Here is a 44,998-nt window from a genome sequence, read left to right as displayed (position 1 = left end):
AGCGGGTGTTCATCTTGTGCGGCATCGCCGAACTGCCGACCTGCCCGGGCTGGAAACCCTCGGTGACCAGTTCGTGCCCGGCCATCAGGCGCACGGTGTGCGCGAACGACGAAGGGCCCGCGCCCAAGTGGATCAGCGCGGAGATCACGTCGTGGTCCAGTGAGCGGGGATAGACCTGGCCGACGCTGGTCAGCACGGTCGCGAAGCCCAGATGCCGGGCGACCTTCTGCTCCAGCTCGGCGAGTTTGGCAGCGTCGCCGTCGAACAGATCGAGCATGTCCTGGGCGGTCCCCATCGGCCCCTTGATCCCGCGCAGCGGATACCGGTCGATCAGCTCGCGCACCCGGCGCAGGGCGATCAGCACCTCGTCGGCTGCACTCGCGAACCGCTTGCCCAGGGTGGTGGCCTGCGCCGCCACGTTGTGCGAGCGTCCGGCCATCACCAGCGCCTGATATTCGGCGGCCCGCTCGGCCAGCCGGGCAGCGACCGCCACACCGTGTTCGTAGACATGTTCCAGCGAGAGCCGGATCTGCAACTGCTCCACGTTCTCGGTCAGATCCCGGCTGGTCATGCCCTTGTGGATCTGCTCATGACCGGCGAGGGCGTTGAACTCCTCGATGCGCGCCTTCACATCGTGGCGGGTGATCCGCTCGCGTTCGGCGATCGAGGCCAGATCGACCTCCCCCAGCACCCGCTCGTAATCCTCGAGGACGTCGGTGGTGACCGCCTCGGTCCCGGCGGCGCCGAGTTCGGTCTGGGCCCGTAGCACCTCGAGCCACAGCCGGCGCTCCAGCACGATCTTGTTCTCGGGCGACCACAACTGCACCAGCTGCGGACTCGCGTACCGGGTGGCGAGGACGTTCGGGACCAGACTCACGAACAGTCAGTCTAGTGTTCGATGCCTGCTCGGTTGCTGGGGCATGGCCGCGGGCAGATGTTGCGCCGCGGCCGACGGCACGGTCTGCGGCGCCATCAGCGGTTGCGGCACCGGCGGCGCGATCACATCGATCAGTTCCAGCAGCGCGCCGCGGGCGGTGCGGCGCGGTTGCGGATCGGATTCGGCCAGCGCGGCGACCACCGCACCGTCGACCACCGCCACCAGCCGGCGCAACTGATCGGTGCGCACCATGCGGTCGGATCGGCGCAGCACATCGGCCAGCAGGTCCTCGAGCTGGGCGCGTAACCGCAGCTGCACCTCGCGCAGTTCCGGATGCCGGGCCGAGGCCACCGAGCGCTCGTACCGGGCGATCAGCCGCCCGCGCGCGAATTCGTCGGGTCCGTCGGTGCCGACCATCAGATCCACGACCAGATCGACCGTCGCCTCGGCTCCGCGTTTGCGGTGGGTGACCTCGCCGATCCGGCGGCGCATCGACTCCAGTTCGGCATTGCCGCTGAATTCGACCGCGCGCGCGATCAGATCTTCGAGCGATTCGAAATAGTAGGTCGTGGATGCCAGGGGCAGATCCGCGCGCGTCGCCACCGAACGGTGGCGCACGGCATCGAAGCCGCCTTCGAGTAGCAACTCCGCGGCAGCCGCAACCAACGCTTGGCGACGCCTTTCGCCTTTCGGGGTCGTCGCGGTGATCACCGTGTCATCGTGCCAGTCATCATCGGTTCATCCGTGCCAAATCGGTGCGATCTGTGCAAATCTGTGCGTCTGTGCAATCCCGGCCGAATCGTTGCTGTGCAATCGACCATGGGACCGCGCAAATTTCCGGGATCCGGTCCGAGCGGACAGCCGGGACCGGTTCGAAATAGCAAGGGTTGAAATCACAACCCGAATCATTTGTACCGCATCCACGCGCTCCGGTGGGCCGGTACGGAAAGTCTGTGCGTCAGCTCAGATATCGGCCGAGTCGCACGAGTGCCTCCTCGATATCCGCGGTGGCGCCGGCGAAGGAGAAGCGGACCGTACGGTGTCCGTTACGGGTGTCGAAATCGATTCCGGGCGCGAGGGCGACACCGGTGTGCGCCAACAGATCCGCGCACCAGCGCGTCGAATCCTGGCTCAGATGACCGATATCGGCGTAGGCGTAGAAGGCGCCGTCGGCGGGTGCCAGTTCGGTGATGCCGAGGGCGGGCAGCCCCTCGAGCAGTAACGACCGGTTGCGGGCATAGCGGCGGACGTGTCCGTCGAGTTCGGATCTCGCCTCCGGGCCGAACGCGTGCGCCGCCGCGAATTGCGAGATCGCCGGCGGGCAGACGGTCATATTGGACGCCAGCCGCTGCAGCGCCGGACGCAGCCGCGCGGGCGCCAGCATCCAGCCCAGCCGCCAGCCGGTCATCGAGAAATACTTCGACACCGAGCCGATCACCACCGATTCGCGCGAGGTCTCCCAGGACGAACTCACCGGTTCGGTATCACCGTCGTCTCCCGAATAGGCGATGCCGTGATAGATCTCGTCGGAGATCAGCAGCGTGCTGTGGTCGTCGCACCAGCGGGCCAGGGCCGCCAGCTCGTCCGGGGCGATCATGGTGCCGGTCGGGTTCGCCGGGCTGGCCACGATCAAGCCGGCGGGCGGTTCGGGCAACTCCTCCAGCATCGCCACCGTCGGCTGGAACCGGGTCTGGGGGCCGCAGTCGAGTTCGATCACCCGGCAGCCCAGTGCGGTGAGGGTGTTGCGGTAGGCCGGGTAACCCGGGCGAGCGACCACGACGGTGTCGCCGATATCGAATGCGGCCAGGAAGATCAGCGTGAACGCCCCCGAGGAACCGGTCGTGATCACCACGTCGTCGGCCTCGACCTCGACGCCGTAGGTCTCGCGGTGATGGGCCGCGATGGCGGAGCGCAATTCGGGGATGCCGAAAGTCTCGGTGTAGCCGAGTAATTCGGCGTCGAGGGCGACCTGAGTGGCGCGGCGCACCGGCACCGGGGCAGGCGTGGAGGGCTGGCCCGCCGCCAGGACCAGCACGTCGCCGTGGGTGCGGGCGCGTTCGGCCGCGGCCTTCCAGACATCCATGACGTAGAAGGTCGCAACGGTGGACCGCCGGGATTCACTGCGCACCAGACGACGGTAGAACACCGCCTCGGCAGGCCGGCGTGCAGTCCGTCGCCGGGTATCGGCCGCCTGAGACGTTGCTGTGCGCCGCCGCGCCTGCCTGCGGGTCCGGGCGGGCCCCTGTTATCGTCGGCAGAATGCCTGACCAGGCACGCCGCGCGAAGTCGTACCAGGGGGGCTGGACCGTGATCCGCCCCGACTGGCGAACGACGCTGCGCCGCGACCGCCCCTCGATCGCGCATCGCCTCCGTTCCTCGGGCCGCCGATCGCGCGAATTCGGGCAGGTCGCCGCGGTCGAATGGCGCGCGCGGGCAGGGCGCTGGTGGCAGCTGATGCGGAATCGGGACTGGCGCGAGGAATTCGAGACCCTGTGGCCCCGGCTGCGCGGCTGGGTCGGCGAGCATCGGGTGCTGGTGATCGGCATGGTCGTGGTCGGACTGTTCGCCGCCGCCGACACCGTGGCGCCGCAGCCGATCGATTCGACGCCGAAACCCGGCGCGGCACAACGGATCGCGGTCGCCTACCCGTTACAGGTGCAGGCCGAACCCGAAACCAGCAAGCGCTATCTGGCCGCCATCGACAACGGGGAGCGCATGCGCGAGGCGCAGGTGGTGGCCGCGGCCTCACGAGCCACCCTCGACCGCGCGAAGGCCGAAGCCGCCGCCGCGGTCGCCGGGACGCCGCAACCGTGGCTGTCCGGACCGGCCACCACGATTCCGGGTGGCATCGCTCCGGGCGGAATCGCCCCGGGCATCGGCGGTTTCGCGCTACCCGCGCGCGGGGTGTTCACCTCCGGGTACGGCGGCCGGTGGGGCACCTTCCACTACGGGATCGATATCGCCGCGCCCATCGGCTCACCGATCTACGCCGTCGCCGACGGCACCGTCATCGACGCCGGGCCGGCGCAGGGCTTCGGACTGTGGGTACGCATCCGCCACGACGACGGCACCATCTCGGTGTACGGCCACATGTACGACTTCTCGGTGTCGGTCGGCGAGCGGGTGCGCGCCGGCCAGCAGATCGCCCGGATCGGCAACCGCGGCGATTCCACCGGCCCGCATCTGCACTTCGAAATCCTCATCGGCGGACAGCACGTGGATCCGCAGCCGTGGCTGGCGATGCACGGTATCCAGGTCGGCTGACCCGGCCCGCTGTTTCGGCTACACCCGCGTGGGAAGCGAGATCCGGTCCTCCACGGCGGCGAGGCCGATATCGGTCCGGAAGTGGCTACCGGGCAGCTTGATTCCCGCGATGCGCTCGTAGGCGTTCGCCCGGGCCTCGGTCAGATCACCGCCCGTCGCGACGACATTCAGCACGCGACCGCCGGCCGACAGCAGCGCACCGTCCGCGCGCAACGACGTACCGGCATGCAGCACTTCGGCATTCGCGCCCGAGACGGCCGGCGCGCTCTCGGTGCCGGAGATGACGTCGCCGGTGCGGGGGCGGCCCGGGTAGTTCTCCGCGGCCAGCACCACCGTGATCGCCGCGCCGTCCTTCCAGACCGGCGGTTGGGCCTGCGCCAGGGTTCCGGTCGCGGTGGCGTGCAGCAGCGCGCCCAGCGGACTGTCGAGCAGGGCGAGCACGGCCTGCGTCTCCGGATCGCCGAAGCGGCAGTTGAATTCGACGACGGCGGGACCGGCCTGGCCGATCGCGAGACCCGCGTACAGCAGTCCCGAGAACGGGACGCCGCGCCGAACCATTTCGGCGGCAACGGGTTTCACCACGTCCTCAACGATTTCGGTGACGGTCTCCGGCGGCAGCCACGGCAGCGGGGTGTAGGCGCCCATGCCGCCGGTGTTGGGACCGGTGTCGCCGTCACCCACGCGCTTGTGGTCCTGCGCGGGCAGCAGCGGCACCACGGTCTCGCCGTCGACCAGGCAGAACAGGGAGACCTCGGGGCCGTCGAGGAACGATTCCAACAGCACCGGATGGCCCTGTTCGAGCAGTTCGGCACCGTGGTCGCGGGCCGCGGACCGATCGGTGGTCACCACCACGCCCTTCCCCGCGGCCAGCCCGTCGTCCTTGACGACCCAGGTCGGCCCGAAACGATCCAGCGCGGCGTCGAGTTCGCCCGGATGATCGACGACCTCGCTGTGCGCGGTGCGCACCCCGGCCGCGGCCATCACGTCCTTGGCGAAGGCCTTAGATCCCTCGATCCGCGCGGCGGCGGCCGACGGGCCGAAGCAGGCGATGCCCGCCGCCCGGACCGCGTCGGCGATACCGAGCACCAGCGGCACCTCGGGACCGATCACCACCAGGTCGGCGGCGAAATCGCGGGCCAAGCCCACGACGGCCTCCGCGCCGGCCGGATCGACCGCCCGCACCTCGGCGACCTGGCCGATCCCCGGATTTCCGGGCGCGGCCGCGATCGCGGTGACCCCGGGATCCCGACGCAGGGCTTCCACCAGGGCGTGTTCACGGGCTCCGGATCCGATGACGAGTACGCGCACGCGTGACAGCTTAGGGGACGCAGGTGAACGGCAGATGCGGGTACCGGGAGGACGGCCGGCCGCCCTCGTCGGCGGCACCGCCGACCTGTGGACCCGGCCACCGCCGACGGCCCGGGCGGGGCAATATGAAACCCATGCCATCTGTATTCAGCGCGATCATTGCCGGACAGCTGCCGGGGCGGTTCGTGTGGGAGGACGAGGAATTCGTCGCCTTCCTGACCATCGCCCCGGTCACCCAGGGTCATACGCTCGTGGTTCCTCGCAAGGAGATCGACCAGTGGCAGGACCTGGATCCCGCCACGTTCGCGCGGATCAACGAGGTCGCCCAGAAGATCGGCCAGGCGGTGCGCAAGGCGTGGGACGCGCCGCGGGCGGGCCTGCTGATCGCCGGGCTGGAGGTGCCGCATCTGCACGTGCACGTCTTCCCGGCGTTCGAACTGGGCGATTTCAACATCTCCGGCGCAGACACCGATCCGAGCCCGGAGTCGCTGGACGAAGCGCAGAACAAGATCAAGCAGGCGCTGCGCGATCTCGGTTACGGCGCCAACGTCCCTTCCTGACCCACCGAGCCTGAATCACTCCTGCGAACGGGGCAGGCGCACCGCGAACGTGGTGCCCTGTCCCACCGCGCTGCGCACCGAGACCGCGCCGCCGTGCGCGGCGACCAGCGCCTGCACGATCGACAGGCCCAGTCCGGTGCCACCGCTGTCGCGGCTGCGTGAGGTGTCGGTGCGGTAGAAGCGTTCGAAGATGCGCTCGGCGTCCTCGGTGGGCAGACCCGGTCCGGTATCGCTGACCTCGATGACGACCTCGTCCGGCGCGGGTGTCAGCGCGACGGTGACCGCCGCCTCCGGCGGGGTGTGGATCAGCGCGTTGTTGACCAGATTGCCCAGCACCTGACGCAACCGCGCTTCGTCACCGCGCACCTCCAAAGTGCCCGTCCCCGGGCGTATTTCGAGGTCGATGGGCCGGCGTGGCTCCTCGGGTCGCTGCGCCGCGTCGACGGCCCGGGCGTTGTGCACCGCATCGCTGGCCAGTGCCAGCAGATCCACCGGCCGGCGTTCCACCGGGCGCTGCGCGTCGAGGCGAGCCAGCATCAGCAGGTCCTCGACCAGCAGGCTCATCCGGTTGGATTCGCGTTCGATCCGATCCATGAACAGGTCCGGATCCGCCAGCGCCCCTTGCCGATACAACTCCGCGAATCCCTTGATCGTGGTCAGCGGGGTACGCAGTTCGTGGCTGGCATCGGCGACGAATCGCCGCATCCGGGCCTCCGAACGCCGCGCGGATTCCTCGGATGCCTCGGTGGCGGCGAAGGCGCTCTGAATCTGGGACAGCATGCCGTTGAGCGATTGCGAGAGCCGATCGACCTCGGTGTTGGTGCCCTGCACCGGAACTCGGCGATGCAGATCGCCGCTCGCGATGGCGGCGGCGGTCTTCTCCACCTCACCGAGCGGGCGCAGGCTCCGGCGAATCACGAACTGCGCCACCACCGCGAGTACGGCGAGCACGATGAGGCCCACCGCGACCTGCAACCCGATCAGGCGGTCGATGATGTTCTCGGTTTCGGTGAGGCGCAGCGCGACCACACTGGATCCCTGCGGAGTCACCACCTTGATCGCGCGCCAGTGTTCGTCGGGATCACCGACCGATCCCACGGTCTCGGGATGTTTCGACAGATCCGGCGGAGTGTCCGGAACGGTGGGTCCGGAACTCAGCAGCAGACGCTGATTTCCGGTGGGTCCGGTCACCTGCACATAGAACAGCGCGGGCGGGCGTTCCCGCCCCGGAGGTTGCGGAAGGTGCTGGGGCGGTGGCGCATCGGGGCTGGCCCAGCTGTGGGCGGCATCGAACAGTTGGCGATCGACCTTGTCGATCAAGACATTCCGCATCGCGGAGGTCACCGCGACACCGGATACCAGCAGTCCGAGGCCCGCCAGGCACACCAGCGCGAGCACCAGGGTGACCCGCAGCGGCACCGCGGCCAGGCGTCGCGAGATCCGGCGCCGAATCCCGCGCCGAGGCGGTGCGGCGCCCTCGGCACCCGCGCCGGGCTCGGCGATGCCGCCGGATCCGGAATCGGTTCCCGGCTCGGATTCACCGGCGGGACGCACCGGTTCGATGTCGCCCGCGTCGTGGTCGGCACGTTCCCGCACCGAGCGCGGATCGCTCATTTCGCCGACGACCGGCTGCGGCTGGGCGCGCGCATCACATAGCCGACACCGCGCAGGGTGTGAATCAACCGATCGGGGCCGGTGTCGACCTTCTTGCGCAGGTAGGAGACATAGGTCTCCACCACGCCCACCTCGCCGCCGAAGTCGTAGCGCCAGACGTGGTCGAGGATGCGCGGCTTGCTCAGGACGGTTCCGGCATTGACCATGAAGTACCGGAGCAGCGTGAATTCCGTCGGCGACAGCGCGACCGGTTCCCCGGCCTTCCACACCTCGTGGGTGTCGTCGTCCAGTTCGATGTCCTCGAAGCGGATCCGTGAGGACTTCGTCTCCTCCACCACGTGACCGGAGCGGCGCAGAATCACCCGCAGCCGCGCCACCACCTCCTCGAGGGAGAAGGGTTTGGTGACGTAGTCGTCGGCGCCGAGGGTGAGGCCGGTGATCTTGTCCTCGACCTCGTCACGCGCGGTGAGGAACAGGACCGGAGCGTCGATGCCGTCGGCGCGCAGCCGGCGCAGCAGGCCGAAGCCGTCCATACCGGGCATCATGACGTCGATGATGAGGGCGTCGGGCCGGAACTGCTTCGCCCGGTCCAGCCCTTCGGCGCCGTTGGCGGCCGTGGCCACCTCGAAACCCTGATAGCGCAGACTCACCGACAGCAGTTCGACGATCATCGGCTCGTCGTCGACCACCAGCACCCGAGCCTCCGGGGTTCGATCGCCAGCCACTCCACTCATGCTGGATATCGTCTCTCCCGCACCCCGGAATGCGCTGAACGTTGTCTGGGAGTTTCCTGCGAGCCGCCTGCGCGACAGGTTCGGAGACCGAAGCACGCCGCGCGGAAAAAGAGCAGAATGGACATCGGAGAGGTCGTCATGGGAGCGATACGGGGTCTGCTCGACGTGGTGTTGGGCATCCTGACGGCCGTGCTGGGCACGGTGGTCGGACTGCTCGCGGTCGTGGTGTGGATCCTCGGCGCGGTGTTGTGCGTGACGATCTTGTTGATCCCGCTGGGAATCCCGGTCTTCAAGCTCGGCAGCCGCCTGTTCGGCCTGGCCCGCCAGCTTATGCATCTTCCCTGACCACCGGAAAGGCCGACAGAAAGGCTCCGGCCTGCTGTCGCAAGCCGGAGCCGAGAGAGCCCCCTGTCAGGATTGAACTGACGACCTTCGCTTTACAAGAGCGGTGCTCTACCACTGAGCTAAGGAGGCGGGTGAAGCGGTGCCATCATAACCGGGGCGCGGGCCGACCGGAAAAATCGTTCACCACCGCAGGAGGAAACGACGCGACCGCGGCGGCTGCGTGTGCCCGCTCAGGGCATCACACAGCCGCCGATCACCGTCGCGCCGCGCCGTGCGTTCCGGCGCGGAATCAGGACTGAGCGCCCTGGCGAGCCGCGTCGTCGGCGGCCATCGCGTCACGCAGGCTCTTGGGCCGCATATCCGTCCAGTTCTTCTCCACGTATTCGACGCAGGCAGCCCGGCTGTCTTCGCCGAACACCACTCGCCACCCGGCCGGGACCTCGGCGAAAGCAGGCCACAGGGAATGCTGCTCCTCGTCGTTGACCAGAACGAAGAAGCGGCCGTCCTCGTCGTCGAAGGGGTTGGTGCTCATTTCACCTCACTGGATGCTGGCGCTGATTACGGGAACGCGCTGTGTACGGAAACTCGCGGGGCGCGGGCACGAGCCGAAACCGACCGACCAGAGCCGTAGCCCCCGAGCGATGTGTCGACACTAGCAAGACCGACGTTACGCGTTGGTGGTTACCTCGAGCCCGCGAAGAAATCGAGCAGGATCTTATTGACCGCCTCCGGGCGTTCCAAATACCCGTAATGACCGGCGTCGGGGATCTCCTGGTAGCGGGCGTCGGGAATGACTTCGGCCAGCTCACGGGTCAGATATGCGGGGATCATCCGATCGTCGGCGAATCCGATGGACAGGCACGGGACCTTGATCGCCCGATAGGCCTGCAATCGATCGAAATCGTGATCCATCCGGCGCTGGGCCCGGATTCCCGGCGATGCCGGTCCGCCGGTGAATTCGAACAGATCCAGCCAATCGCGCGCAGAATTCGGATCGGCCATCGTGGCGGGCGAAAGATTCATCACCGCGGTGACGGCGGCGTCGTATTTGGCGGGCAGCCGCACCCCGGAGGCGTCGAGTTCGTGCTCGCCCAGCGAGAGAGTCTTCTGAAATTGGTCGAGCCGCGCGTGTCCGGCCATGAAAACGGCTTTACGCACGAGGTCGGGACGCGCCAGGGCCAATTCCTGGGCCACCCGCGCTCCCATCGAGGTGCCGGCGACCAGGGCCGGGCCCTCGTCGAGGTATTCGATCAGCGCCGCGGTGTCGGCGGCCAATTCGTCGATGGTCATCCCGTCGGGCGCCTCATACGACGGAGCGATGCCGCGATTGTCGAACGTGCACACCCGGTAACCGGCCGCCACCAGCGCCGGAACCTGGTGCAGCTCCCACACCCGGCCGGGACTCCCGGTGCCCATGATCAGCACGACCAGCGGGGCGGCCCCCTTGGTGTCGGTGCCTTTGGCCTTGTCTCCCTTCACCTGGTAGTTCAGCGAGATTCCATTCACCGTGGCCAACGGCATGTGTTGCGACCCTTTCCACTCGGTTGGTGCGGTGCTCGGTACCGGAGGCGCGCGAAATTCGCCTCCCTACCAACGTTATAGGTTCGCGGGGCTCCGGCGTTTCGCCGGTGTGACGGGTCTCGCCCACCGTCGTTGCGGTTCGGCAGCGGTCGGCACCAAGCCGACGGGCCCCTGTGCGGCGACCGATACCATTGACACCGCACGGCGCCGACACCACGACGGTCGAACCCCACCGCCGTGCCACGACCCCGAGCCGAGAGGACACGATGATGGCCGCGAAGAGCGCCAACGACATCGCGGACGACGACCTGGAACCGCTCGCCGACGAGACCGCACGGCAGGCACAGCGCGTCGTGGCCGCCTACGCCACCGATGCCGACGAATGCCGGATGCTGCTGTCGATGCTCGGAATCGGTCCCAGCGCGCGCAGCGAATAGAACGAGCGCGCCGCAGCGCTCATGACAACTAAAACCCACGCCTAGCTCCGCCATTTCGGCGACCGGAGGATCCAGCAGTGGACCAGATGCGCGACATACGCAGCGATCGATCTCGAGACGCTTCGCCGGAAACCGAATCCGCACCAGCGGACCGTCCCGGGGGCGCCGGCTCCGGTTTCGTCGTGGTCGCCAACCGGCTCCCGGTGGACCTGGAACGTCTCCCCGACGGGACCAAGCGGTGGAAGCGCAGTCCGGGCGGCCTCGTCACGGCCCTCGAGCCGGTGCTGCGCAACAACAACGGCGCCTGGGTGGGCTGGGCCGGCGTCCCGGACGTGGATGTCGACCCGATCATCGAGGACGGCCTGGAGTTGTATCCGGTGCCGCTCACCGCCGAGGAGGTCGCCGCCTACTACGAGGGGTTCTCCAACGGCACGCTGTGGCCGCTCTATCACGACGTGATCGTGCGGCCGGAGTACCACCGTGACTGGTGGACGGCCTATGTGGACGTGAATCGGCGCTTCGCCGAATACACCGCGAAGGTCGCCGCCGAGGGCGCGACGGTGTGGGTGCAGGACTACCAGCTGCAACTGGTGCCGAAGATGCTGCGCATGCTGCGGCCCGATCTGACCATCGGATTCTTCCTGCACATCCCCTTCCCGCCGGTGGAGCTGTTCATGCAGCTGCCCTGGCGTACCGAGATCGTGGAGGGTCTGCTCGGCGCCGACCTGATCGGCTTCCACCTGCCCGGCGGCGCGCAGAACTTCCTGTATCTGGCGAGAAGGCTTGCCGGGCAACCCACCTCTCGCGGCACGGTCGGCGTGCGGTCGAAACTCGGTGTGGTGCAGGTCGGTTTCCGCACCGTGCGGGTCGGCGCCTTCCCCATCTCGATCGCCTCCGCCGAACTCGACGAGCTGTCGCGAAGACGTTCGGTGCGCGAGCGCGCCGCCCAGATCCGCAGAGAACTCGGTAATCCCAAGCACATCCTGCTCGGTGTGGACCGCCTGGACTACACGAAGGGCATCGATATCCGTCTGGCGGCGCTGCAGGAACTCCTGCACGAGGGCCGGCTCGACCCGGCCGAGACGGTGATGGTGCAGTTGGCCACACCGAGTCGCGAACGCGTCGAGAGCTACATCCAGATGCGCGGCGACATCGAACGTCAGGTCGGCCGGATCAACGGCGAATTCTCCCGCGTCGGTTACCCTTTCGTGCACTATCTGCACCGTCCGATCCCCCGCGACGAGCTGGTCGCCTTCTTCGTCGCCGCCGACGTGATGCTGGTGACCCCGCTGCGCGACGGCATGAACCTGGTCGCCAAGGAGTACGTGGCCTCGCACAGCGGCCTCAACGGCGCCCTCGTACTCAGCGAATTCACCGGCGCCGCAGCCGAATTGCGGCAGGCCTATCTGTGCAACCCGCACGATCTGGACAGCGTCGAGAATGCGATCATGTCCGCGATCGAGGACGATCCGGAGACCAAGCGCCGCCGGATGCGTTCGCTGCGCCGCCAGGTGCTCGCCCACGACGTGGACCGCTGGGCCCGCTCCTTCCTCGACGCGCTGGCCCAGGATCGGGTGGCGGGCAGTGCTCTGCTCACCGATGCGGATGTGGATCCCGGAGGCGCGGAGCGCTAGACAGCGATCCGAGGCGGGTTACACCCTTCGAACCGACCGTCCGGCAGCCGGAGAGCGCCGCCCACACCGAATCTCGGTCCTGGCCTCCGCCGGAGCCGGCGGTCGCCGCACACCGCCACCCCGGATTCCGCCGCACCCGCCGGATCGCCACACGGCCGTGAGCGTGTGGCACAGGCGCGCTTCACCGGCGGGAGATCTGCGCCGCGACCGGAGCCGGTATCGACCACCGATCCCGCCTCGGAATCGCTGTGCCGTCGACGGTAGGGACGAACCCTTAACGGAGATAACGGGATTCGCTTAACGCGGGATCAGATCGGGGTGATGGCGTCGACCAGCCAGTGGCCGCCGTCCTTGTCCAGCGCGACGCGGATCCGGCTCGGTGTCACCGTCCCCTGCGGGGAATCCTTACTGGTGGTCACCTGATTCAGATACAGCAGCACGACCGCGTGCGAGCGCTCCGCCGACACCACGCCGGCCGCCGTGGCGGTCGCCTGCACGGTGAGCTGCTTCTCCTTGGCGCCGGGCGCGATCGCCTGCTGAATCAGCTTCAGATAGTCCTTGCGGAACGAGGGGGTGAGGTTGTCCGCCGATTTCGGCAGTTCGGCGTCGACGGTCTTGAAGTCGTAGGTGAACACCGACTCCACCGCATGCCGGGCCGCGGGGACGGAGTCGGTGCGGGCCTGCTCGATCTGCTTGTCGGACCAGTACTTGTAGCCGGTGATCGAGCCCATCGCGACCGCGGCCACGAACAGCACCGCCGCGCTGATGAACAGAATGGGGCGTAGCTTGCCGGATCCTTGTGTACTCACGCCACGTTCACTCATGCCACGAACTCCACTTGCGAGGCGGTGGTACCACCGTTGTCGTCGCGGTCGACCGTGACCCGGAAGCGGTAGTAGCGCTCCTGCGGATCCTTGGCGCCGGCGTTGGTCAGGGTCTGCTTGGCCGCGACCAGCACCTTCGCGGTGTGGTCGTCCTGGCTCTCGACGGCGGTCTCGATGATCTCGCCGCTGGCCTTCACCTTGGCCTGCTGCACGACCTGCGCGTAGGCGTCCTTGCGCTCGGAGTACTCCTGTTTGAGCTGCCCCGAGGCGACCGAGAGCACCCGGTCGATGTCCTGCTTCGCGGTGTCGTCCTTGATATTGGTCAGATTGAGGATGGCCTGCTTGGCGGTCTGGATATATTCCGTGCGCTGGTCGGCCTGGGTGCTGACCTGATGCTGGTGGTAGGCGAAGAAGCCGCCCGAGCCGACCAGCAGGAGCAACGACAGCACGGCCACGACCGCGGCGGCCCAGCCCAGCGGGCCGAGGGAGCGCTTCGCCGGCTCGGAGGTTTCGGCCGGTGCGTCGGCGGCCGCCGTCTCCTCCGGGGGGCCGGTGAGCCGCACGGTCTTGTCGTCATCGGCTGCCGTCGAGAGTCCGACGGTGGGGTCGGACACCGCCGCGGGCGACTTCGCGCCGCTCGCCGGCGAGGCGGTCGACAGTTTCACCGTCGCGTCGGCGGCGCCCGACTTCACCGTCGAATCGGCGGCCGGCGCGCTCTCGGTCCGCTCGACCGCGACCGCATCGGTCGGCGCCCCTGCCTGCCTGCTGGCGCGCCGCCGGACGCGACCGGTGGGTGTGGAATTCGATTCGCTCATTTCTGTTGCTCCTCGAGCATCGCCTGCCAACTGGACGGTACCGTGCCCGATCCGTCGGGGCCCACATCCCCCTGTCGGTAGCTCCGGCCGTCGGGTCCGGTGAAGGTGTGGTTCTTCAGGTCGTAGGTGCGCAATGCCGCCGCCGGTTGGGTCTGCGCGGCGGGAGCGTCGCCCGGGTTGGCCGTCGGCTCACCGGACGGGGTGACCGGATGCGGATCGCCGAACGGCGGGTTGTCGCCTTCGGGCACATAGCCCTGCGGGTCGTGGCAGAGTTCCGGGCTCGGGGCCCGCTTACCCGGCACATCCGCGCATGGCGTGTTGCGGATACCGCGGACCGCTTCCTTCGCGTTCTGTGCCACCTTGCAGTAGAGGTTCGGCGGCGTGTCCGGAGTGTCCTTCAGTGCCGGTGAGCGGCGCTGATCCTGCGGCAGGAAGCCGGTGGTGCAGCCGGGCGGGTCATTGATCGGGAGCATGAAGTCGACCATGGCGCCGTATTGAGTGGGTCCGCGGACCGCCGTCAGCAGCGCCGCCACCAGCTGCGGGTAGATCACCAGGATCTGTTCGACACCGGCGTGATAGGTCACGCCGACCTGACCGACGCTGGTCAGGTTCGACAGCAGCAGCGGCAGCGTCGGTTGCAGGTCCTGGAAGGTCTGCGACACCTTCTGCGCGGCCGCGGGCGTGCGGTCGAGCAACTGCCCCAGCGAGGGGTCGTGCTGCCGCAACTGATCGGTGACGGTCGCCAGATCCTTCGTCCACGAGCGGATCGCGGCGTCGGACTGGTTCTGGGTGTCGAGCAGCGGACCGATCTTGTCGAGCAGGTCCTTCGTCTCGTTCGTATTCTTCTTCGCCTCCTGCACCAGCAGCGAGGCGGAGTCGATGAACTTCTGCAGATCCGGGCCGGCGCCGTTGAACGCGGTGAAGGCATCGTCGATGACCTGGCGCAGTTTGGTGTCGGCGACACTGCTGAGCAGCCGGTCGGCCTGGTCGAGCATATCGCCGACGTCCTGCGGAAGTCTGGTGCGCTGCACCGGGATCACCGAACCGTCGTGCAGATTTCCGCCGTGCGGATTCTCGGCTGGAACCAGATCCACGTACTGTTCGCCGATCGCCGACACGCTCTTGACGTAGGCATCGACATCGCTCGGAATCTTGAAGTCGCTGCTGATCGACAGTGTGGCGTCGACCCCGTCCGGGGTGAGCTTCACATCCTCGACCTTGCCGACGTTGGTGCCGCGATAGGCGACGTTCGCGGTCGGGTACAGCCCGCCGGTGGCCTCGAGCTTCACGGTCACGCCGTAGCGGCCGATGCCGAACATGGCCGGCAGGTGGACGTAGACGCCCGCCATCACGACCAGGCCGACCACGGTCAGGATCGAGAAGATCACCAGCTGGGTCCGGACGAATTTGCTGAGTTTCATCGACCCGCACCCCCTTGTTGCGGCGCGGGCACCGTCAGCCCGGGTATGGCGGGCAGATTCGGAATCGGCGGCAGGCCGGGAATGCTCGGCGTCGGCGCGGCCGTGCCCGGCGCGGGCGGTGGCGGCGGCTGCATCGGCCCGGTGACCGGGTCACCCTTACCCATCGCGGTATCGGGTGCGATCGTGCCGAGCGCGCCCTCGACCCCGCCGAAACGTCCGCCCAGCGGCGTACCGGTGAGGAAGTTCGAATCCAGTCGCGCGCCGGTGAGGTCGACGGTCATCAGCAGGTTGAGGTAGTCACCCTTGAGCGCCTTGTTCAGGTTGCGCATGGGGAACGGGAAGGTGAGCAGAATCTGCAGGGCGTCGGCCAGATGCGTTCCGGTGTTGGCCAGCGATTCCAGGGCCGGTTTCAGATTGGCCAGATCCGCCTTCAGGTTGTCACCGCTCTCGGCGATCACCCGGCTCACCACATCACTCAGATCACCCAGTGCGGTAATGGTTTTGGTGATGGTCTCGCGGCGGTCTGCCAGGACGGTCAGGGCCGGATGCAGCTGCGTGACGGCCCGGGTCACCTGCTCCTTCTGGTTGTTCAGCTGCCCGGCGAAGCGGTCCAGCCCACCCATCGCGTCGATGATGTCCTTGGTCTGGCCGTCCAGGGTGCTGGTCAGCTGTGCCAGCTGCGGCAGCAGGTCGTGGATGGCGTCGGACCGTCCGGAGAAGGTCTTGTTCAGCTCGTGGGTGATGGTCTCGAGCTGGGAGATACCGCCACCGTTGAGCACCACCGACAACGACGACAACGTCTGCTCGGTGGTGGGATAGACACTCGCGCGCGACAGCGGAATCACATCGCCCGGCTTCAATTGGCCTTCCGGCGCGACATCTTTCGGCGCCGACAGGGCGACGTGGTTACTGCCGAGCAGGCTGGTCTGCCCGATCGCGGCCACGGTGTTGGCCGGCAGGCGCACACCCTTCTCGAGGCTCACCGTGACCAGTGCGTGCCAATCCTCGACCTGGATGTTCTTCACCGTGCCGACCGTGACGTCGTCCACCTGCACCGGCGAATTGCGGGTCAGGGTGGTGACATTCGGCATCTGGATCTTGATCTGCCAGGCGCCCTCCCCCGTTCCGGCCGCGCCGGGCATCGGCAGGGTGTTCAGGCCGTCCCACTCGCATCCGGTGGCGCCCAACAGAATGACCAGACCGACGGCGGCGCCGGCGAGTCGCAGTCGTCCGCGTCGCATCATCGTCCTCCTCCCGGAATCGCCAGGCCGGCCAGACCGCTGGGCACCTCGGCCGGAGCCTCGCCGGGCGCCGGATATTCGACGCGGTCGGCCAGACTCGGGGGCGAGAAGGTCAGCTGGCTCGGGAAGGCCTGCTGCCCGGACGCCGGATTCACCAGCAGCGGTGGGTAATTCATCATCAGCGAGCTGATCACCGGTGCCACCTGTTGCCTGCACAGGTCCGCGGTCCGCTGTGAACCGTTGTCCTCGAGCGCCTCGACGGCGCCACACAGGAACGCGAACGGATTGCGGAAGTTCGGCAGCGCCACGGCGCCGGTGAGCGTGCCCTGCGCGGGCTTGTAGATCTGATAGAAGTTCGACAGCGCGACCGGGCCCGAATGCAGGACCTGTTCGAGCTGCGGACGCTTGTCGGCGAGGATCTGGGTCACCTGCGCCAGATTCTGCACACTCTCGGTGAGCTGGCCGCCGCGTTCGTCCAGGAAACGCTTGACGTCGGCCACCGCCGAATCGAGATTGTCCAGGCCGGCGCCGAGGTCGTCGGAGACGCCCGACAGCACCGAGGACACCGAGGCCAGCCGACCACCGAACTGCACGATCTGATCGTTGCTCTTGGACAGCACATCGACGAACTGCTGCAGGTTGCGAACCGTGCCGAACAGGTCGGTGCGACCGTCGGACAACGTGTTCAGCGTGCTCGACAACTCGTGGAGCGTGTCGCGCAGCGCCTGGGCGTTGCCGCCCGCGAGGTTGTCCGATGCGGTGTTGACGAACCGTCCGAACGAGCCTTGCTGATCCTCACCGATCGGGCCCAGGGCCTTGGACAGTTTGGTCAGCTCGGCCTTGATGTCGTCCCATTCCACCGGCACCGCGGTGTGCTCGATCGGAATCACGCCGTCGTCGTGCATCTTCGGGCCACCGGTGTACACCGGTGCCAATTGCACGAAGCGAGCCGAGACCAGATTCGGCGAGACCGTGACGGCCTTGGCATCGGCCGGGATGTCGACGCCGCGGTCGACCGTCATCGTCACCTTGGTCTTGTCCCGGCCCGGCTCGATCGCGTCGATCCGGCCGACCTTGACGCCCAGCACGCGCACGTCGTCACCGGCGTACAGCCCGGTGGTGGATGGGAAGTAGGCGGTGATGTGGGTCTTGCCGATATTGGTCACCGCGCCGTAGACGATCCAGCCCGCCAGCGCCACCACCAGGGCGGCGGCCACGACGCGGACCCATTTCGGCACCTTCGTGATCGTGCGAATCGCGTTCATCGCGGCGGCTCCTGGATCGCGGGCCCGATCGAGGGCGGCGGGGTGGTCAGGTACTTCCAGAACGATTCGGGCACATGCTGCGGCCAGACCAGCGCGTCCACCAGCGGCTGCAACGTCATACTCGTGGCGTTGGAGACGTAGGCCTGGAAGTACGGGCCGCTGCCGACCTGTTCACCGAGGGCCGCCTCGAACGGTCCGAGCGCGTCCAAGGCCGCGTTCAGGTTGTTCTTGTTCCGCTCGAGCAGTTGCAGCACCGAATTCAGCTTGTCCAGTGTGGGTTTCAGGCTCTGCTCGTTGTCGTTGACGAAACCGGTCAGCTGCTGTGCCAGCCCGTTGACGTAGACGATCAGCTGACTCAGCGCGGTGCGCCGGGCATCCAGCTCACCGAGCAGGTTGTTGCCGTCCAGCAGCAGGGCGTTGATCTGGTTCGACCGATCCGAGAGCACCTTGGTGACGTTCTGCGCGTGCGAGAGCAGTTCGGTCAGGGCCTTGTCCCGCGTGTTCAGGCTGCGCGAAAGTTGTGTGATGCCGTCCAGTGCCGAGCGCAGCGGCGCGGGCGTGTCGGCGAAGGCGTCGGACAGGGCGTCGAGAGTCTTGTTGACCTGGTCGGTGTCCAGCCCCTTCACGGTATTGCTCAGATCGCCCAGGGCGTCGTTGAGCGAATACGGAGAAGTGGTGCGGTCCAGCGGAATCGGCTGATCGCTGCGCAGCACACCGGACCCCTGCGGATCGACCTCGAGGGATTTGCGCCCGAGCACGGTGTTGGTCTTGATCGCGGCGGTCGTCTTCTTCCCCAGGACGATGGATTCGTCGAGGCTGAACCGGACCTTCACCTTGGGACCGTCGAGGCTGACGTCCTCGACCTGCCCGGACCGGACACCGGCGACCTGCACCTGGTCACCGGTCACCAGACCGCCGGCATCGGCGAAATACGCGGTGAATTCGGCGCCGCTGCGGATGAACGGAAGCCGGTCGAACTGCAAGGCGGACAACGCGATCGCGACCGCCAGCACGACGCCGACGACGCCGTGTTTGATGAGCGGGGAGGTCTGGTTCACTTCGTCGAACACCTTCCGGTCGTCTGCAGACCGGGCAGATTCACATGCATCGGCTTACCGTCCGGGCCGTCCACGAGGAAATTCGTCCCGCACACGTACATGTTCAGGAACGAGCCGTACGCACCGAGGCGCACCAGCTCCTTGTAGGTCGAGGGCAGGTTCTGTAGGACCCACTCGACATCGTCGGACTTCTGGTCGAGACTGTCCGAGACCCGGCCCAGCTGATCGAAGGTCCCCTTGAGGTCCGGGCGGGCCTGCTTCAGCAGATCGGTGAGATCGCCGGTGGCGCCGGCCAGTCGCGGCAGCGCCGCACCGATCGGGTCCCGGTCCGCGGCCAGGCCGCTCACCAGACGCTGCAATTCGGTCAGCGTGGTGTCGAAATCCTTGTTGTGATCGTCGATCGTGGCCAGCACTGTCTTCAGGTTCTCGATCACGCTGCCGATGAGGGCATCGCGGTCGGCCAGGGTTTTGGCGAACGAGCCGGAACTGTTCAGCAGTGCGACCAGGGTGCCGCCCTGACCCTGGAAGACCTGCAGCAACGCCTCGGTCAGGGAGTTGACCTGCTGCGGGTCCAGCCCGCGCAGCAGCGGTTTGAAACCACCCAGCAGCATGTCCAGATCCAGCGCCGGCTTGGTCTTGTCCAGGCCGATGGTGCCGCCGGAGTGCAGCACCTGCGCGGTGCCCGGGGCGTCCATCAGCTCCAGATACCGGTCACCCACCAGATTCTCGTAGCGCACGGCGGCTTGGGTGCTCACATAGAGCTTGTACTGCCGGTCGACGTCGAAATCGACGTGAGCCAGATGATCCTTGCCGACCTCGACGCTCTTCACCGAGCCGACCGGCACACCCGCGATGCGCACCTTGGACCCGGGCAGCATGCCCGAGGAACTGGTGAACACCGCGTGGTAGCCGTTCTCCCGGGCGAAGCGCATCTGCGAGAAGATGACGACCAGCAGGGCCAGGACCAGCACCATCACGAGCGTGAAGATCCCGAGTTTGACGCTGGTGGCATGTGGTTTGAGCCTCACGGATTACCCACCCCCGGCAGGCCCGCGAACAGCAACTGGAAGACCCGGGGCCCGTTCAGATGGGTGGACAGTTCCGGTGTGTACACCCGTCCCTCACTGGTGTCGGTGACCAGGTAGTTCGAGTGGCTACCGGGTTTGCGGTCGAGAATGCCCTCGCAGTGCGGGCCACCGGTCGCATTCACCTTCGGCAGATCCTTCGGATAGGAATAGGGCGTGCCGCCCGGCATGAAGCTGGCGTTCAACGTCACCCACGGTCCGGTTCCGCCGAAGATCTCGTTGGCTCGCGGGATAGCACCCGCGACACCTTCGACCAGGCAGAACAGTGCCGGGTTGTATTCGTTGAGCAGTTCGGCCGTCGGCCGCAGCAGATCCAGTGCCGTCGACAGGCCGTTCTCGTTCTCCTTCAGCACCGCGCCCGTGGTGTCGGCCAGGCCGATCAGATTCACCAGCACCGCGTCGAGGCTGTCCTTGTGGCCGACGAGGGTCTTACTCGTCACGGCCGCGTTGTCGGTCGTGCGCAACAGGTTCGGCGCGGTGTCGGCGTACAGGTTGGTGACTCCCACCGACGTCTGCAGATCACGTTGCAGATCCGGCAGGCTCGGATTGATATCGCGCAGATATTCGTCACTGTCGACCAGCAGTTGGCCGAGTTCGTCGCCGCGGCCCTGCAATGCGGTGCCGAGCGCGGTCAGCGTCGCGTTCAGTTTCTCCGGCGCGATCTTGCCGAGTACCTCGGTCAAATGCTGGAACAGCGTGTTGAATTCGACGGTCACCGACTGCGCGGTCAACGTGGCGCCGGCCTGCAGATGCTGCGCGGAGGGAACCTCCGGATCGACGAAGTTCACGTATTTGGCACCGAAGACCGTGGTCGATCGGATGTCGACGGTCGAGTTCGCCGGCACCATCTTCAGTTGGTCGGGGTCCATCGCCAGGGTCAGCCGAGCGTGGTCGCCGGTGTAGGCGATATCGGAGACGTGGCCGATCTGCACACCGCGGATCTTGACCTTCGCGTCCTTGTCCATCACCAGACCCGCGCGCGGGGCGTCGAGGTAGACCGGTTTCGAGGTGGTGAATCCGCCCACGAACATCGTCAGAGCGACGGCGACGATCGCGGCCAGAAACAGAATCAGCGCCACCCCCGAAAGCTTGACACCCCATCCGGCGCCGAAAAACTTGCCGGCGCCTTCCTTTTCGACGAGTTTATTTGCCGCCATACCGCCTACCCGGAGAGATGGAAGTTGCCGGAGGTGCCGTAGATCGCCAGCGACATCAGCAGGGTCACCGACACCACTGCCACCAGCGAGGCGCGCACCGCGTTACCGACCGCGATTCCGACACCGACCGGTCCACCGGTCGCGTTGTAGCCGTAGTAGGTGTGGATCATCATGACCGCCAAGGCCATGAGGATCGCCTGCACGAACGACCACAGGATGTCACTGGGAATCAGGAATGTGGAGAAGTAATGGTCGTACACACCGGCCGACTGGCCGTAGATGACGACCGTGGCGAAGCGGCTCGCGACGAACGACGCGATGACCGCCAGCGCGTACAGCGGAACGATCGCGATCATGCCCGCCAGCACGCGGGTGCCGACCAGGAAGGGCATCGGCCGGATCGCCATGGATTCCAGGGCGTCGATCTCCTCGGCCACCCGCATGGCGCCCAGCTGGGCCGTCGCGCCGGCGCCGATGGTCGCCGCCAACCCGATGCCCGAGATCACCGGTGCCGCGATCCGCACATTGAGGAATGCGGCGAAGAATCCGGTCAGCGCCTCGACACCGATATTGCCCAGCGAGCTGTAGCCCTGCACCGCGATGGTGCCGCCGGTGAACAGGGTGAGGAAGCCGACGATCACCACCGTGCCGCCGATCACAGCCAAAGCGCCTGTGCCCATGCTGATTTCGGCGATCAGGCGAATGGTTTCGGTGCGGTAGTGCGAGAACGCCTTCGGCACCGAGGCCAGCGACTTCGCGTAGAACTGGGCGTGATGCCCGATTCCGTCCATCGAACTCGACACCCGCCGCACACGGCGAACAGTACGGGGGAAGCGGGACTGGATTACGAACGCCATCGGATCACCGCACCGTGAACTTGATGCCGACGGCGGTAACCACGACGTTCACCACGAACAGAGCCATGAAGGAGAAAACCACCGTCTGGTTGACCGCGTCACCCACACTCTTGGGACCGCCCTTGACGTTGAGACCGAGATAGCAGGCCATGAGTCCGGCGATCAGACCGAACAGCGCGGCCTTGACCTCGGAGATCACCAGCTCCGGCGTATGGGTGAGCAGGGTGAGCCCGTTGACGAAGGCGCCGGGGTTGACGCCCTGCAGGAGCACCGAGAACAGGAAGCCGCCGGCGATGCCGATCGTCGAGACCAGGCCGTTGAGCAGCGCCGCGACGAACATCGAGGCGAGTACGCGAGGCACCACCAGGCGATGGATCGGGTCGATGCCGAGCACCTTCATGGCGTCGATTTCTTCCCGGATCGTGCGCGCACCCAGGTCCGCGCAGATCGCGGTGGCGCCGGCGCCGGCGACGATCAGCACCGTCACGATCGGACCGACCTGGGTGACCGTTCCGAATGCGGCGCCCGCGCCGGAGAGATCGGCCGCGCCGATTTCGCGCAACAGAATATTGAGAGTGAAGCTCACCAGAACTGTGAACGGGATCGCGACCAGGATGGTCGGGATGATCGACACCCGTGCGACGAACCACGACTGGTCGACGAATTCCCGTCGCTGAAATGGCGGACGTATCAAGGCCCGCGCCACAGCGGCCACGAGTTCGAAGAACCCGCCGACCGCACGCAACGGCACGGCAAGAACCTCGTTCATTCCGCGATTCCTCCTTGCCGACCCGTACGCGCAACGCTGCGCCAGCGAGCCTCCACACCTCTTCCGCTCCGAAGATTAGAACACGTTCACATCGAATCGGAAGAGAATTTGACATTTTTGACCTGCTCTTTTCATCCGAGCTTCAGCTCCGAAGCTAGAACAGGTTCATACGCTGTACAGAACGCCTTTGTGAGGCACCCCACAACCATCGACCCCCATGTCTACCAAGTGCGAGACCGCCGATCAACCGGAGTTGGTCGGACGACCTGCGCCTGATAATCAGCCGAGATCGTGCAGCGAACTCGCAGAAAACGTACGCCCGGCGGGGCGCTCGGCGAAGTAGGTGCCGAGTGTGTCGGCCAGCGCGTCGGCACTCCATTCCGCGCCGGCGGCGTCGAAGCGAGCCTCGACTTCGGGTGCGGCCATCAGCGCGACCATCGGGCCGTACACGACGAACACCTGACCGTTGATCGCCTCGGCGCCCGGGGAGGCCAGGTAGGCGACGAGCCGGGCGACATGTTCCGGCGCCAGCGGGTCCACATCCCCTTCGGGAGCGGCGGAGAAGACCGATTCCGTCATGGCGGTCCGGGCCCGCGGGCAGATGGCGTTGGCGCGCACGCCGTATCGCGACAATCCGCGCGAGGCGGACAGCGTCAGCGCGGTGATTCCGGCTTTCGCGGCCGCGTAATTCGGCTGCCCTTCCGGACCCAGCAAACCGGCTTCCGATGATGTGTTGATCAGGCGCCCGTAAATTGGAGCACCGGATTCCTTCGATTTACCGCGCCAGTAGGCGGCGGCATTACGCGACAACAGGAAATGGCCGCGCAGATGGACCGCGAGGACCGCGTCCCAGTCCTCGTCGGACAGATTGAAAAGCATGCGGTCGCGGACGATTCCCGCATTGTTGACGACGATGTCCACACCGCCGAAGGTCTCGTCCGCCGTACGAATCAGGGCGTCGGCGGTGGCGCGCTCGGCCACACTGCCACCCACGAATTCCGCTTTCGCGCCCAGCGCGCGAATATCGGCGAGGGTGGCGGCCACCGCCTCGCTTTCGGCCAGGTCGTTGACCACCACCGAGGCGCCGGCCCCGGCCAGCGCCAGCGCTTCGGCCCGTCCGAGGCCCGCGCCGGCTCCGGTCACGATCGCTACCTTGCCGGACAGATCCGTCCCCGACTGATTCGACGATTCACTCACGCCGTGACTCTAGAACGTGTTCCAGTTATCGGCAAGCATCCATTTCACTGCAACCGCAGGGCAGCCTTCGGGCATTGCGCGACGGCGGTCTCGACATCGGAGAGCCGGTCCTCAGGCACGTCGGCGGTGAGGATGTGCAGCTGGTCCTCATCGTCGAGTTCGAAGACGTCGGGGGCGATTCCGACGCAAATACCGTTGGCCTCGCACTGGTCGAAATCCACACTGACCTTCATTGATAACTCCTTCACCACCAGGTAGTGCCGAGCCTACAAGCCCGGCCGGGCCGCTGCGGCCGAAGCGGCCGGATTCGGTTTCCATACTGGAACATGTTTCAGTAGATATGCAATGATCGACGTCAGGGCAGATCGGCCCGGCGCGGACCGCCGCCGGGCCGACCGTCACAGGGGCGATGTCGTCACATCCGCCATCACATCACCGAGTACGAGGTAACCGCCATGCGGATTGCTTATACCGAGCAACAGGAGCAGCTGCGCGCCGAGCTCCGCGAATATTTCGCCAAGCTGATCACGCCGGAGCGCCGCGAGGCCTTGTCGTCGCAGACCGGTGAGTACGGGCACGGCAACGTCTACCGCGAGGTCGTGCAGCAGATGGGCCACGACGGCTGGCTCACCCTCGGCTGGCCCAAGGAGTACGGCGGTCAGGATCGCTCGACGATGGATCAGCTGATCTTCACCGACGAGGCGGCCGTCGCGGGTGCGCCGGTGCCCTTCCTGACCATCAACTCGGTGGCGCCGACGATCATGCACTACGGCACCGAGGAACAGAAGAAGTTCTTCCTGCCCAAGATCTCGGCGGGCGAATTGCACTTCTCCATCGGTTATTCCGAGCCCGGCGCGGGCACCGACCTGGCGTCGCTGCGCACCACCGCGGTCCGCGACGGTGACGACTGGGTGATCAACGGCCAGAAGATGTGGACCAGCCTCATCCAGTACGCCGACTACATCTGGCTGGCCGCCCGCACCGACCCGACCGCCAAGAAGCACAAGGGCATCAGCATGTTCATCGTGCCGACCTCGGCCGAGGGCTTCTCCTGGACGCCCGTGCACACGATGGCCGGGCCCGACACCAGCGCCACCTACTACCAGGACGTGCGAGTGCCACACTCCGCGATGGTCGGCCCCGAGAACGGCGGGTGGGCGCTGGTCACCAATCAGCTCAACCACGAGCGGGTGGCGCTGACCTCGGCGGCGCCGCTGGCGCTGGCGGTCGCGCAGACCACCGAATGGGCGCGCGACACCAAGGACTCCAGCGGCGCGCGCGTGATCGACAGCGAGTGGGTGCGGCTGAATCTGGCACGGGTCCACGCCCAGGTGGAGTTCCTCAAACTGCTGAACTGGGAGATCGCCTCGGGCGCCGATGCGGGCGGTGACGCCGCGCCCCGGCCGTGGGATGCCTCCACCTGCAAGGTGCTCGGCACCGAATTGGCCACCGAGGCCTACCGACTGCTGATGGAGGTCCTCGGACCACAGGCGTATCTGCGGCAGGACTCCCCCGGCGCGCAGCTGCGCGGACGGCTCGAGCGGATGCATCGCGCCTGCTTGATCCTGACCTTCGGCGGCGGCACCAACGAGGTGCAGCGCGACATCATCGCGATGACCGCCCTCAAACAGCCCGCTGCCGCCCGCTGAGCCGGTCGGAAACGTCGAAAACTAGGAACAACAATGGATTTCACACTTACCGAGGGCCAGCAGGATCTCGCGCGGCTGACCGGCGAGGTCTGCGCCAAACTCGTCACCGCCGACCGGCTGCGGGAACTGGACAAGGCCGAGGTCCGCTTCGACGACCAACTCTGGCGGTCGCTGGCCGAGACCGGCGTGCTCGCGGCCGCGCTGCCGGAATCGGTGGGCGGCAGCGGACTCGGCGCGCTGGAACAGACCGCGATTCTGCGGGAGATCGGCAAATCCGCCGCCCCCGTGCCCTATCTGTGGTCGGTCGTCCTCGGCGCCGGCGCGCTGGCCCGCTGGGGTGACGAGGCGCAGCGCGAGCTGGCGGCGAAAGCCGGTGCGGGCGAGACGATTCTGACCGCGGCACTGTCGGAGGAACGCAACTGGGAGCCGGCGAAGCCGACCACGACCGCGACCGAGGACGGCGGCTGGAAGCTGGTCGGCGCCAAGACGGTCGTCCCCTTCGCGGCGCAGGCGGCGCGCATCCTGGTGCCCGCCACGGTGTCCGGCAAGGCCGCGGTATTCCTGGTCGATCCGGCGGACGCGCGCGTCACGCCGCAGCAGGTGGTCGACCGCAGCCCGCAGGCCGAGGTCGAATTCGATTCCACCCCCGCCGAATTGGTCGGCACCGTCGACGACGGCGCCGAAATTCTCGCGTGGCTGCTGAACCACGGCTGGCTCGGCCTGGCCGCACAGCAACTCGGGACCCTGGAGCGCGCGGTCGAACTCGTCGCCGAATACGGCCGCGAGCGTGAGCAGTTCAATCGCAAGATCGGCAGCTTCCAGGCGGTCGCGCAGCGGCTGGCCGACGGCTACATCGACCTGCAGGGGCTGCGGCTGGCGGTCACCCAGGCCGCGTGGCGGGTCGACGAGGCGCTGGCGGCGGAGGCGGAGATCCACACCGCCAAATTCTGGGCCGCCGAGGCCGGTCACCGCATCGCCCACACCGCCGTGCACGTGCACGGCGGCGTAGGCATCGACCGCGACCACATCGTCCAGTGCTACTTCACCGCCGCCAAACACAACGAGTTCGCGCTCGGCGGCGCCACCGATCACCTGCGCGCTCTGGGCACCCTCCTGGCCGAGGCCCACTGACGCAGGCGCTCGCCCGGGCCGGACCGCCGCTCCACCGGTTCGGCCCGGGCGAGTATTTCTTTCGTACGAAACACAAGCACTGACGTACGATTTAGGGCATGACTGCCGCACCGACGCCTGAGAGCTGGGAATTACCCGTCAGCGAAGCAAGAGACCGACTGGCTGAGGTTATCGCCGCGGCCGAAGGCGGCACAGTTGTTCATCTGACGCGCCACGGCCGCCGGGTGGCAGCGGTCGTGCCGGAGCAGATGGCAGAGACCGCCGACGACGAGGTCCGGGCCCTGTCGAAGCGCTTCGCCGACAAGCACCGGAAGCTGCTGGATCGGCTCGCGGAATGACCGAGCCGTCGATCTACTACTTGACGATGGCGGACCTTCGAGCAATCGGCGGCGATGCGGTGGGACCCTTCTCGCTGCGCGATCCCGGTCTGCTCGCTTCGGCGATCGCCCGACCACAAGCGACCATTTTCGGCGCCGATGCATACCCCACCATCTGGGAGAAAGCCTCAGCCCTTCTGCATTCGATTGCCGGCAATCACCCGTTGATCGACGGTAACAAGCGCCTCGCGGTCTCAGCGGCCGTCGTCTTCCTGGCCCGCAATGGTATCGACGTCGACCGTCTGGACGAGGATCATACGTACGACCTCATGATCGAGGTGGCAAAAGGTCAGCTCGTCGAAATCGCGGACATCGCAGCTCGACTCGTCGCTGCGCTCGGTCATACCCGCTGACGACAGCGGCCGAATCACAACCTCTCGATGAGTTTCGATCCGTCACGGCGTCGGTATTGGTGACAGCGGACGTACGCAGGTGAGAGGACCCCCATGCCCAGCAAGATGATCTTCATCAATCTCCCCGTCGAGAATCTGGAGCGGTCCACATCGTTCTACGAGGCGCTGGGCTGGAAGGTGAATCCGGACTTCACCGACGAGAACGCCGCCTGCGTGGTGGTCGACGACAACATCTGCCTGATGCTGCTGGTCCGGCAGTACTTCGACACCTTCACCAACCGCCCGATCGCCGACACTCGGGCGGCCACCGGTTCGATCTACGCGCTGTCACTGGGCAGCAGGGCGGAGGTCGAGTCGCTGCTCGCCGCCGCGGTGGACGCGGGCGCCACGGAGGAGATCAGCGAGGACAAACGCGCCCAGGAGGAGGCGGTGGGCATGTTCAGCCGCGCCTTCGTCGATCCCGACGGTCACCACTGGGAGGCCTTCTGGATGGACTATCCCGGCACCAACTGACCCGCGCCGGGTGTTCATGCCGTCTGCGCGTCCAGGAAGCTGATGATCTTGGCGTGGAAACCGGCCGGATCCTCGCCCGGAGCCCCGTGGCCGGCATCGATCTCGGCATAGCGGGCGTCGGGTATCGCGGCGAGCAGGTGCTGTTGCTGCGCCGCCGGAACGACCCGGTCGTGCGCACTGGCGAGGATCAGCGTCGGCGCGGCGATGCTGCCGAGCAGATCGGTGAGATCCACGGTGCGATCCACCTCGGTCTGCCGTGCGGCGCCGCGCGCGATCACCTTCGCCAGCTGTTCGATCAGGGCCGCGTTCTCTTCCGCGCTCGTCCGGTCCCAGTAGCGCGGACCGAACGCCATCAGCGGCAGCATATGCGCGAACAGGCTGGTGCCGTAGACGGCGTCGGCGCGCAGCACCTCGATCCAGTAGCGGAATTCGGCGTCCATCCGCGCATCGGTGCGCACCCAGCCCGCGTGCATCAGCAGGGAGCGCACGCGGTCGGGGACGGTCGCGGCGACGTGCGCGGCCACCACCGCTCCCAGCGAATGCCCGACCAGGTGGAACCGGTCCAGTCCGGCGTGGTCGGCGACGGCGCGCACCTCGGCGGCCAGATCGGCGACGGTGAGCGCGCCGCCGTGGTCGACCGTGTCGCCGGAGCCCGAATAGTCCAGTGCCACAACGGTATAGCGGTCGGCGATCGCGGCGGTCAGCGGTGCCCACTGGTCGCGGGCGGCCGCCGTGCCGTGGACCAGCACGACCGCCGGACCCGTTCCGGTCACCTCGTAGGCGACCTCGGCGGTTCCCCCGTGGATGCGGGCTGTTGCGAATGTCATCGAATATCCTTGTGTCGCAGTTGGTTCGGTGGTCACGCCGCGGCGGGCAGAGTGAAGTTCACGATCGCCGTGCGCAGTGCGGCCGTGAACTCGGCGGCTCGCTCCTGTTGCGGCATATGGCCCGCACCGGCGATCACGCCGACCCTCGCGCCCGGTGTGAGCGCCGCGCAGGCCCGCGCCACCGCCACCGGGATTTCGGCGTCCAGCTCGCCGTGCAGGTAGTGGATCGGCGTGCGCAGCTGCGGAAGCCGCGGCCGGGGATCGTAGGTGGCGAAGAGGTGGAACAGTTCGTCGATGTACACACCCGAATCGAGAATCTGCCGCACGGTCCAGTCGACCAGCGCCGGTGAGGTTGCCGGGGCGTACCAGTTCGGCACCCATCGCGCGACGAATTCCGCCCGGTGGTACCGCATTTCGCCGATGATCTCGGCCAGCGGCATCCCCTGCCCGGGCCAGTAGGCCGGACCGTCGACCGCGACCACGCCGCCGAGCAGATCCGGATGAGCCAGCGCCAGTTCGGTCGCGAAGGTCGCGCCCACCGAGGATCCGATCACGATCGGGCGATGCAACCCGAGCTGCCGAATGAGGCTTACCAGGTCGGCGAGCACACCGGCGAGGTTGTTGCCGGTGACCGGCCGGTCCGAACGCCCGCAGCCGCGCCAATCGACGGTGACCACCCGGAACTCGGTGACCAGTGCCGCCTGCTGCGCACCCCACACCCGCCCGCTGGTGCCCCAGCCGTGCAGGAACAGCAGCGGCTGTCCGGTTCCCTGATCCTCGTAGTACAGCTGGACGTCATCGACGGTGAGATACGGCATGGTCATCACTTCCCGGTGTGGTTCCGATGTGCTGGGACCAGGAAATCGCGTTCGGCCGCGCCGAAAAATGAGGAGACCGCGCTGGCACTGTTCACCGAAACTGATTAATCTCGCGCCGTGGAGCTCCGCCAATTGCAGTACTTCCTGACCGTGGCCGAGGAACTGCACTTCGGACGCGCGGCCGAGCGGCTGCACATCGTGCAGTCCGCCGTCAGTCAGCAGATCACCCGGCTGGAGCGGGAATTGGGCGTCGCACTGTTCGAGCGGACCACCCGCACGGTGCGCCTCACCGAAGGCGGGCGGCGACTGCTTCCGCACGCCGAACAGGTGCTCGCCGCGGTGGCGCAGGCGCGTGCCGCCATCGACGACCTGCGCGTCGAACGCACCGGCACGATCCGGCTGGGCACCAGCACCGGCCTCGGCACCCGCTTGGAGAACATTCTCGTGGCCTTCGCTCGCCGCGCCCCGGACGCTCGCCTCGAACTGGTCGACGCGGACACCGAGGTTCGGATGAAGCGGGTGCGCTCGGGGGAACTGGATGCGGCGATCGTGCGCGGCCCGCGGGACGAACCCGGGCTCGAACTGCTGCCGCTGTGGTCCGACCGGCTGGTGGCCGCGATCCCCGCTCGGCTCGACCTCGCGGTGCTGCGCGAGATCGATCTCGCGCGCCTCGCGCAGTTGCCACTGCGGCTGGTGGGCCGCACCCGCAATCCCACCCTCTACGACCTGGTCGTCGACTCGTGCCGGGAGGCCGGCTTCGCACCGGCCTTCGGACCGGAGTTCACCACCGAACAGGACACGCTGGCCGCTATCGGCTTCGGCGCGCCGAGCTGGACGGTGTACTACGCGGCCCAGGCGGCGAATCTGTCGTTCCCGGGCGTGGTCTGGCGTCCGCTGCGCAACCCGGAGCCGAGGATGCCGAGCTATCTCGCGGTGCGGCCCGATCCGCCGCGTGCCGAATTGCGGGCACTCATCGAGGCCTGCCACACCGTGACCGATTGATCACCTGATCGCCGCACGACACCGACTGAATCCTTTCCGCCCCAGCAGCTTTCGTCCGGGCCACAGCACGATCCGCCGTAGCGCCCGGCTCGAACCGCGCGAGCCACCGAGCTATTCGCGTGCCACAGGTGCCCCTCGGTCATCGGCGAACACTTCGCAACGGCAATGCGGTGCGAAGCGGGTATTCTCCTGTGGCGCAACCACTTCCGTCTCTCGTATGCTTGAACCCCGAGAGGTGGGGGGACAGGGTGAAACGTTCGCTGATGTTCGTCATGGCTGCCGTCGCGGCGCTCTCGAGCTATGACTACGCACGCTCCCCCGGCCACATCGGCATGGCGGTGGCCGCCGGAGTCGTCATCACGATCTGGCTGACCGCCAAGGCGATCGACTGACAGCCGTGTGGCCCTCGACCAGGGTCGAGGGCCACAGCGACCGCAGCGCGGTCACACATCGGCCGGCACCCGCTCGCGACGAGTCGACCGGAACGTCGCCCAGGCGAGCGCCGCCGCCAGTACCGCGATCCCCCACCGCGGCACCGAAGGCGGCGGAGAACCCGTCGGTGAGGGCATCGGCGTCACCGATGCGGTCGGCTCCGGCGGCCGAGGCGATCCGATCTGGTAGCCGGTCTTCACCAGTCCGGACGCCAGGCCGCCCTGCTCCGGCCGCGCCGCGGAGATGGCGGTCTGCAGCGACGGGACGAAGGCCAGCGACGTCCCGAACGCGGCCGGCAGCGATCCGGGCAGCACGTCGATCCAGAAGTTGCCGTCGGCCCGGATGAAGGTCAGCCAGACCAGCCGGCACCCAGGACCAGCAACGCAGGTGCGCACCTGTTGTGTCTCGAATCCACGTTTCAAGATGGCTGGGCACGAGCGCCAGGGCGGTTGGGGTGTCACGCTGAAGAAGGGGCCGGTGTGAGAGGAGTGTGTTGTGTCGAAGCCGAAAATCTTGTTCATCGTCAACGGGGCCACATACTGGGTGCTGAAGGACGGCACGAGGTACGCGACCGGCTACTGGGCCGAGGAGTTCGCCAATCCCTACAAGATGCTTACTGACGCAGGCTACGAAGTCGTCGTCGCCACTCCGGGTGGCACCACGCCGAACGTCGACATGATGAGCCTGCGCCCCGCGATGGCAGGGGGCGAACAGGCCGCGTTGGACCTGGAGGCGATCATTCGCGATGCGGAGGCTATGCGTCGGCCGCTCGAGTTGTCGGATGTGCGTCTGGAGGACTACGTGGCTGTCTACTTGCCCGGTGGCCACGGCCCCATGGCCGACCTGGCGTTCGACGCCGATGCGGGCCGCCTGCTCACAGCGCAGTTGGAGTCGGGCAACCCGCTGTTCATCGTGTGCCACGCGCCGTCCGCGATGCTGGCCACCAGGATTCACGGCGTCTCGCCTTTCCAGGGCTACAACGTCACCGGCTTCTCCAACGAAGAGGAAGAGGCCGTCGGCCTCGCCTCACGGGCCACATGGCTGCTGGAGACGGACCTGAAGGAGAAGGTCAAGGTCAACTACAGCCGCGGCCCCATCTGGGAGCCCTACATGGTCGAGGACCGTAACCTCGTCACCGGCCAGAACCCACACTCCGCCGCGGTTCTGGGAGGGCGGATGCTGGAAATCCTCGAGTAGAGGCGGCATGGGAGCCACCGCCGCCCGGTCCGAGCGGCGCTCCCGAACATGTACACAGCACGCCGCCGGCCTCCGATGAAGTGCCGGCGTTCAGGAGGCTTCGGGATTACGTTCGTCGAGCATTCGAGGATCAGTCGCGCAGCTCCGGCGGCAACCCGAACAGCGGGAACAGCCGGTCGGTGTCGAGGAAGAAGTTCAACCCGCTGATCGCGGGACCGTCGAATTCCAGCACCGTGATCGACCAGGGCGAGAAGACCCCCGGCTCGTCGGTGGGTTTGTACTGGCCGAAGGCCGGAAGTCCGTTGGCGCCGGCCAGCGGGATCAACCGCGAACCCCGGCAGGCCGAGGGACCCGGCGACAGCATGAATTGAGCGACGTTCTCCGGACCTGAGACCCACAGCTCGATGGGCGGCATCGACAGCGCGACATCCTGTTTCAACAGCGAGGTGAGCGCATCCATGTCGTAGGCCTCGAAGGCGCGCACGAAACCGTCGACGAGTTTGCGCTGACTGTCATCGGATTCGTCGTAGCCGCTCGACTCCGAGGGCTGTACCTTCGACATGGTCGCGCGCGCCCGCTGCAGCGCGCTGTTCACCGAGGCCGGCGACATCGTCAACATCTCGGCCGTCTCGTTGGCCGAGAACCGCAGCACCTCCCGCATGATGAGGATCGCCCGCTGGGTCGCCGGCAGGTGCTGACAGGCCGCCACGAACGCCAGCCGTAGCGAATCCTTGGTGCTGGCATGTTCGGCCGGGTCGGCGCCGAAGGCCAGTGCGTTCGGAATCGGTTCCACCCACACGTAATCCGGCTGCGGCGGCGGTAGCGGGCTGTCCGGACTCGACGGCCCGGACAGATCCATCGGCCGGGCCCGGCGCTGGGGACCGTCGAGCATATCGAGGCAGATGTTCGTGGTGATCTTGTACAGCCACGATCGCAGGCTGGACCGACCCTCGAACGAGTCGTAGGCCTTCCACGCCCGAGTGAAAGTCTCCTGAACCGCGTCCTCTGCCTCGAACGAGGAACCCAACATCCGATAGGCGTAAGCACACAGCTCCCGCCGGTAACTCTCGAATTGCTGCAGCACGTCGTCGACGGTGCCGGCGGAAGCTTGTTCGCTCATGCGGATCACTGTGGCACAGGGCACCGACAGAAAACACCCCGGAAGTAGGGGCATGGACGCGGACGCCGTGCTCAGCAGGCCGCGGCACCGCAATGGCCCTCGACGGATATACGGCCGACGGAGGTCGACGCCTTCGGCGATACGAATTCGCCGCGCCCCCACTGCGATGACGGGAGCGCGGCGATATCGATTGCCAGTTATTTACTTCGGCGAGCTATCTATTTCGGCGTGGCTATTTCGAGGACGCCTGGGATTCCTCGTCGGCCGGCCGTGAGCGGGCATGTTCGTTGGCCCACCGGTAGTCGGGCTTTCCGGCCGGCGAACGCTTGATCTCCGCCACGAACCACAGGCTGCGCGGCAGCTTGTAGGAGGAGATCTCCTTGGTCAGCACCGGACGCAGTTCCTCGAGCGTCGGACGGTTGCCACCGCGACACTGCACGACCGCGGCCACCCGCTGCCCCCAGCGCTCGTCCGGCACACCGATCACCAGCGCGTCGAAGATCTCCGGGTGGCATTTGAGCGCGCCCTCGACCTCCTCCGGGTAGATCTTCTCGCCGCCGCTGTTGATGCTGACCGATCCGCGGCCCAGCATCGTCACGGTGCCGTCCTCCTCGACCCGGGCGAAGTCGCCGGGAATCGAGTAGCGAACGCCGTTGAACTCCTTGAACGTCGCGGCGGTCTTCACCGGGTCGTTGTAATAACCGAGCGGGATGTTGCCGGTGCGGGCCAGCACGCCCACCTGACCGGAGCCGGGCGCGACGGGGTTGCCCTCCTCGTCGATGACTGCGGTGGAGGCGTCGATCTTGACCCGGGGCCCACCGGTGTGGGTCGCGCCCTTGGCCGCCACCGACAGGCCGCCGAAACCGGTTTCCGAAGAGCCGATGGAATCGGTGATGACCGTATTCGGCAGCAGCTCGATGAACTCGTCCTTCAGCGCCGGGGAGAACAGCGCCGCACTGCTGGCCATCGCCCACAGATTCGCATGCTGGTACGGCTCACCGGTTTCCGGATGGCCTTCCTTGAGCGCGTCGAGCATCGGCCGCGCCATGGCGTCACCGGTGATGAAGATCAGATTCACGCCGTGGCGGTCGATCGCCTGCCACACGGTGTGGGCGCTGAACTCCGGCAGCATGATCGTCTTGCCGCCGTCGAACAGGCCGTGGAAGGTCGCCGACTGCGAACCGCCGTGGATCATCGGCGGGATCGGGTAGCGGACCATCTGCCCACCGGCGGCGCCGGCCTTGGCCTGCTGCCACTCGTCCTCGAGCGCCTCGCCGGTGACGAAGTTGATGCCGCCGCCGAGCACCCGCCACCAGTCCTCGTGCCGCCACATCACACCCTTGGGCATGCCGGTGGTGCCGCCGGTGTAGATCATGAAGATGTCGTCGTTGGAGCGGTCGCCGAAGTCGCGCTCACCGTGCGAAGCGGCCAGTGCCGCTTCGTATTCCACCGAATCCGCGGGCAACGGCACCTCGGCTTCGGTACCGTCGTTCACGGCGATGACCGTCTTCAACTTCGGCGTGTTCGGCCGCACCGCCGACACCTTGTCGCTGTAGCGACGTTCGTGAATCAGCGCGACCATATCGGAATTGTCGAAAAGGTATTGCAACTCGTTCTCGACGTACCGGAAGTTCACGTTGATCATTACTGCCCGCGCCTTGAAGATCGCGACCATGGCCTCCACGGCCTCGATCGTGTTGCGCGAGTAGATGCCGACCTTGTCACCCGGCTGCACACCCTGTTCTTGCAGGTAGTGCGCCAATCGGTTGGCCCGATCCTCCAGCTCGGCATAGGTCACCGAGCGGACGTCGTCGGCCAGCGCGACACGGTCCGGCACGAGGTCGATGGTGTGTTCGACAAGGTCCGCTATGTTGTAGCTCACAGGACCAAAATAGAACGTGTTCTCACGCCTGACAAGACTTGATTTACACAGTTTACTAATTCCGCCGAAGCGGCAGCGGGTTTCGCCGGAACGCGTATTCTGCGACGCCGACGAGCCCGCCGGGCACAGCCGGGCGGGCTCGAAGGCGCCGCGATCGAGGACGCCCCACACAGGGCAGGACGGTAAGGGCGTCCGGACTCGATCGGCGAGACTGCGGCTACGCGGGCACGTAACGCTCGCGCAGTTTGCGCTTGTACAACTTGCCGTTCGGATCGCGCGGCAGTTCGGGCAGGTATTCGATGCTCTTGGGCAGCTTGTACTTCGCCAGGCGAGCCGCGGCGAACTCCATCAGTTCCCGGGTCAGCTCGCCGTCTGCCGCGATCCCTTCGGCCGGCTGCACGACCGCCTTCACCTCCTGACCCCAATCCGGATGCGGGATACCGAAAACCGCGACGTCGGCGACCTTGGGATGGGTGATCAACTCGCCCTCGATCTCGGCCGGATAGATGTTCACACCCCCGGACAGGATCAGGTCCGAGCGCCGATCGTGCAGGAACAGATAGCCGTCGGCATCCATATGCCCGATGTCGCCCACGGTGAACAGATCGCCCACCCGCGCGTCCTCGGTCTTCGACTTGTCCTTGTGGTACTCGAAGTTGGAACCGCCCATCTTCATGTACACCTGGCCGACCTCGCCCGGCGCGACCTCGTTGCCGTCCTCGTCGAGCACCTTCACCACCGCGTACGGCCACGCCTTGCCGACCGAACCCGGTTTGCGCAACCACTCCTCGCCCGAGATCGACGTGCCGCCGCCCTCGGTCGCCGCGTAGTACTCGGTGACGACCGGACCCCACCACTCCAGCATCCTGCGCTTGGTCTCCTGCGGGCACGGCGCGGCGCCGTGGATCATGCAGCGCAGCGAGGAGACGTCGTAGCGCGCCCGCACCTCCTCCGGGAGGGCGAGCAGACGGTGGAACTGGGTGGGGACCATATGACTGTGGGTCACGTGATGCGTATCGATCAGCCGCAGCATCTCCTCCGGATCCCACTTGTCCATCAGAACCACCGTGTGCCCCAGCTGAATCGAGATGGAGGCGAAGTTCAGCACCGCGGTGTGATAGAGCGGCGAGCCGCAGATGTGCACGTGGTCGTCGAAGGGCTGGATGCCGAAGAGGCCGAAGAAGCCGGTCGCCTGCGGGCCCACCACATCGGGATCGGCGCCGGTCAGCGGACGCCGAACTCCCTTGGGGCGTCCGGTGGTTCCCGAGGTGTAGAGCATCGGCGCACCGGTGGTCCGGACGTCGGGGCGCCCGGACTCCCCCGCGCCGAGTTCGGCCAGAGGCTGGAAACCGTCGATGTCGCCCACCGAATAGCGAGCGCTCGCAGGTACATTCGCCTCGTCGGCGGCGACGGTCGCGGCCTCGGCGAAGCGCTCGTCGGCGATGAACACCTTCGCCTCGCTGTCGCCGAGGATGTAGGCGATCTCCGGCCCGGTCAGATGCCAGTTCACCGCGACGATGTACAGCCCGGCCTGATACGCCGCGAAGTACACGGCGAGCGCCTCGGTGGTGTTGTGCACCATCGACACCAGCACATCACCGGGCCGTAACCCCTTGGCCTGTAAGCCTCGTGCGATGCGGTCGGCCTGATCCGACAGCTCCCGGTAGCCGACCTCCCGCCCCGACGGATCGACGACCGCGATCCGATCGGGGTCGGTGGCCGCGATATTCCACAGTCCCAGCTTCTGTGCCGGCTCCATCGAAGTCACTCCTCGATTCTAGAACGTGTTCTACATCTGAACAAGGGGGGCGAGGCGGTGCAACTGTGCCACGTCACGCACCGTCACCAGCAGCATTCCGACGCCCGCCGCCTCCCAGACCTTCAGCTGGGAGCGCACATGGTCCTCGTCGCCGATGATGGCGGTGTCGAGGATCAGCTGGTCCGGAATCACGGCGGCGGCCTCCTCCTTGCGGCCGGAGCGGAACAGCCGGGTGATCTCGTCGACCTCGGCGCCGTAGCCCATCCGGCGGTAGACCTGGGCGTGGAAGTTCAGCTCCTCGGCGCCCATGCCGCCGATGTAGAGCGCCATCACCGGCTTGATCCGATCGATCTCGGCGCGGGCGTCGTCGGTGATGATCACCTGGCAGCTCGCCGCGATCTCGAAGTCCTCCCGAGAACGCCGGGCGCCTGGCCGGGCAAACCCCTCGTCCAGCCATTCGTCGTACATTCCGGCCAGTCGCGGCGTGTAGTAGATCGCCAGCCAGCCGTCGGCGATCTCGGCCGTCAGCGCCACGTTCTTCGGCCCTTCGGCGCCGAGCCAGATCGGCAGATCCGCACGTAGCGGATGGGTGATCGGCTTGAGCGGTTTACCCAGGCCGGTCGAGCCGGGCCCGTCGTAGGGCAGCCGGTACTGCGCGCCCTGGCTCACCACCGGCGCCTGCCGGGCCAGCACCTGGCGGATGATCCCGACGTACTCCCGGGTGCGCTGCAACGGCTTGGCGAACGGCTGGCCGTACCAGCCCTCCACCACCTGCGGACCGGAGACGCCCAGGCCCAGGATGTGGCGGCCACCGCTGAGGTGATCGAGGGTCAGCGCGGCCATCGCGGTCGCGGTAGGGGTGCGGGCGGACAGCTGCACCACGGAGGTTCCCAGCCGCACCCGCTGCGTGGCCGAGCCCCACCAGGCCAGCGGCGTGAAGGCATCCGAACCCCAGGACTCGGCGGCGAAGACCGCGTCGAATCCGGCCTCTTCGGCGGCCACCACCAACTCCCCGGCGTTGGGCGGCGGTCCCGCACCCCAATATCCGAGCTGCAATCCGAACCGCATCGTCGACTCCTTTCGCCCAGCCCGTTTCACCGGGCCCGTCGCCGGACACCTTTCCAGGTAGCTCTTGCCACCAGAATAAGAACCTGTTCTACTCGATATCGTGACCAATGGGAACACCATGACCGGCGTAATCGCGAAAGGCAGCGGTCCGGAAGCGGAACCCGCACCCGAGGTACTCAGCGCCGAACTACGGATGAAGTTCGACTACACCCGATCGGTCGGACCGACCATCGGCCGGTTCCTGACCGGGCTGCGCGAGGGCCGGATCGTCGGCGTCCGCGGCAGCGACGGCCGGGTGATCGTGCCGCCGGCGGAATTCGATCCGGTGACCGCGGAGCGGCTGACCGACTTCGTCGACGTCTCCGATGTCGGCACGGTGCAGAGCTGGAGCTGGGTCGCCGATCCGCTGCCCGGCCAGCCGTTCGACCGCCCCTTCGCCTGGGCGCTGGTGAAATTCGACGGCGCCGACACCGCGGTGCTGCACGCACTCGACGTGTCGTCTCCCGACGAGGTGCGCAGCGGATTGCGCGTGCGGGTGCGCTGGGCCGCCGAACGCAGCGGCAGCATCCACGACATCGCCTGCGTCGAACCGGGCGAGACCTCTTCGGCCCCAGACGGTTCCACCTCGCCGGATGGCGATGCGGCCGAGCCGGTCACCGGCATCGTCACCCCGATCGACCTGCGGTACAAGCACACCGCCTCGCCGACCGAGACGCGGTATCTGAAGTCGCTGGTCGAGGGTCGCCTGATCGGTGGTCGCGCCGACGCCGAGAGCAAGGTGTACTTCCCGCCCCGCGGCGCCGACCCGATCGACGGCCGCCCGACCGACGAGATGGTCGATCTGCCCGACACCGGCACCATCACCACGTTCTGCATCGTGAACGTGCCGTTCATGGGACAGAAGATCAAACCGCCGTACGTCACCGCGTACGTATTGCTCGACGGCGCCGATATTCCGGTGCTGCACCGGGTGCTGGGCTGTGACCCCAGCGAAGTCCGCATGGGTATGCGCGTGAAGGCGGTGTGGAAGCCGCGCGAGGAGTGGGGTTACACGCTGGAGAACGTGGACCACTTCGAGCCCAACGGCGAGCCGGACGCGGACTACGACAGCTACCGGCACCACCTCTAGGAGCGAAACACCTTGAGCGACAACGCAACAGATATCGCGGTGGTGGGCTTCGCCCACGCCCCGCATGTCCGTGAAACCTACGGCACCACCAACGGTGTCGAAATGCTGGTCCCGTGCTTCCGGCAGCTGTACGACAAACTCGGCATCGGCGTCTCCGATATCGACTTCTGGTGCTCGGGATCCTCGGATTACCTTGCCGGACGCGCCTTCTCGTTCATCTCCGCGATCGACTCGATCGGCGCCGTGCCCCCGATCAACGAATCGCACGTCGAAATGGACGCGGCCTGGGCGCTGTACGAGGCGTGGGTCAAACTGCGCTCCGGACAGGCCGAGACGGCCCTGGTCTACGGCTTCGGCAAGCCGTCGGCCGGCACGCTGCGGCAGGTGCTGACGCTGCAGATGGATCCGTACCTGGTGGCCCCGCTGTGGCCGGACGCGGTATCGGTGGCCGGTCTGCAGGCCCGGGCCGGGCTCGACGCCGGAAATTGGACCGAACGCGATATGGCCGCGGTCTCGGCCGCCGACGACGCCGAGATCGAGAAGCGGCTCGCCGCACCGTATGTCGCGAATCCGCTGCGCGAACACGACATCGCGCCGATCACCGACGGCGCCGCGGCGATCGTGCTGGCCCGCGGCGACAAGGCCCGCGAGCTGTGCGAGCGGCCGGCCTGGCTGACCGGTATGGCGCACCGCATCGACACCCCGATGATCGGCGCGCGCGATCTGACCACCTCCCCTTCCACCGGGGCCGCGGCCAAGGCGGTGCTCGGCGGGGATGCGAGCGGATTCGATGTCGCCGAACTGCATGCGACCTACAGCCATGAACAGCTGATCCTGAAGCAGGCCATCGGGCTGAGCGAGTCCACCCGCATCAACCCCTCGGGTGGTGCGCTGGCGGGCAACCCGATGTTCGCCGCCGGTCTGGAACGAATCGGCTACGCGGCCAACGAAATCATGAACGGCACCGCCGAGCGAGCCCTCGCCCACGCCACCAGTGGTCCGGCGTTGCAGCAGAACTTGGTGGCCATCCTGGAGGCTGGACGATGACCAATCAAGCCGCCGTACTCGGCACGGGACAAACCCATCACGTGACGAAACGGACCGATGTCTCCATGGCCGGTATGTGCCGCGAGGCAATCGATCGTGCACTCGAAGATGCCGATCTGACCATGGCCGATATCGATGCGGTGATCGTCGGTAAGGCGCCGGATCTGTTCGAGGGCTCGATGATGCCCGAACTGTTCATGGCGGATGCTTTGGGCGCCACCGGAAAACCGCTGCTGCGCGTGCACACCGCGGGTTCGGTCGGCGGTTCGACCGGCGTGGTCGCCACCAACCACGTGCAGGCCGGCGTGTACCGGCGGGTGCTGGCGATCTGCTGGGAGAAGCAGTCCGAATCCAATGCCATGTGGGCCCTGTCGAATCCGGTGCCGTTCACGATGCCGGTCGGTGCCGGTGCGGGTGGATACTTCGCACCGCATGTGCGCGCGTACATCCGGCGGGCCAATGCTCCCCTGCACATCGGCGCGATGGTCGCGGTGAAGGATCGCCGCAACGGCGCGAAGAATCCGTTCGCGCATCTGCGCCAGCCCGATATCACCATGGAATCGGTACTCGCGTCCCAAATGCTCTGGGACCCGGTGCGTTTCGACGAGACCTGCCCGTCCTCCGACGGTGCGTGCGCGATCGTGATCGGTAACGAGGAATCGGCGAAGGCGGCCGAGGCGTCGGGTAAGAAGGTCGCGTGGGTGCACGGCACGGCCATGCGCACCGAACCGCTGGCCTACTCCGGCCGCGACCAGGTCAACCCGCAGGCCGGCCGCGACGCCGCGGCCGCGCTGTGGAAGCAGGCCGGGATCACCAATCCGCTCGAGGAGATCGACGCGGCCGAGATCTACGTCCCGTTCTCCTGGTTCGAGCCCATGTGGCTGGAGAACCTGGGCTTCACCCCCGAGGGCGAGGGCTGGAAGCTGGTCGATGCACGCGAGACCGAGATCGGCGGGAAGCTGCCGGTCAATCCCTCGGGTGGCGTGCTGAGTTCCAATCCGATCGGCGCATCCGGCATGATCCGCTTCGCGGAGGCGGCCAAGCAGGTAATGGGCCGGGCGGGCGATTACCAAGTCGAGGGCGCCCGAAAAGCGTTCGGCCATGCCTATGGTGGCGGATCACAGTACTTCTCGATGTGGGTAGTGGGCTCGGAACCACGGTGACGCGCAATTCCGCCGGCATTTCCGGGTGACCGGATTGCCGGCGGAAAGCACATTTGCAATTCCATCAGCAAATTCGCCGAAACCACCGAGCCGGGAGTCCGAGATGACCGCAACCACCACCACCGAACATCCGGCGCGCCTCGCCGGACGGGCCTCCCAGGCCGCGGTGCGCGCCCGGGACAAGGAGGCGTGGCTGGCACTGTTCGCCGCCGACGGCATCGTCGAGGATCCGATCGGCCCCTCCGTCTTCGATCCCGAAGGTGTGGGCCACCGCGGCCGCGATGCCATCGCGGCGTTCTGGGACAAGGCCATCGCCCCGACCGAATCCATCGATTTCGTCTTCGGCGACTCCTTCGCCTGCGGCAGTGAGGTGGCCTTCACCGGCCTGATCCGCACCCAGCTGGGCGGACACGTCATCGACGCCGAGGGCGTATTCACCTACAAGGTCGACGACGCCGGGAAGATCGTGGCGCTGCGCGCGTTCTGGGAGACCGATCGCGCGATGGGAACCATGCGCAAGCAATGAGGCCGTGCCGCACGAACAAGCCGCGCGAACACACAGGGCGGGCACTCTGAACGAGTGCCCGCCCTGCCCGTGTTTCAGGGTGCGAATCAGCCCCTGGTCTTGTAGTCGACCTGGAATTCCTTGATGCCGTTGAGCCAGCCCGAGGTCAAGCGCTTGGGGTCGCCGAGCTTGGTGATGTCGGGCAGGTGGTCGGCGATGGCGTTGAAGATCAGGTCGATCTCCAGCCGCGCGAGGTTGGCGCCGATGCAGAAGTGGGCGCCGGTGCCACCGAAGGACAGGTGCGGATTCGGATCACGCGTGATGTCGAAGGTGTACGGGTTCTCGAACACCTCCTCGTCGAAATTGGCCGAGCGGTACATCAGCAGGACGCGCTGACCCTTCTTGATCTGCACCCCGGACAGTTCGGTGTCGACCAGCGCGGTCCGCTGGAACGAGCTCACCGGTGTGGCCCAGCGGATGATCTCGTCGGCGGCGGTGGCGGGCCGCTCGCGCTTGTAAAGCTCCCACTGCTCCGGGTTCTCCAGGAACGCGATCATGCCGTGGGTGATGGCGTTGCGGGTGGTCTCGTTACCTGCCACCGCGAGCAGGATGACGAAGAAGCCGAATTCCTCCGAGGTCAGCGCCTCACCGTCGATATCGGCGTTGACCAGGGCGGTGACGATGTCCTCGGCCGGTTGAGCCTTGCGGGCCTCGGCCATCTGCCAGGCGTAGCCGAGAATCTCCATCGAGGAGGCGGCCGGGTCGGCATCGCTGTCCGGATCGTCGTAACCGGTCATCTCGTTGGACCACTGGAAGACCTTCATCCGGTCTTCCTGCGGGACGCCGATGAGTTCGGCGATCGCCTGCAGCGGCAGCTCGCAGGCCACCTGGGTGACGAAGTCGCCCGCGCCGCTGGCCGCGGCCGCGTCGACGATCGACTTGGCGCGGGCGGACAACTCCGCGCGCAGGCCGTTGATCGCGCGCGGGGTGAAGCCCTTGGAGATCAGTTTGCGCAGTTTGGTGTGTTCGGGCGCATCCTTGTTGATCAGGATGTGGCGCTGCAGCTCGATGGCCTCGCGCGGGATGTCGTCGTTGAAGCGGGGAATCGCGGTGTTCTCGTAGGTGGAGAAATCGTCGCGCCGCGAGACCTCCTTGACATCGGCGTGCTTGGACACGACCCAGAAACCGTCGTCGTGGAACCCTCCGACCTCCGGAGACTGCGGGTTCCACCAGATCGGCGCGGCCCGGCGCAGCTCCGCGAACTCTTCGACGGGAATGCCGCGGGCCCACATATCGGGATCTGTGGCGTCGAACCCCTCGGGGAGGTTCGGAGCTACATGGGTGTCAACCACCAGTTGTCTCCTTCGACTAACTGAAACACGTTCTACCTTCATTGCAGCATAGGTGGTATCAGTAGTAAAGAAGCCATAGTCCGCCCTCAGTACATCCACAGAACTTGTTCCAGTTTCTGTGCTGATACGGATGCTGTTCGAAAGGTTGAAGTTATGGGCACCCCCGTCATCGTCGAGGCCGCGCGCACCCCGATCGGCAAACGCAACGGCTGGCTGGCCGGCCTGCACGCCGCCGAGGTGCTCGGCGCCGCCCAGCGCGGCGTCCTCGAGCGCGCACAGCTCGATCCGGCACTGGTCGAACAGGTCATCGGCGGCTGCGTCATGCAGGTCGGCGAGCAGGGCAACAACGTCACCCGCACCGCGTGGCTGCACGCCGGACTCCCCTGGCAGGTCGGCGCGACCACCATCGACTGCCAGTGCGGATCCGCCCAGCAGGCCAACCACCTGATCGCCGGGCAGATCGCCCAGGGCGCGATCGATATCGGCGTCGCCTGCGGCGTCGAATCCATGAGCCACGTCCCGCTGGGCGCGAACGTGGGCGAGAACGCCGGCCCCCGCCGCCCGGCGAGCTGGGATATCGATATGCCCAATCAGTTCGAGGCGGCCGAGCGAATCGCCAAGCGTCGCGGCATCACCCGCGACGATATCGACGAATTCGGCGTGCGCTCACAGCGTTTGGCCGCTCAGGCCTGGGCGGAAGGGCGGTTCGACCGCGAGGTGCTGACCATCGCCGGCGCGCCGCAGGTCGACAAAGAGGGCACCCTCACCGGCGAGAGGCTCGACGTCGATCGGGACCAGGGTTTGCGCGAGACCAGCAGGGAGAGCCTGGCGAAGCTGAAGCCGGTGCTGGAGGGTGGAATTCACACCCCCGGCACCTCGTCGCAGATCTCCGACGGTGCGGCCGCGGTGCTACTCATGGACGAACAGGCCGCGGCGCGTGCCGGACTGAAGCCGCGGGCTCGCATCGTCACCCAGTGCCTCGTCGGCGCCGAGCCGGAGTTCCACCTGGACGGTCCGGTGCAGGCGACCACGCGCCTGCTCGAGAAGTCGGGCATGAGCATCGCCGATATCGATCTCTTCGAAATCAACGAGGCCTTCGCCTCGGTCCCGCTGTCGTGGGCCTCGGTGCACAAGCCGGATATGGATCGGGTCAATGTCAACGGCGGTGCGATTGCGATCGGACATCCGGTCGGCAGCACCGGGTCACGTTTGATCACCACCGCCCTGCACGAGCTCGAGCGCTCCGACAAGTCGATCGCAATGGTCCTCATGTGCGCCGGTGGCGCACTTGCGACCGGGACAATCATCGAGAGGTTGTAATACCGAACAGATTTCATCCGAAGTTGAACGTTCATCCTCACAGCTCCGAGACGTGTCGTACGCCACACAAACTGCGATACAGACAAAAGGATGAGATGTCAGCTATCTTCCGGTTATCAATGGCCCGTGGGGCGAGACTCGTTCGACGGGCCAGAACCGGAGCGTACTGCCCCTCGACCAGTGAGGGTGCGTTGCCCCGCAAACGTGCCGACGCTGAACAGTTCCCGGACGGCCGACCTGGAAGCTTCAAGGAAATCCTGAATCAGGCGTAGGTTTTCAGTTACTCAGCCGCTAATATCAATGATACGTATCCGAGATAACGACTGTTAGTACAGCGAAGGGAATTGGGCGGCTCACAACGGCACGCAACC

Annotated in this window: 46 protein-coding genes and 1 tRNA gene; 18 read left to right on the top strand and 29 right to left on the bottom strand. The window is 66.8% G+C overall.

Annotated features, from left to right (window positions below; all coding sequences use genetic code 11):
- From IRT45_RS29095 to IRT45_RS29085, 3 genes are all read right to left on the bottom strand, one after another.
- A partial coding sequence (locus IRT45_RS29095; protein WP_194809026.1) for a lyase family protein occupies positions 1–877 on the bottom strand: 877 nt, incomplete at its 3' end.
- Positions 878–883: 6 nt separating this feature from the next.
- The gene (locus IRT45_RS29090; RefSeq protein WP_083870566.1) at positions 884–1,588 is read right to left on the bottom strand and encodes a TetR/AcrR family transcriptional regulator; all 705 of its coding nucleotides are present in this window, start codon (positions 1,586–1,588) and stop codon (positions 884–886) included.
- A gap of 247 nt (positions 1,589–1,835) precedes the next feature.
- A complete protein-coding gene (locus IRT45_RS29085) occupies positions 1,836–3,005 on the bottom strand; it encodes a pyridoxal phosphate-dependent aminotransferase (protein WP_194809025.1) in 1,170 nt (389 codons plus the stop codon).
- A 131-nt stretch (positions 3,006–3,136) separates the two neighbouring features.
- Here IRT45_RS29085 and IRT45_RS29080 point away from each other — a divergent pair, with 131 nt between their 5' ends.
- Entirely contained in the window at positions 3,137–4,141 is a 1,005-nt protein-coding gene (locus IRT45_RS29080) for a M23 family metallopeptidase (protein ID WP_194809024.1), read from the top strand.
- Positions 4,142–4,159: 18 nt separating this feature from the next.
- Here the strand turns inward: IRT45_RS29080 and purD are convergent, their stop codons facing one another.
- Complete coding sequence (purD, locus tag IRT45_RS29075) at positions 4,160–5,449, bottom strand: phosphoribosylamine--glycine ligase (protein ID WP_194809023.1); 1,290 nt, start codon at positions 5,447–5,449, stop codon at positions 4,160–4,162.
- Positions 5,450–5,583: 134 nt separating this feature from the next.
- Between purD and IRT45_RS29070 the strand changes: the two genes are divergently transcribed.
- Positions 5,584–6,009, top strand: a complete 426-nt coding sequence (locus tag IRT45_RS29070; RefSeq protein WP_194809022.1) for an HIT family protein — start codon at positions 5,584–5,586, stop codon at positions 6,007–6,009.
- A gap of 15 nt (positions 6,010–6,024) precedes the next feature.
- Here IRT45_RS29070 and IRT45_RS29065 read toward each other — a convergent pair whose 3' ends face one another.
- Both IRT45_RS29065 and IRT45_RS29060 read right to left on the bottom strand, forming a co-directional pair.
- Positions 6,025–7,623 (bottom strand): cell wall metabolism sensor histidine kinase WalK, encoded by a 1,599-nt coding sequence (locus IRT45_RS29065; RefSeq protein ID WP_228535400.1) that lies wholly within the window; start codon positions 7,621–7,623, stop codon positions 6,025–6,027.
- A complete protein-coding gene (locus IRT45_RS29060) occupies positions 7,620–8,357 on the bottom strand; it encodes a response regulator transcription factor (protein ID WP_194809021.1) in 738 nt (245 codons plus the stop codon). The genes IRT45_RS29065 and IRT45_RS29060 overlap by 4 nt, the downstream gene beginning before the upstream one ends.
- A 138-nt stretch (positions 8,358–8,495) precedes the next feature.
- On the opposite strand from IRT45_RS29060, the gene IRT45_RS29055 reads away from it, so the two are divergent.
- On the top strand, positions 8,496–8,702 hold the full coding sequence (locus IRT45_RS29055; protein WP_036497739.1) for a hypothetical protein: 207 nt from the start codon (positions 8,496–8,498) through the stop codon (positions 8,700–8,702).
- Between the two features lie 57 nt (positions 8,703–8,759).
- Here IRT45_RS29055 and IRT45_RS29050 read toward each other — a convergent pair.
- The 3 genes from IRT45_RS29050 to IRT45_RS29040 all read right to left on the bottom strand — a co-directional run bounded on the left by IRT45_RS29050 (position 8,760) and on the right by IRT45_RS29040 (position 10,223).
- Positions 8,760–8,831 (bottom strand) — tRNA-Thr (locus IRT45_RS29050).
- A 160-nt stretch (positions 8,832–8,991) separates the two neighbouring features.
- The gene (locus IRT45_RS29045) at positions 8,992–9,234 is read right to left on the bottom strand and encodes an MbtH family protein (RefSeq protein ID WP_011207082.1); all 243 of its coding nucleotides are present in this window, start codon (positions 9,232–9,234) and stop codon (positions 8,992–8,994) included.
- A gap of 149 nt (positions 9,235–9,383) precedes the next feature.
- Positions 9,384–10,223 carry an alpha/beta fold hydrolase gene (locus IRT45_RS29040; RefSeq protein WP_039775983.1) on the bottom strand — a complete coding sequence of 280 codons (840 nt, stop codon included), beginning with the start codon at positions 10,221–10,223 and terminating at the stop codon, positions 9,384–9,386.
- Between the two features lie 269 nt (positions 10,224–10,492).
- Here IRT45_RS29040 and IRT45_RS29035 point away from each other — a divergent pair, with 269 nt between their 5' ends.
- Complete coding sequence (locus IRT45_RS29035; RefSeq protein ID WP_167331836.1) at positions 10,493–10,660, top strand: hypothetical protein; 168 nt, start codon at positions 10,493–10,495, stop codon at positions 10,658–10,660.
- Positions 10,661–10,746: 86 nt separating this feature from the next.
- Entirely contained in the window at positions 10,747–12,294 is a 1,548-nt protein-coding gene (locus tag IRT45_RS29030) for a trehalose-6-phosphate synthase (RefSeq protein WP_036497736.1), read from the top strand.
- 308 nt (positions 12,295–12,602) lie between these two features.
- On the opposite strand, the gene IRT45_RS29025 is transcribed toward IRT45_RS29030, so the two are convergent.
- From IRT45_RS29025 to IRT45_RS28970, 12 genes are all read right to left on the bottom strand, one after another.
- Positions 12,603–13,118: a h domain protein gene (locus IRT45_RS29025; protein WP_194809020.1), complete on the bottom strand. Its 516-nt coding sequence runs from the start codon at positions 13,116–13,118 to the stop codon at positions 12,603–12,605.
- Entirely contained in the window at positions 13,115–13,933 is an 819-nt protein-coding gene (locus tag IRT45_RS29020; protein WP_194809019.1) for a hypothetical protein, read from the bottom strand. Before IRT45_RS29020 ends, IRT45_RS29025 begins: the two co-directional genes overlap by 4 nt.
- Positions 13,930–15,354: an MCE family protein gene (locus tag IRT45_RS29015; RefSeq protein WP_194809018.1), complete on the bottom strand. Its 1,425-nt coding sequence runs from the start codon at positions 15,352–15,354 to the stop codon at positions 13,930–13,932. The genes IRT45_RS29020 and IRT45_RS29015 overlap by 4 nt, the downstream gene beginning before the upstream one ends.
- Positions 15,351–16,598 (bottom strand): MCE family protein, encoded by a 1,248-nt coding sequence (locus IRT45_RS29010; protein WP_194809017.1) that lies wholly within the window; start codon positions 16,596–16,598, stop codon positions 15,351–15,353. Before IRT45_RS29010 ends, IRT45_RS29015 begins: the two co-directional genes overlap by 4 nt.
- Positions 16,595–17,860 carry an MCE family protein gene (locus IRT45_RS29005; RefSeq protein WP_194809016.1) on the bottom strand — a complete coding sequence of 422 codons (1,266 nt, stop codon included), beginning with the start codon at positions 17,858–17,860 and terminating at the stop codon, positions 16,595–16,597. The genes IRT45_RS29010 and IRT45_RS29005 overlap by 4 nt, the downstream gene beginning before the upstream one ends.
- Positions 17,857–18,918 (bottom strand): MCE family protein, encoded by a 1,062-nt coding sequence (locus IRT45_RS29000; protein ID WP_194809015.1) that lies wholly within the window; start codon positions 18,916–18,918, stop codon positions 17,857–17,859. Before IRT45_RS29000 ends, IRT45_RS29005 begins: the two co-directional genes overlap by 4 nt.
- Positions 18,915–19,946 (bottom strand): MCE family protein, encoded by a 1,032-nt coding sequence (locus tag IRT45_RS28995; RefSeq protein WP_194809014.1) that lies wholly within the window; start codon positions 19,944–19,946, stop codon positions 18,915–18,917. The genes IRT45_RS29000 and IRT45_RS28995 overlap by 4 nt, the downstream gene beginning before the upstream one ends.
- Positions 19,943–21,160, bottom strand: a complete 1,218-nt coding sequence (locus IRT45_RS28990) for an MCE family protein (protein ID WP_194809013.1) — start codon at positions 21,158–21,160, stop codon at positions 19,943–19,945. Before IRT45_RS28990 ends, IRT45_RS28995 begins: the two co-directional genes overlap by 4 nt.
- A 5-nt stretch (positions 21,161–21,165) precedes the next feature.
- Positions 21,166–22,017, bottom strand: coding sequence for an ABC transporter permease (locus IRT45_RS28985; protein WP_030518639.1), 852 nt, complete (start codon positions 22,015–22,017; stop codon positions 21,166–21,168).
- A gap of 4 nt (positions 22,018–22,021) precedes the next feature.
- Positions 22,022–22,786 (bottom strand): ABC transporter permease, encoded by a 765-nt coding sequence (locus tag IRT45_RS28980; protein WP_030518640.1) that lies wholly within the window; start codon positions 22,784–22,786, stop codon positions 22,022–22,024.
- A 279-nt stretch (positions 22,787–23,065) separates the two neighbouring features.
- Positions 23,066–23,983, bottom strand: a complete 918-nt coding sequence (locus IRT45_RS28975) for a 3-oxoacyl-ACP reductase (RefSeq protein ID WP_194809012.1) — start codon at positions 23,981–23,983, stop codon at positions 23,066–23,068.
- 44 nt (positions 23,984–24,027) lie between these two features.
- The gene (locus tag IRT45_RS28970) at positions 24,028–24,216 is read right to left on the bottom strand and encodes a ferredoxin (RefSeq protein WP_030518642.1); all 189 of its coding nucleotides are present in this window, start codon (positions 24,214–24,216) and stop codon (positions 24,028–24,030) included.
- Positions 24,217–24,438: 222 nt separating this feature from the next.
- On the opposite strand from IRT45_RS28970, the gene IRT45_RS28965 reads away from it, so the two are divergent.
- The 5 genes from IRT45_RS28965 (at position 24,439) to IRT45_RS28945 (ending at position 28,006) form a co-directional block, all read left to right on the top strand.
- Positions 24,439–25,632 carry an acyl-CoA dehydrogenase family protein gene (locus tag IRT45_RS28965; RefSeq protein ID WP_194809011.1) on the top strand — a complete coding sequence of 398 codons (1,194 nt, stop codon included), beginning with the start codon at positions 24,439–24,441 and terminating at the stop codon, positions 25,630–25,632.
- A 33-nt stretch (positions 25,633–25,665) separates the two neighbouring features.
- Positions 25,666–26,763 (top strand): acyl-CoA dehydrogenase family protein, encoded by a 1,098-nt coding sequence (locus IRT45_RS28960; protein WP_194809010.1) that lies wholly within the window; start codon positions 25,666–25,668, stop codon positions 26,761–26,763.
- Between the two features lie 98 nt (positions 26,764–26,861).
- Positions 26,862–27,101, top strand: coding sequence for a type II toxin-antitoxin system Phd/YefM family antitoxin (locus IRT45_RS28955; RefSeq protein WP_194809009.1), 240 nt, complete (start codon positions 26,862–26,864; stop codon positions 27,099–27,101).
- The gene (locus IRT45_RS28950) at positions 27,098–27,493 is read left to right on the top strand and encodes a type II toxin-antitoxin system death-on-curing family toxin (protein ID WP_194809008.1); all 396 of its coding nucleotides are present in this window, start codon (positions 27,098–27,100) and stop codon (positions 27,491–27,493) included. Before IRT45_RS28955 ends, IRT45_RS28950 begins: the two co-directional genes overlap by 4 nt.
- A 93-nt stretch (positions 27,494–27,586) precedes the next feature.
- Positions 27,587–28,006 (top strand): VOC family protein, encoded by a 420-nt coding sequence (locus IRT45_RS28945; protein WP_194809007.1) that lies wholly within the window; start codon positions 27,587–27,589, stop codon positions 28,004–28,006.
- A gap of 14 nt (positions 28,007–28,020) precedes the next feature.
- Here the strand turns inward: IRT45_RS28945 and IRT45_RS28940 are convergent, their stop codons facing one another.
- Together IRT45_RS28940 and IRT45_RS28935 are read right to left on the bottom strand one after the other, a co-directional pair.
- Complete coding sequence (locus IRT45_RS28940; protein WP_194809006.1) at positions 28,021–28,833, bottom strand: alpha/beta fold hydrolase; 813 nt, start codon at positions 28,831–28,833, stop codon at positions 28,021–28,023.
- A 32-nt stretch (positions 28,834–28,865) separates the two neighbouring features.
- On the bottom strand, positions 28,866–29,657 hold the full coding sequence (locus IRT45_RS28935; protein ID WP_228535398.1) for an alpha/beta fold hydrolase: 792 nt from the start codon (positions 29,655–29,657) through the stop codon (positions 28,866–28,868).
- Positions 29,658–29,768: 111 nt separating this feature from the next.
- Here IRT45_RS28935 and IRT45_RS28930 point away from each other — a divergent pair, with 111 nt between their 5' ends.
- Together IRT45_RS28930 and IRT45_RS28925 are read left to right on the top strand one after the other, a co-directional pair.
- Entirely contained in the window at positions 29,769–30,653 is an 885-nt protein-coding gene (locus IRT45_RS28930) for a LysR family transcriptional regulator (protein ID WP_194809005.1), read from the top strand.
- A 248-nt stretch (positions 30,654–30,901) separates the two neighbouring features.
- Entirely contained in the window at positions 30,902–31,045 is a 144-nt protein-coding gene (locus IRT45_RS28925; protein WP_156055884.1) for a hypothetical protein, read from the top strand.
- A gap of 51 nt (positions 31,046–31,096) precedes the next feature.
- Here the strand turns inward: IRT45_RS28925 and IRT45_RS28920 are convergent, their stop codons facing one another.
- Positions 31,097–31,507 carry a hypothetical protein gene (locus IRT45_RS28920; protein WP_375540164.1) on the bottom strand — a complete coding sequence of 137 codons (411 nt, stop codon included), beginning with the start codon at positions 31,505–31,507 and terminating at the stop codon, positions 31,097–31,099.
- A 73-nt stretch (positions 31,508–31,580) separates the two neighbouring features.
- Between IRT45_RS28920 and IRT45_RS28915 the strand changes: the two genes are divergently transcribed.
- The gene (locus tag IRT45_RS28915) at positions 31,581–32,282 is read left to right on the top strand and encodes a type 1 glutamine amidotransferase domain-containing protein (RefSeq protein ID WP_194809004.1); all 702 of its coding nucleotides are present in this window, start codon (positions 31,581–31,583) and stop codon (positions 32,280–32,282) included.
- A 130-nt stretch (positions 32,283–32,412) separates the two neighbouring features.
- On the opposite strand, the gene IRT45_RS28910 is transcribed toward IRT45_RS28915, so the two are convergent.
- The 4 genes from IRT45_RS28910 to IRT45_RS28895 form a co-directional block, all read right to left on the bottom strand.
- Positions 32,413–33,402, bottom strand: coding sequence for a sigma-70 family RNA polymerase sigma factor (locus IRT45_RS28910; protein ID WP_194809003.1), 990 nt, complete (start codon positions 33,400–33,402; stop codon positions 32,413–32,415).
- 232 nt (positions 33,403–33,634) lie between these two features.
- On the bottom strand, positions 33,635–35,284 hold the full coding sequence (locus IRT45_RS28905) for an acyl-CoA synthetase (RefSeq protein WP_194809002.1): 1,650 nt from the start codon (positions 35,282–35,284) through the stop codon (positions 33,635–33,637).
- A 217-nt stretch (positions 35,285–35,501) separates the two neighbouring features.
- Positions 35,502–37,043: an acyl-CoA synthetase gene (locus tag IRT45_RS28900; protein WP_194809028.1), complete on the bottom strand. Its 1,542-nt coding sequence runs from the start codon at positions 37,041–37,043 to the stop codon at positions 35,502–35,504.
- Between the two features lie 30 nt (positions 37,044–37,073).
- Complete coding sequence (locus tag IRT45_RS28895; protein ID WP_194809001.1) at positions 37,074–38,111, bottom strand: LLM class F420-dependent oxidoreductase; 1,038 nt, start codon at positions 38,109–38,111, stop codon at positions 37,074–37,076.
- Between the two features lie 118 nt (positions 38,112–38,229).
- Here IRT45_RS28895 and IRT45_RS28890 point away from each other — a divergent pair, with 118 nt between their 5' ends.
- From IRT45_RS28890 to IRT45_RS28875, 4 genes are all read left to right on the top strand, one after another.
- A complete protein-coding gene (locus IRT45_RS28890) occupies positions 38,230–39,240 on the top strand; it encodes a Zn-ribbon domain-containing OB-fold protein (RefSeq protein WP_194809027.1) in 1,011 nt (336 codons plus the stop codon).
- 12 nt (positions 39,241–39,252) lie between these two features.
- Positions 39,253–40,287 carry a thiolase domain-containing protein gene (locus IRT45_RS28885; RefSeq protein ID WP_194809000.1) on the top strand — a complete coding sequence of 345 codons (1,035 nt, stop codon included), beginning with the start codon at positions 39,253–39,255 and terminating at the stop codon, positions 40,285–40,287.
- Positions 40,284–41,450, top strand: a complete 1,167-nt coding sequence (locus tag IRT45_RS28880) for a thiolase domain-containing protein (protein ID WP_194808999.1) — start codon at positions 40,284–40,286, stop codon at positions 41,448–41,450. Before IRT45_RS28885 ends, IRT45_RS28880 begins: the two co-directional genes overlap by 4 nt.
- A 103-nt stretch (positions 41,451–41,553) precedes the next feature.
- Complete coding sequence (locus tag IRT45_RS28875) at positions 41,554–41,976, top strand: nuclear transport factor 2 family protein (protein WP_194808998.1); 423 nt, start codon at positions 41,554–41,556, stop codon at positions 41,974–41,976.
- 86 nt (positions 41,977–42,062) lie between these two features.
- Here the strand turns inward: IRT45_RS28875 and IRT45_RS28870 are convergent, their stop codons facing one another.
- Positions 42,063–43,247: a cytochrome P450 gene (locus IRT45_RS28870; protein ID WP_228535402.1), complete on the bottom strand. Its 1,185-nt coding sequence runs from the start codon at positions 43,245–43,247 to the stop codon at positions 42,063–42,065.
- A gap of 213 nt (positions 43,248–43,460) precedes the next feature.
- On the opposite strand from IRT45_RS28870, the gene IRT45_RS28865 reads away from it, so the two are divergent.
- Complete coding sequence (locus IRT45_RS28865; RefSeq protein WP_194808996.1) at positions 43,461–44,627, top strand: steroid 3-ketoacyl-CoA thiolase; 1,167 nt, start codon at positions 43,461–43,463, stop codon at positions 44,625–44,627.
- Positions 44,628–44,998 lie beyond the last annotated feature (371 nt).

It is taken from the genome of Nocardia sp. BSTN01 (genome assembly GCF_015354405.1).
GTDB lineage: Bacteria > Actinomycetota > Actinomycetes > Mycobacteriales > Mycobacteriaceae > Nocardia.
This window is presented reverse-complemented; position numbering and strand designations above follow the sequence as displayed.

Coding starts and splice junctions, on each gene's coding strand:
- IRT45_RS29030 (WP_036497736.1), top strand. CDS start 10,747: ATGCGCGACATACGCAGCGATCGATCTCGAGACGCTTCGCCGGAAACC.
- IRT45_RS28870 (WP_228535402.1), bottom strand. CDS start 43,247: ATGTGGGCCCGCGGCATTCCCGTCGAAGAGTTCGCGGAGCTGCGCCGG.
- IRT45_RS29045 (WP_011207082.1), bottom strand. CDS start 9,234: ATGAGCACCAACCCCTTCGACGACGAGGACGGCCGCTTCTTCGTTCTG.
- IRT45_RS29025 (WP_194809020.1), bottom strand. CDS start 13,118: ATGAGTGAACGTGGCGTGAGTACACAAGGATCCGGCAAGCTACGCCCC.
- IRT45_RS28890 (WP_194809027.1), top strand. CDS start 38,230: ATGACCGGCGTAATCGCGAAAGGCAGCGGTCCGGAAGCGGAACCCGCA.
- IRT45_RS29035 (WP_167331836.1), top strand. CDS start 10,493: ATGGCCGCGAAGAGCGCCAACGACATCGCGGACGACGACCTGGAACCG.
- IRT45_RS28950 (WP_194809008.1), top strand. CDS start 27,098: ATGACCGAGCCGTCGATCTACTACTTGACGATGGCGGACCTTCGAGCA.
- IRT45_RS29060 (WP_194809021.1), bottom strand. CDS start 8,357: ATGAGTGGAGTGGCTGGCGATCGAACCCCGGAGGCTCGGGTGCTGGTG.
- IRT45_RS29010 (WP_194809017.1), bottom strand. CDS start 16,598: ATGATGCGACGCGGACGACTGCGACTCGCCGGCGCCGCCGTCGGTCTG.
- IRT45_RS28935 (WP_228535398.1), bottom strand. CDS start 29,657: ATGACCATGCCGTATCTCACCGTCGATGACGTCCAGCTGTACTACGAG.
- IRT45_RS28895 (WP_194809001.1), bottom strand. CDS start 38,111: ATGCGGTTCGGATTGCAGCTCGGATATTGGGGTGCGGGACCGCCGCCC.
- IRT45_RS29055 (WP_036497739.1), top strand. CDS start 8,496: ATGGGAGCGATACGGGGTCTGCTCGACGTGGTGTTGGGCATCCTGACG.
- IRT45_RS28970 (WP_030518642.1), bottom strand. CDS start 24,216: ATGAAGGTCAGTGTGGATTTCGACCAGTGCGAGGCCAACGGTATTTGC.
- IRT45_RS28900 (WP_194809028.1), bottom strand. CDS start 37,043: ATGGAGCCGGCACAGAAGCTGGGACTGTGGAATATCGCGGCCACCGAC.
- IRT45_RS28880 (WP_194808999.1), top strand. CDS start 40,284: ATGACCAATCAAGCCGCCGTACTCGGCACGGGACAAACCCATCACGTG.
- IRT45_RS29015 (WP_194809018.1), bottom strand. CDS start 15,354: ATGAAACTCAGCAAATTCGTCCGGACCCAGCTGGTGATCTTCTCGATC.
- IRT45_RS29065 (WP_228535400.1), bottom strand. CDS start 7,623: ATGAGCGATCCGCGCTCGGTGCGGGAACGTGCCGACCACGACGCGGGC.
- IRT45_RS28985 (WP_030518639.1), bottom strand. CDS start 22,017: ATGGCGTTCGTAATCCAGTCCCGCTTCCCCCGTACTGTTCGCCGTGTG.
- IRT45_RS29020 (WP_194809019.1), bottom strand. CDS start 13,933: ATGAGCGAATCGAATTCCACACCCACCGGTCGCGTCCGGCGGCGCGCC.
- IRT45_RS28875 (WP_194808998.1), top strand. CDS start 41,554: ATGACCGCAACCACCACCACCGAACATCCGGCGCGCCTCGCCGGACGG.
- IRT45_RS28965 (WP_194809011.1), top strand. CDS start 24,439: ATGCGGATTGCTTATACCGAGCAACAGGAGCAGCTGCGCGCCGAGCTC.
- IRT45_RS28945 (WP_194809007.1), top strand. CDS start 27,587: ATGCCCAGCAAGATGATCTTCATCAATCTCCCCGTCGAGAATCTGGAG.
- IRT45_RS29040 (WP_039775983.1), bottom strand. CDS start 10,223: ATGCCGTTGGCCACGGTGAATGGAATCTCGCTGAACTACCAGGTGAAG.
- IRT45_RS28910 (WP_194809003.1), bottom strand. CDS start 33,402: ATGAGCGAACAAGCTTCCGCCGGCACCGTCGACGACGTGCTGCAGCAA.
- IRT45_RS28865 (WP_194808996.1), top strand. CDS start 43,461: ATGGGCACCCCCGTCATCGTCGAGGCCGCGCGCACCCCGATCGGCAAA.
- IRT45_RS29080 (WP_194809024.1), top strand. CDS start 3,137: ATGCCTGACCAGGCACGCCGCGCGAAGTCGTACCAGGGGGGCTGGACC.
- IRT45_RS29005 (WP_194809016.1), bottom strand. CDS start 17,860: ATGAACGCGATTCGCACGATCACGAAGGTGCCGAAATGGGTCCGCGTC.
- IRT45_RS28990 (WP_194809013.1), bottom strand. CDS start 21,160: ATGGCGGCAAATAAACTCGTCGAAAAGGAAGGCGCCGGCAAGTTTTTC.
- IRT45_RS29070 (WP_194809022.1), top strand. CDS start 5,584: ATGCCATCTGTATTCAGCGCGATCATTGCCGGACAGCTGCCGGGGCGG.
- IRT45_RS28980 (WP_030518640.1), bottom strand. CDS start 22,786: ATGAACGAGGTTCTTGCCGTGCCGTTGCGTGCGGTCGGCGGGTTCTTC.
- IRT45_RS28955 (WP_194809009.1), top strand. CDS start 26,862: ATGACTGCCGCACCGACGCCTGAGAGCTGGGAATTACCCGTCAGCGAA.
- IRT45_RS28940 (WP_194809006.1), bottom strand. CDS start 28,833: ATGACATTCGCAACAGCCCGCATCCACGGGGGAACCGCCGAGGTCGCC.
- IRT45_RS28960 (WP_194809010.1), top strand. CDS start 25,666: ATGGATTTCACACTTACCGAGGGCCAGCAGGATCTCGCGCGGCTGACC.